Annotated in this window: 47 protein-coding genes (1 of these 47 cut by a window edge); 16 read left to right on the forward strand and 31 right to left on the reverse strand. The window is 71.6% G+C overall.

What is annotated here, in order from left to right; genetic code table 11:
• The 3 genes in view from rbsK to ACFVYS_RS29060 are tightly spaced (each overlapping or abutting the next) and all read left to right on the forward strand, a layout consistent with a single transcriptional unit that may run on beyond the window.
• Positions 1–653, forward strand: the 3' portion of a protein-coding gene (rbsK, locus tag ACFVYS_RS29050) for a ribokinase (protein WP_389506739.1). The gene continues 241 nt to the left of window position 1, outside the view; the window shows 653 of its 894 coding nt (coding positions 242–894); its start codon lies off the left edge, out of view; the stop codon is at positions 651–653.
• Positions 650–1,918 carry a CaiB/BaiF CoA transferase family protein gene (locus ACFVYS_RS29055; RefSeq protein ID WP_389506741.1) on the forward strand — a complete coding sequence of 423 codons (1,269 nt, stop codon included), beginning with the start codon at positions 650–652 and terminating at the stop codon, positions 1,916–1,918. The genes rbsK and ACFVYS_RS29055 overlap by 4 nt, the downstream gene beginning before the upstream one ends.
• A complete protein-coding gene (locus ACFVYS_RS29060; protein ID WP_389506743.1) occupies positions 1,915–2,748 on the forward strand; it encodes an HpcH/HpaI aldolase/citrate lyase family protein in 834 nt (277 codons plus the stop codon). The genes ACFVYS_RS29055 and ACFVYS_RS29060 overlap by 4 nt, the downstream gene beginning before the upstream one ends.
• A gap of 78 nt (positions 2,749–2,826) precedes the next feature.
• Here ACFVYS_RS29060 and lgt read toward each other — a convergent pair whose 3' ends face one another.
• The 11 genes from lgt to hisI all read right to left on the reverse strand — a co-directional run bounded on the left by lgt (position 2,827) and on the right by hisI (position 12,023).
• Positions 2,827–4,035, reverse strand: a complete 1,209-nt coding sequence (lgt, locus tag ACFVYS_RS29065) for a prolipoprotein diacylglyceryl transferase (protein ID WP_389506745.1) — start codon at positions 4,033–4,035, stop codon at positions 2,827–2,829.
• A gap of 94 nt (positions 4,036–4,129) precedes the next feature.
• Positions 4,130–4,906, reverse strand: coding sequence for a thioredoxin domain-containing protein (locus ACFVYS_RS29070; protein WP_389506747.1), 777 nt, complete (start codon positions 4,904–4,906; stop codon positions 4,130–4,132).
• A gap of 102 nt (positions 4,907–5,008) precedes the next feature.
• Complete coding sequence (trpA, locus tag ACFVYS_RS29075) at positions 5,009–5,845, reverse strand: tryptophan synthase subunit alpha (protein ID WP_389506749.1); 837 nt, start codon at positions 5,843–5,845, stop codon at positions 5,009–5,011.
• Positions 5,842–7,125 carry a tryptophan synthase subunit beta gene (gene trpB / locus ACFVYS_RS29080; RefSeq protein WP_389506751.1) on the reverse strand — a complete coding sequence of 428 codons (1,284 nt, stop codon included), beginning with the start codon at positions 7,123–7,125 and terminating at the stop codon, positions 5,842–5,844. Before trpB ends, trpA begins: the two co-directional genes overlap by 4 nt.
• 56 nt (positions 7,126–7,181) lie before the next feature.
• Positions 7,182–7,424, reverse strand: a complete 243-nt coding sequence (gene trpM / locus ACFVYS_RS29085; protein ID WP_389506753.1) for a tryptophan biosynthesis modulator TrpM — start codon at positions 7,422–7,424, stop codon at positions 7,182–7,184.
• Positions 7,425–7,446: 22 nt separating this feature from the next.
• Positions 7,447–8,256, reverse strand: a complete 810-nt coding sequence (gene trpC / locus ACFVYS_RS29090) for an indole-3-glycerol phosphate synthase TrpC (protein ID WP_028806852.1) — start codon at positions 8,254–8,256, stop codon at positions 7,447–7,449.
• 149 nt (positions 8,257–8,405) lie between these two features.
• Positions 8,406–8,864, reverse strand: coding sequence for a DUF2752 domain-containing protein (locus ACFVYS_RS29095; protein WP_389506755.1), 459 nt, complete (start codon positions 8,862–8,864; stop codon positions 8,406–8,408).
• A gap of 99 nt (positions 8,865–8,963) precedes the next feature.
• Entirely contained in the window at positions 8,964–9,215 is a 252-nt protein-coding gene (locus ACFVYS_RS29100; RefSeq protein ID WP_389506757.1) for an HGxxPAAW family protein, read from the reverse strand.
• Between the two features lie 166 nt (positions 9,216–9,381).
• Positions 9,382–10,032 (reverse strand): TIGR02234 family membrane protein, encoded by a 651-nt coding sequence (locus ACFVYS_RS29105; RefSeq protein ID WP_314222589.1) that lies wholly within the window; start codon positions 10,030–10,032, stop codon positions 9,382–9,384.
• Between the two features lie 93 nt (positions 10,033–10,125).
• A complete protein-coding gene (locus ACFVYS_RS29110) occupies positions 10,126–11,619 on the reverse strand; it encodes an anthranilate synthase component I (protein WP_389506760.1) in 1,494 nt (497 codons plus the stop codon).
• A gap of 11 nt (positions 11,620–11,630) precedes the next feature.
• Positions 11,631–12,023, reverse strand: a complete 393-nt coding sequence (gene hisI / locus ACFVYS_RS29115) for a phosphoribosyl-AMP cyclohydrolase (RefSeq protein ID WP_389506762.1) — start codon at positions 12,021–12,023, stop codon at positions 11,631–11,633.
• 139 nt (positions 12,024–12,162) lie between these two features.
• Between hisI and ACFVYS_RS29120 the strand changes: the two genes are divergently transcribed.
• Positions 12,163–12,798, forward strand: coding sequence for a TIGR03085 family metal-binding protein (locus ACFVYS_RS29120; protein WP_327182519.1), 636 nt, complete (start codon positions 12,163–12,165; stop codon positions 12,796–12,798).
• A gap of 10 nt (positions 12,799–12,808) precedes the next feature.
• The gene (locus ACFVYS_RS29125; protein WP_389506764.1) at positions 12,809–13,207 is read left to right on the forward strand and encodes a VOC family protein; all 399 of its coding nucleotides are present in this window, start codon (positions 12,809–12,811) and stop codon (positions 13,205–13,207) included.
• Positions 13,208–13,209: 2 nt separating this feature from the next.
• Here the strand turns inward: ACFVYS_RS29125 and hisF are convergent, their stop codons facing one another.
• The 8 genes from hisF to hisD are packed head-to-tail and all read right to left on the reverse strand — an operon-like array spanning position 13,210 to position 18,928.
• Complete coding sequence (gene hisF, locus ACFVYS_RS29130; protein ID WP_389506766.1) at positions 13,210–13,965, reverse strand: imidazole glycerol phosphate synthase subunit HisF; 756 nt, start codon at positions 13,963–13,965, stop codon at positions 13,210–13,212.
• Entirely contained in the window at positions 13,962–14,360 is a 399-nt protein-coding gene (locus ACFVYS_RS29135) for a RidA family protein (RefSeq protein ID WP_389506768.1), read from the reverse strand. The genes hisF and ACFVYS_RS29135 overlap by 4 nt, the downstream gene beginning before the upstream one ends.
• Positions 14,357–15,082 (reverse strand): bifunctional 1-(5-phosphoribosyl)-5-((5-phosphoribosylamino)methylideneamino)imidazole-4-carboxamide isomerase/phosphoribosylanthranilate isomerase PriA, encoded by a 726-nt coding sequence (gene priA, locus ACFVYS_RS29140; RefSeq protein ID WP_389506769.1) that lies wholly within the window; start codon positions 15,080–15,082, stop codon positions 14,357–14,359. The genes ACFVYS_RS29135 and priA overlap by 4 nt, the downstream gene beginning before the upstream one ends.
• Positions 15,079–15,747, reverse strand: a complete 669-nt coding sequence (hisH, locus tag ACFVYS_RS29145; protein ID WP_389506771.1) for an imidazole glycerol phosphate synthase subunit HisH — start codon at positions 15,745–15,747, stop codon at positions 15,079–15,081. The genes priA and hisH overlap by 4 nt, the downstream gene beginning before the upstream one ends.
• Positions 15,738–15,902, reverse strand: a complete 165-nt coding sequence (locus ACFVYS_RS29150; RefSeq protein ID WP_389506773.1) for a hypothetical protein — start codon at positions 15,900–15,902, stop codon at positions 15,738–15,740. Before ACFVYS_RS29150 ends, hisH begins: the two co-directional genes overlap by 10 nt.
• 4 nt (positions 15,903–15,906) lie before the next feature.
• Positions 15,907–16,500, reverse strand: coding sequence for an imidazoleglycerol-phosphate dehydratase HisB (gene hisB, locus ACFVYS_RS29155; RefSeq protein ID WP_057599520.1), 594 nt, complete (start codon positions 16,498–16,500; stop codon positions 15,907–15,909).
• The gene (locus ACFVYS_RS29160; RefSeq protein ID WP_389506775.1) at positions 16,497–17,606 is read right to left on the reverse strand and encodes a histidinol-phosphate transaminase; all 1,110 of its coding nucleotides are present in this window, start codon (positions 17,604–17,606) and stop codon (positions 16,497–16,499) included. Before ACFVYS_RS29160 ends, hisB begins: the two co-directional genes overlap by 4 nt.
• Entirely contained in the window at positions 17,603–18,928 is a 1,326-nt protein-coding gene (gene hisD, locus ACFVYS_RS29165; protein WP_389506777.1) for a histidinol dehydrogenase, read from the reverse strand. Before hisD ends, ACFVYS_RS29160 begins: the two co-directional genes overlap by 4 nt.
• A 167-nt stretch (positions 18,929–19,095) precedes the next feature.
• Between hisD and ACFVYS_RS29170 the strand changes: the two genes are divergently transcribed.
• The 4 genes from ACFVYS_RS29170 (at position 19,096) to ybaK (ending at position 23,121) form a co-directional block, all read left to right on the forward strand.
• Complete coding sequence (locus tag ACFVYS_RS29170) at positions 19,096–20,685, forward strand: oxidoreductase (RefSeq protein WP_389506778.1); 1,590 nt, start codon at positions 19,096–19,098, stop codon at positions 20,683–20,685.
• A 125-nt stretch (positions 20,686–20,810) separates the two neighbouring features.
• Positions 20,811–21,857: a hypothetical protein gene (locus tag ACFVYS_RS29175; protein ID WP_389506780.1), complete on the forward strand. Its 1,047-nt coding sequence runs from the start codon at positions 20,811–20,813 to the stop codon at positions 21,855–21,857.
• An 11-nt stretch (positions 21,858–21,868) separates the two neighbouring features.
• Positions 21,869–22,609 carry an LON peptidase substrate-binding domain-containing protein gene (locus ACFVYS_RS29180; RefSeq protein WP_389506781.1) on the forward strand — a complete coding sequence of 247 codons (741 nt, stop codon included), beginning with the start codon at positions 21,869–21,871 and terminating at the stop codon, positions 22,607–22,609.
• 8 nt (positions 22,610–22,617) lie between these two features.
• Positions 22,618–23,121 (forward strand): Cys-tRNA(Pro) deacylase, encoded by a 504-nt coding sequence (gene ybaK / locus ACFVYS_RS29185; RefSeq protein ID WP_389506783.1) that lies wholly within the window; start codon positions 22,618–22,620, stop codon positions 23,119–23,121.
• A gap of 226 nt (positions 23,122–23,347) precedes the next feature.
• On the opposite strand, the gene ACFVYS_RS29190 is transcribed toward ybaK, so the two are convergent.
• From ACFVYS_RS29190 to ACFVYS_RS29205, 4 genes are all read right to left on the reverse strand, one after another.
• Positions 23,348–24,037 carry a DUF2567 domain-containing protein gene (locus ACFVYS_RS29190; protein ID WP_389506785.1) on the reverse strand — a complete coding sequence of 230 codons (690 nt, stop codon included), beginning with the start codon at positions 24,035–24,037 and terminating at the stop codon, positions 23,348–23,350.
• Positions 24,038–24,071: 34 nt separating this feature from the next.
• Entirely contained in the window at positions 24,072–24,896 is an 825-nt protein-coding gene (locus tag ACFVYS_RS29195) for an ABC transporter permease (RefSeq protein ID WP_389506787.1), read from the reverse strand.
• 94 nt (positions 24,897–24,990) lie between these two features.
• On the reverse strand, positions 24,991–25,965 hold the full coding sequence (locus ACFVYS_RS29200; protein WP_389506789.1) for an ABC transporter ATP-binding protein: 975 nt from the start codon (positions 25,963–25,965) through the stop codon (positions 24,991–24,993).
• Between the two features lie 107 nt (positions 25,966–26,072).
• Positions 26,073–27,296, reverse strand: a complete 1,224-nt coding sequence (locus ACFVYS_RS29205; protein ID WP_389506791.1) for an NYN domain-containing protein — start codon at positions 27,294–27,296, stop codon at positions 26,073–26,075.
• A 223-nt stretch (positions 27,297–27,519) separates the two neighbouring features.
• Here ACFVYS_RS29205 and ACFVYS_RS29210 point away from each other — a divergent pair, with 223 nt between their 5' ends.
• Positions 27,520–27,684, forward strand: a complete 165-nt coding sequence (locus ACFVYS_RS29210) for a hypothetical protein (protein ID WP_266395965.1) — start codon at positions 27,520–27,522, stop codon at positions 27,682–27,684.
• A 166-nt stretch (positions 27,685–27,850) separates the two neighbouring features.
• Here ACFVYS_RS29210 and dnaE read toward each other — a convergent pair whose 3' ends face one another.
• A complete protein-coding gene (gene dnaE, locus ACFVYS_RS29215) occupies positions 27,851–31,390 on the reverse strand; it encodes a DNA polymerase III subunit alpha (RefSeq protein ID WP_389506793.1) in 3,540 nt (1,179 codons plus the stop codon).
• 215 nt (positions 31,391–31,605) lie between these two features.
• On the opposite strand from dnaE, the gene ACFVYS_RS29220 reads away from it, so the two are divergent.
• The 4 genes from ACFVYS_RS29220 to ACFVYS_RS29235 all read left to right on the forward strand — a co-directional run bounded on the left by ACFVYS_RS29220 (position 31,606) and on the right by ACFVYS_RS29235 (position 36,389).
• The gene (locus ACFVYS_RS29220) at positions 31,606–32,931 is read left to right on the forward strand and encodes a DUF2252 domain-containing protein (RefSeq protein ID WP_389506795.1); all 1,326 of its coding nucleotides are present in this window, start codon (positions 31,606–31,608) and stop codon (positions 32,929–32,931) included.
• Between the two features lie 68 nt (positions 32,932–32,999).
• Entirely contained in the window at positions 33,000–33,692 is a 693-nt protein-coding gene (locus tag ACFVYS_RS29225) for a hypothetical protein (RefSeq protein WP_389506797.1), read from the forward strand.
• Between the two features lie 109 nt (positions 33,693–33,801).
• Positions 33,802–34,617, forward strand: a complete 816-nt coding sequence (locus ACFVYS_RS29230) for a DsbA family protein (protein ID WP_389506799.1) — start codon at positions 33,802–33,804, stop codon at positions 34,615–34,617.
• Positions 34,618–34,709: 92 nt separating this feature from the next.
• The gene (locus tag ACFVYS_RS29235; RefSeq protein ID WP_389506801.1) at positions 34,710–36,389 is read left to right on the forward strand and encodes an alkaline phosphatase D family protein; all 1,680 of its coding nucleotides are present in this window, start codon (positions 34,710–34,712) and stop codon (positions 36,387–36,389) included.
• 18 nt (positions 36,390–36,407) lie between these two features.
• Here the strand turns inward: ACFVYS_RS29235 and ACFVYS_RS29240 are convergent, their stop codons facing one another.
• A complete protein-coding gene (locus ACFVYS_RS29240; protein WP_362570164.1) occupies positions 36,408–36,977 on the reverse strand; it encodes a dienelactone hydrolase family protein in 570 nt (189 codons plus the stop codon).
• 98 nt (positions 36,978–37,075) lie between these two features.
• Here ACFVYS_RS29240 and ACFVYS_RS29245 point away from each other — a divergent pair, with 98 nt between their 5' ends.
• Positions 37,076–38,185, forward strand: a complete 1,110-nt coding sequence (locus ACFVYS_RS29245; RefSeq protein WP_389506803.1) for a mechanosensitive ion channel family protein — start codon at positions 37,076–37,078, stop codon at positions 38,183–38,185.
• 3 nt (positions 38,186–38,188) lie between these two features.
• Here the strand turns inward: ACFVYS_RS29245 and ACFVYS_RS29250 are convergent, their stop codons facing one another.
• The 6 genes from ACFVYS_RS29250 to ACFVYS_RS29275 all read right to left on the reverse strand — a co-directional run bounded on the left by ACFVYS_RS29250 (position 38,189) and on the right by ACFVYS_RS29275 (position 43,923).
• Positions 38,189–38,929 (reverse strand): SDR family NAD(P)-dependent oxidoreductase, encoded by a 741-nt coding sequence (locus ACFVYS_RS29250; protein ID WP_389506805.1) that lies wholly within the window; start codon positions 38,927–38,929, stop codon positions 38,189–38,191.
• A 100-nt stretch (positions 38,930–39,029) separates the two neighbouring features.
• Entirely contained in the window at positions 39,030–40,616 is a 1,587-nt protein-coding gene (locus tag ACFVYS_RS29255; protein ID WP_389506807.1) for a Na+/H+ antiporter, read from the reverse strand.
• Positions 40,617–40,682: 66 nt separating this feature from the next.
• Positions 40,683–41,156, reverse strand: a complete 474-nt coding sequence (locus ACFVYS_RS29260) for a GNAT family N-acetyltransferase (RefSeq protein WP_389506809.1) — start codon at positions 41,154–41,156, stop codon at positions 40,683–40,685.
• Positions 41,153–42,097 carry an RluA family pseudouridine synthase gene (locus ACFVYS_RS29265; RefSeq protein ID WP_389506811.1) on the reverse strand — a complete coding sequence of 315 codons (945 nt, stop codon included), beginning with the start codon at positions 42,095–42,097 and terminating at the stop codon, positions 41,153–41,155. The genes ACFVYS_RS29260 and ACFVYS_RS29265 overlap by 4 nt, the downstream gene beginning before the upstream one ends.
• 88 nt (positions 42,098–42,185) lie before the next feature.
• Positions 42,186–42,782: a signal peptidase II gene (lspA, locus tag ACFVYS_RS29270; protein WP_389506813.1), complete on the reverse strand. Its 597-nt coding sequence runs from the start codon at positions 42,780–42,782 to the stop codon at positions 42,186–42,188.
• A 67-nt stretch (positions 42,783–42,849) separates the two neighbouring features.
• Positions 42,850–43,923, reverse strand: coding sequence for a TraR/DksA C4-type zinc finger protein (locus tag ACFVYS_RS29275; protein WP_389506814.1), 1,074 nt, complete (start codon positions 43,921–43,923; stop codon positions 42,850–42,852).
• A gap of 580 nt (positions 43,924–44,503) precedes the next feature.
• On the opposite strand from ACFVYS_RS29275, the gene ileS reads away from it, so the two are divergent.
• Positions 44,504–47,671 (forward strand): isoleucine--tRNA ligase, encoded by a 3,168-nt coding sequence (ileS, locus tag ACFVYS_RS29280; protein ID WP_389506816.1) that lies wholly within the window; start codon positions 44,504–44,506, stop codon positions 47,669–47,671.
• Positions 47,672–47,721 lie beyond the last annotated feature (50 nt).

Raw genomic sequence — 47,721 nt, forward strand, 5'->3', positions numbered from 1 at the left:
CCGACCACCTGCGCACCGTCGAGAGCCCCTCCGGCACCGCGCACATCGTCGTGGACGACGAGGGCGGCAACGCGATCGTGGTCGTCCCCGGCGCGAACGGCACCGTCGACCATCTCGTCCCCGGCGACGAGGTCCTCATCTCCTCCGCCGACGCGCTCCTGCTCCAGCTCGAGGTCCCGCTCGCCGCGGTCGTCGCGAGCGCGCGGGCGGCCCGTGCCCACGGCGTCCGGACGATCCTCACCCCGGCCCCCGCCCAGCCGCTCCCGCCCGAACTCCTCGCGGTCACCGACCTGTTGGTCCCCAACGAGCACGAGGCGGCCACGCTCACCGGCCGCACCGACCCGCGCGAGGCGGCCGCGGCTCTGCTGGACAGCGTGCCGGAGGTGGTCATCACGCTCGGCTCGTCCGGCAGCCTGTACGCCACCCGGGGAACGCAGCCGCTGACCGTGCCCGCCCCGCGCGTCACCGCCGTCGATTCGACCGGCGCGGGCGACACCTTCGTCGGCGCCCTCGCGGTCGCGCTCGGCGAGGGGCGGCCCGTGCGGGAGGCGCTGGCCTGGGCGTCCGCGGCGGCGGCCCTGTCGGTCCAGCGACCGGGCGCCTCCGCCTCGATGCCCTACCGCTCCGAGATCGAGACGCGGTACGCGTCATGAGCGAGAAAACCGCCGAAGAAACCGCCGAAGAAACCCCCGAGAAGACGGCCGAGAAGACGGCCGAGAAGGCCACCGAGAAGATCTCTCCCCTGCACGGTGTCCGCGTCCTGGACCTGGCCACCCTCTTCGCCGGCCCCCTCGCCGCCACCATGCTCGGCGACTTCGGCGCGGAGGTCATCAAGGTCGAGCACCCCACCCAGCCGGACCCCTCCCGAGGCCACGGCCCGTCCAAGGACGGCGTGGGCCTGTGGTGGAAACTCCTCGGCCGCAACAAACGCACCATCACCCTCGACCTCTCCAGGCCCGGCGGCCGCGCCACGCTGCTGCGCCTCGCCGCCACCGCCGACGTCATCATCGAGAACTTCCGTCCCGGCACCCTGGAGAAGTGGGACCTCGGCTGGGACGTGCTGTCGGCGGCCAACCCCCGACTGGTCCTCACCCGGGTCACCGCCTTCGGCCAGTTCGGCCCCTACGCCCACCGCCCCGGCTTCGGCACCCTCGCCGAGGCGATGAGCGGATTCGCGGCGATCACCGGAGAACCGGACGCGCCCCCGACCCTCCCGCCCTTCGGCCTGGCCGACTCGATCGCCGGTCTGGCCACCGCCTACGCCGTCATGACGGCCCTCGCCGCCCGGAGCCGCACCGGCGAGGGGCAGGTCGTCGACATGGCGATCATCGAGCCCATCCTCACCGTCCTCGGCCCCCAGCCGCTCTGGTACGACCAGCTGGGATACGTCCAGGCCCGCACCGGTAACCGGTCCGCCAACAACGCCCCGCGCAACACCTACCGCACGGCCGACGGGAACTGGGTCGCCGTCTCGACATCGGCCCAGTCGATCGCGGAGCGCGTGATGCGCCTGGTCGGCCGACCCGACCTGATCGACGAGCCCTGGTTCGCGACCGGCGCCGACCGGGCCGCCCACGCCGACCTGCTCGACGAGGCGGTCGGCGGCTGGATCGCCGCCCGCAGCCGCACCGACGTCCTCGCCGCCTTCGAGAAGGCGGAGGCCGCGATCGCCCCGATCCAGGACGTACGCGACGTGATGACGGACCCCCAGTACCAGGCCCTCGACACGATCACCGCGGTCGAGGACCCGGAGCTGGGCCGGATCCGCATGCAGAACGTCCTCTTCCGGCTCTCCTCGACCCCCGGCGCGATCCGCTGGACCGGCCGCCCGCACGGCGCCGACACGGAGGAGGTCCTGACCGAGCTGGGCCTGACCGAAGCCGAGCTGACGTCCCTCCGCGAGGCGGGCGCCCTATGACGAAGACCCCTCTGACCTGGCTCTATGTACCCGGTGACCGCCCGCAGACCGTCACCAAGGCCCTCGCCTGCGGCGCCGATGTCGTCATCGTCGACCTGGAGGACGCGGTCGCCCCGGACCGCAAGGAGTACGCCCGCACGGCCACCGCCGAACGCCTCCGCGAGCCCCAGCGGGTCCCGGTCCACGTCCGGGTGAACGCCCTGGACAGCCCCTTCGCCGCGGCGGACCTCCGCACGATGGCCGCCCTCCCCGGGGTCTCCGCCCTGCGCCTGCCGAAAGTCACGTCCCCGCACCAGATCACCCGCGTCGCCGAGGCCCTGCCGCCCACGGACCGTGGAGCCACCCCCCTCCACGCCCTCCTGGAAACAGCCCTCGGCATCGAACACGCCTTCGCCATCGCCTGCGCCCACCCCTCGCTGCGCGGTATCGCCCTCGGCGAGGCGGACCTACGGGCCGACCTGGGCGTCCGCGAGGACGCGGGCCTCGACTGGTCCCGCGCCCGGGTCGTGGTCGCCGCCCGTGCCGCGGGTCTGGCGCCCCCACCCCAGTCGGTGCACCCCGACATCCGTGACCTGGAGGGCCTGGCCACCAGCTGCGCCCACGGCCGCACCCTCGGCTTCCTGGGCCGCGCCGCCATCCACCCCCGCCAGCTCCCGATCATCGAACGGGCCTACCTGCCCACCCAGCACGAGCTGGAGGAGGCCGAGACGATCGTGAAGGCGGCGGCCACCGAGCAGGGCGCCCAGGCCCTCCCGGACGGCCGGTTCGTCGACGCGGCCGTGGTGGCGATGGCCCAGCGCACTCTGTCCCTGGCAGCCCGCGGGGACTGAACCCTCCCCGTCGCACACGGACGACGAGGGCGCCCGGCAGACCCCGGGCGCCCTCGTCGTCGTACGAACAACCAGCCGTCAGCTCTTCTTGCCGGCCGACTCGGCTCCGTCCTTGACCTCGTCCTGCACCCCGGCCACGCCCTCGGCCGGGTCCTCGGCCTTCACCGCAGCGGACTTCCCGGCCTCAGCCTTCGCGCCGGAGTCCGCCTTCGCGTCGGTGTCGTCCTTGACGCCGGCAGATGCCTTGCCATCGGGGGAAGCCTTGGTGCCGGCAGAGATCTTGGCATCGGCGGAAGCCTTGGTGGCCGCCCCGCCCTTCGCGTCGGTCTCGGCCTTCGCGCCGGTCTTCGCCTCGGCTCCGGACTCAGCCTCGTCCTCGGACTCAGCCTTGTCCTTGCCTTCAGCCTTGGCCTCGGCCGCGTCCTCAGACGTGCCCTCGCCGTCGGCGTCCGTCCCACCGCCGGAGGCACCCGCACCCGGCTCGACCACCGCTTCGCGCCCCGGCCGCTTCTTCGCCGAGATCACGATGTAGATCACCGCGAGCAGGAACACGACCATCGCGGTCCAGTCGTTCAGCCGCAGGCCCAGGATGTGGTGGGCGTCGTCGACCCGCATGTATTCGATCCACGCGCGGCCCACGCAGTACGCGGCGACGTACAGCGCGAAGGCCCGCCCGTGCCCGAGCTTGAAGCGGCGGTCGGCCCAGATGACCAGGAGCGCGACACCGATGCACCACAGCGACTCGTACAGGAACGTCGGGTGGTAGTAGCCGGGCACCCGGCCGTCCGCCGAGGACGTGATGTGCAGCGCCCAGGGAAGGTCGGTCTGCTTGCCGTACAGCTCCTGGTTGAACCAGTTGCCCCAGCGGCCGATCGCCTGGGCGAGGGCGATGCCCGGCGCGATGGCGTCGGCGTACGCGGGCAGGGCGATGCCCCGGCGGCGGCAGCCGATCCACGCGCCCACCGCGCCGAGCGCGATCGCGCCCCAGATACCGAGGCCGCCCTCCCAGACCTTGAAGGCGTCCACCCAGTCGCGGCCCTCGCTGAAGTACAGCTCGTAGTCCGTGATCACGTGGTAGAGCCGGCCGCCGACCAGGCCGAAGGGCACCGCCCAGACGGAGATGTCGGCCACCGTGCCGGTCTGCCCGCCGCGGGCGACCCAGCGCCTGTTGCCGAGCCAGACCGCGACGAAGACGCCGATGATGATGCAGAACGCGTAGCCGCGCAGCGGAACGGGGCCGAGATACAGCACCCCGTGCGACGGGCTGGGAATGTAGGCAAGTTCCATGGCAGGGTCGACGCTACCGTGCCGGACCGGGCCGACGACGGGCAGCCCGGCTACGGCTCCATAACGGGCGGGTGCGCAGGGGCCTCACCCCTGGTCACCCTTTGTCGGCTTCCTCCACCATCTGCTTCAGCTTGGCCGGCGTCATCGACTGGTCGGCGTAGATGTTCTTGCCGTTGAACAGCACGGTCGGGGTGCCGCCGAAGTGGCCTTTCTGGAAGGCCTGGTTGGACTTCTCGACCCAGCTGTTGTGCGTGCCGTCCTCGACGCAGGTACGGAACGCGGGCGTGTCGAGGCCGTCGACCTTGGCCGCGAGCCCGATGAGCTTGCTGTTCTCGGCGAAGGCGTCGTCCGTCTCCTCCGGCTGGTTCTCGAACAGCACGTCGTGGTACGCGGGGAACTTCCCGACGTCCTGCGCGCACGCCGCCGCGTTGGCCGCGTTGCGGGAGCCGCTGCCGCCCATGTTGCCGTCGATGAGCGTGGCCAGGTGGTACTCGACCCTGAGCTTCCCGGCGTCCGTCAGCTCGTGGATCGTGGGGCGGTACGCCGCCTCGAAGGCCTTGCAGGCCGGGCAGCGGAAGTCCTCCCACACGGTGAGCGTGGACTTGGCACCGTCCTTGCCGACGGGGATCGCGAGCGCGTCCTCGCCCTGCGCCCCCGAGGGGGCCACGACCGGCCCCGCCTTGTCGCTGCTGTCGTCCTTGCCGGAGTTCGCCGCGACGACTCCGATCACCGCGGCCAGACCCAGGACGCAGACGACGCTCGACGCGACGATCAGCGTCCGCCGTCGCCGCTCCGCGGCCTTCTGTTTCTCTCGCTCGTCCGCCAGCCGCTCCCTGGCGGTGCGCTTTCCCGCACGATTCTTCTCGCTCACACCCCCAGAACGAACCGGGGAGGCGCAATGCGCCTCCCCGACCCCAGGTCCACCCGTTCGAGTGACCCGGAGAAATATCCCGCTCTGTTACGCCCGCCCCGCCTACGCCTGTCGGCGCACGCCCTTCGCCAGCTCGCCCGCGAGCTCGCGGACCGCCTCGACACCGGCCGCGTCGTCCGGCGCGTCCAGCATCCGCTTGACGAAGGCCGAGCCGACGATCACGCCGTCGGCGAAGCCGGCGACCTCGGCGGCCTGCTTCGCGTCGGAGACACCGAGGCCGACGCAGACGGGCAGGCCGGTGCCGGTGGCACGGGTCCGCTCGACCAGGTCCTGGGCCTGCGCGCCCACCGACTCGCGGGTGCCGGTGACCCCCATCAGCGAGGCGGCGTAGACGAAGCCGCTGCCCGCCTCGGTGATCTGCGCGAGCCGCGCGGCCCTGCTGCTCGGCGCCACGACGAAGACGGTCGCGAGGCCGTGCTTGTGGGCGTGCTCCCTCCACAGCGCGGATTCCTGGACCGGAAGGTCGGGCAGGATGCAGCCCGCGCCGCCCGCCTCGGCCAGCTCGGCGGTGAAGCGCTCGACCCCGTAGCGGTCGATCGGGTTCCAGTACGTCATGACGAGGATCGGCTTCCCGGTGGCCTCGAAGGCCTCCCGGACCGTCCGCATCACGTCCGCGATCCGCACCCCGCCGCGCAGGGCGATGTCGTCGGCGGTCTGGATGACCGGGCCGTCGAGGACCGGGTCGCTGTGCGGCAGACCGACCTCGACGATGTCCGCGCCACCGTCGATGACGGCCTTGATCGCCTCGATGCCGCCGTCCACGGTCGGGAACCCGGCCGGGAGGTAGGCGATGAGCGCGGCACGGCCCTCCGCCTTGGCGGCGGCGAGGGTGTCCGACAGCAGCGCGCTCTTCCCACCGGTGAATTCGGCCCCGCTCACTTGGCGTCCCCCTCGATCTCGGCGGTGTCGGCCGTGTTTGCGGCGACCTCGGCGTCGGTGTCGTACAGGCCGAAGTAACGGGCGGCCGTGTCCATGTCCTTGTCGCCGCGGCCGGACAGGTTGACGACGATCAGCCCGTCCTTGCCGAGCTCCTTGCCGACCTCCAGGGCCCCGGCCAGTGCGTGCGCGCTCTCGATGGCCGGGATGATGCCCTCGGTGCGCGACAGCAGGCGCAGCGCCTGCATGGCCGCGTCGTCGGTGACCGCGCGGTACTCGCCGCGGCCGCTGTCCTTGAGGTAGGAGTGCTCGGGGCCGATGCCCGGGTAGTCCAGGCCCGCCGAGATGGAGTACGGCTCGGTGATCTGGCCCTCGTCGTCCTGGAGGACGTAGGAGCGCGAGCCGTGCAGGATGCCGGGCTCGCCCGCGGTCAGGGTCGCCGCGTGCTCGCCGGTGTCGATGCCGTGACCGGCCGGCTCACAGCCGATCAGCCGGACGTCGGCGTCCGGGATGAAGGCGTGGAAGAGGCCGATGGCATTGGAGCCGCCGCCGACGCAGGCGACCGCCGCGTCGGGGAGGCGTCCGGCGCGCTCCAGGATCTGGCGGCGGGCCTCGACGCCGATGACGCGGTGGAAGTCGCGCACCATCGCCGGGAAGGGGTGCGGTCCGGCGACCGTGCCGAACAGGTAGTGGGTGTGGTCGACGTTGGCGACCCAGTCGCGGAAGGCCTCGTTGATGGCGTCCTTCAGCGTGCGGCTGCCGGACTTCACGGCCACGACCTCGGCGCCCAGCATGCGCATGCGCGCCACGTTGAGGGCCTGGCGCCGGGTGTCGATCTCGCCCATGTAGATGGTGCACTCGAGGCCGAAGAGGGCGCAGGCGGTGGCCGTCGCCACGCCGTGCTGGCCGGCGCCGGTCTCGGCGATCACGCGCGTCTTGCCCATGCGCCGGGTGAGCAGCGCCTGCCCGAGGACGTTGTTGATCTTGTGGGAGCCGGTGTGGTTGAGGTCCTCGCGCTTGAGGAACACCCGGGCACCGCCGGCGTGTTCGGCGAACCTCGGCACCTCGGTGAGGGAGCTGGGCCGGCCGGTGTAGTGCGCGAGCAGGTCGTCGAGCTCGCGGGCGAACTCGGGGTCGTGCTTGGCCTTGTCGTACTCGACGGCGACCTCGTCCACGGCGGCGACGAGGGCCTCCGGGATGAACTTGCCGCCGAACGCGCCGAAGTAGCCCTCGGCGGTGGGGACCTGACCCTCGGGGTCGGGAATGAAGAACTCGCTGGGCATGCGGAAACCTCACGGTGAGTGTGTGTCGGGCACGGTCGCCGTGGGGGCGGGGACGGTCAGTCGGCTGCGGGACCGTGGTGGCCGGTCGCGCCAGCGCGGCGGTGGCCGCACATCCGAAAGAGCCCCGCGCCCCTGACGGGGCGCTGCCATCGCATGCCGTTCACCTGGCCGGGTTCGTCTCCGATGACGTACCGCACGCGTCGGCCGTGCACCCGGCGTGCGGGCGCGCGGCAGCCACGGGGGCGGCAGCCGCGCGCGAGGCGGGCGTACCTGTCCATGGCCGTCGTCGTGGGTGTCATCGGGGCCGATCCTATCGGGGGATCAGCCGCGGCCGTGCCGGAGCGCGGGGTGCTCGCCCGCCGCCACCAGGTCGGCCACCGCCGTCTTCGGGTCGCGGCCCGTCACCAGGGACTCGCCGACCAGGACCGCGTCGGCGCCGGCGTTGGCGTACGCGATGAGGTCGTGCGGGCCCCGTACGCCGGACTCGGCGACGCTGACGACGTGGGCCGGGATCTCGGGGGCGACGCGCTCGAAGGTGCCCCGGTCGACCTCGAGGGTCTTCAGGTTGCGCGCGTTGACACCGATCACCTTGGCGCCCGCGTCGACCGCGCGCTCGACCTCGTCCTCGTCGTGGACCTCGACGAGCGGGGTGAGGCCGATGGAGACGGCGCGCTCGATCAGCGACTCGAGGGCCGGCTGTTCGAGGGCGGCCACGATCAGCAGCGCGAGGTCGGCGCCGTACGCGCGGGCCTCCCACAGCTGGTACGAGGTGACGATGAAGTCCTTGCGCAGCACGGGAATGTCGACCCGGGCGCGGACCGCCTCGAGGTCGGCGAGGGAGCCGCCGAAGCGGCGCTGTTCGGTGAGGACGGAGATGACGGCCGCGCCGCCCGCCTCGTAGTCGGCGGCCAGTCCGGCCGGATCGGCGATCGCGGCCAGCGCGCCCTTGGACGGGCTGGAGCGCTTGACCTCGCAGATCACCTTGACGCCGTCGCCCCGGAGCGCGGCCACCCCGTCCTTGGCGGCGGGGGCCTTCGCCGCGCGCTCCTTGAGCTCGTCGAGGCTGACGCGCGCCTGCCGCTCCGCGAGGTCGGCACGGACTCCGTCGATGATCTCGTCGAGCACACTCACGCGAGCGGCCCCCTTCCAGCGGTTGAGAGACGGTTGACAGTTCCAGCGACCAGTAGAAAAGAGGTGGTCACTGCGATGGTATCCGGAGGAAGGCGAAGGCCTCACATCCGGTTGACGCCGGTCCCACTACCTGGACGTTCGCTGATTGATCAAGGATGCAGCCAGCCACCGAACGGCAGGTTCCGGACAACCGTGAAGACCAGCACGAACGCGCCCAGCGTCCACAGCAGCACGGAGCCGGGTTCCATGCGCGCGGGGCGTCCGCGCACCGCACGGACCACCCAGACGGTCCACACCACCGCGAAGCCCAGATAGCCGACGACGGCCAGTGCGTTGTCGTGCAGGGCGGCGGCGAGGTCGCCGTGCACGAAGGCGTGCGCGCTGCGCAGTCCGCCGCAGCCCGGGCAGTACAGGCCCGTGATGCGCAGGAGGGGGCAGACCGGATAGTGGCCGGGCTCGTTGGGGTCGACGGTCCCGACGTACGCGAAGGCCCCGACGACGGCCGCGAGGGTCCCGGCGGGCACCGCGAGTCGTCCGAGCATGGTTCCCGGGGGTGTCGGGGGCGGCCGGGGCGTCACCCGCCGGCTGTCGGCGTTCACGCCTCGCATTGTGCCCCGCCGGGGCGCCACGCGCGCGTGAGGGGCGGCCGGTGTGCACCGGCCGCCCCTCACGAGGTCCTGCGGAAGTCCTGCCGAGGTCTTCGGGGCTCAGGCCTCGGCGGCCGCCGGCTCGCGGGCGGCCGTGACCTGGTGCACCGGGTGGGCCTCCTTCGGCATGCCGAGGCCCATCGCGCGCATGATGCCGCCGACGACACCACCGAGGGCCACGATCGCCATGCCGGCCCAGAAGCCGAGCGGCTCGGCCATCACCATGAACGCGCCCGCGACGGTGAACCCGATGAAGACGATGGTGACACCGGTCCAGGCGGCCGGGGTGTGTCCGTGGCTGCTGCCCGCCATGACTTGCTCCTCATTGCTGTCTCTGTGTCCGTCCGAGCCGGACGCTCGTCGTCCATTGTCCCGTACCGGCGCGCGTCGCGGACGCGGGGGTGGCCTCCGGTCGCGTCTGATTCACCACATCGGGAACCGCGCGACCGGACGTCGGCCGGGCTCGGCCCGGTCGGGTTCAGGCGGGATCCGCGCCCGTCGGGTCCTCGCCCCGGTCCAGCGCCTTCCAGATGTCCTCGGGCCGGTCAGGGTCGACGGGCTTGGCCGCGCGCCGGGGGCGCGGGGTGCCGTCGCGTTCGTAGCGGCCGGACATCGCGGGCCACAGGCGGCCGTAGCGCAGGGCGAGCAGGCCGGCCAGCAGGATCAGGGCGCCTCCCGCGGCCGCGGCGTAGGGCCAGGCGGTGTGGCTGAAGGAGGCGACGGTCGCCGAGGTGTCGCCGGAGGCCCGGGCGGCCTGCTCGTCGAGCGAGGAGCCGTCGGAGGCGCCGAGCAGGGCGGCGGCCATGATGCCGGCGCCGGAGAGCGCGAGCAGCGCGGAGACCGCGAAGCGGCCGGTCCTGCGGACGGCGAAGACGGCGACGAGCGCGGCGAGGGCCGCTATGGCGAGCGCCGCGGGCACGCCCGTCACGTCGCTGCCCCTGGCGGTCAGCGGGAAGGCGCCGCCGGCCACCGTGGCCGTGCCCTCCGACCAGCGCTGCCGGGTGGACAGCAGGGTCACGGCCGAGCCCAGCGCGCCGAACAACAGGGCGAGCGCGAGGCTTCGGCGGCCGGACCCGGCGGGGGCGGCGGCTTCGGATCGGGGGTGCGGAACGGCAGTCACGTACTCCACTATCGCCTGAACCCCGGGCGAACCGTCACCCGGGGTTCACGTGAGACGCGTCCTATCTTCGAAAGGTGCCCCGGCCGTCTGTCCGAAAGCGCCCTATTTCGCCAGCCGGTTGGCGGTGTGGACGGCGCGCAGGACCGCCGCCGCCTTGTTGCGGCACTCCTGGTCCTCGGCGACCGGGTCGGAGTCGGCGACGATGCCCGCGCCGGCCTGGACGTAGGCGGTGCCGTCGCGCAGGAGGGCCGTCCGGATGGCGATGGCGGTGTCGGAGTCGCCGGCGAAGTCCAGATAGCCCACGCAGCCGCCGTACAGGCCGCGCCGGGACGGCTCCAGTTCGTCGATGATCTGCATGGCGCGCGGCTTGGGGGCGCCGGAGAGGGTCCCGGCGGGGAAGCAGGCGGTGAGGACGTCGAAGGCGGTGCGGCCCGCGGCGACCTTCCCGGTGACGGTCGAGACGATGTGCATCACGTGCGAGTACCGCTCGACGGACATGAAGTCGACGACCTCCACCGAGCCCGGTTCGCAGACCCGGCCCAGGTCGTTGCGGCCGAGGTCGACGAGCATGAGGTGCTCGGCGCGCTCCTTGGGGTCGGCGAGCAGTTCGTCGGCGAGGGCCTGGTCCTCCTGCGGGGTGGCCCCGCGGTGCCGGGTGCCGGCGATGGGGTGGACCATGGCGTGCCCGTCCTCGACCTTGACGAGGGCTTCCGGGGAGGAGCCCACGACGTCGAAGGCCTCTCCGTCCGCGTGGGGGAAGCGGAACAGGTACATGTACGGGGAGGGGTTCGTCGCCCGCAGCACCCGGTAGACGTCCAGCGCGCTCGCCGTGCAGGGCGTCTCGAAGCGCTGGGAGGGGACGACCTGGAAGGCCTCGCCCGCGCGGATGCGCTCCTTGATGTCCTCGACGGCCGCCTGGAAGTCGGGGCCGCCCCACAGGGCGCTGTACTCGGGGAGTTCGGAGGGCGGGAGGACGGCCGGGGGCTGGGCGACCGGGCGGGAGAGGTCGGCCTCCATGGCGTCCAGCCGGGCCACCGCGTCCGTGTAGGCCTCGTCGACGCCCGTGTCGAGGTCGTTGTGGTTGATCGCGTTGGCGATCAGCAGGACCGAGCCCTCCCAGTGGTCCATGACGGCGAGGTCGCTGGTCAGGAGCATGGTCAGCTCGGGCAGCCGCAGGTCGTCGCGGTCGCCGGGGCCGATCTTCTCCAGGCGGCGCACGATGTCGTAGCCGAGGTAGCCGACCATGCCGCCGGTGAAGGGCGGCAGGCCCTCCTCGTGGGGGGTGTGGAGGGTCTCGATGGTGGCGCGCAGGGCGGCGAGCGGGTCGCCGTCCACCGGGACGCCGACGGGCGGGGAGCCGAGCCAGTGGGCCTGGCCGTCGCGCGAGGTGAGCGTGGCGGCGCTGCGGACACCCACGAAGGAGTACCGGGACCAGGAGCGGCCGTTCTCCGCGGACTCCAGGAGGAAGGTTCCGGTGCGCTCGGCGGCGAGCTTGCGGTAGAGCGCGACCGGGGTGTCGCCGTCGGCGAGGAGCTTGCGGGTGACCGGAATGACGCGGCGGTCGGTGGCCAGCTTGCGGAACGTCTCGAGGTCCATGGCGGCTGACCTTACTGATCCGTGGCGGGTACGCCGGAATCGGCGTTCTCGACCAGCACGTCGGCGTCGAAGCAGGTGCGCGCCCCGGTGTGGCAGGCGGCGCCCACCTGGTCGACCTTGACGAGCACCGTGTCGGCGTCGCAGTCGAGGGCCACGGATCTGACCCACTGGAAGTGGCCGGAGGTGTCGCCCTTGACCCAGTACTCCCGGCGGCTGCGCGACCAGTAGGTGCAGCGGCCGGTGGTGAGCGTGCGGTGCAGCGCCTCGTCGTCCATCCAGCCGAGCATGAGCACCTCACCGGTGTCGTACTGCTGGGCAATGGCGGGGACGAGCCCGTCGGCGCTGCGCTTGAGGCGCTCGGCGATCCGGGGGTCGAGGTTGCTGGGCTGGGGCGTGCTGGTCATGCCTGCCATTGTGCCGCGCGCCACTGACAGTGACGGCCCGTGTCCACTGGATGGGAAGGAGCGGCGCGAAGCGACTCGGAGGGGGATGGCGGTCGGGCGACGGGTAGGCGGACCCTCCGCGCAGTCGTAGGCTGACGGCATGTCGACTTTCGCCAAGCGTGAACGACTTCTCCTCGCCGACCTCTTGGAAACGGCGGGCCCCGAGGCCCCGACCCTCTGCGAGGGCTGGCAGACGCGGGATCTCGCGGCGCACGTGGTGGTGCGCGAGCGCCGCCCGGACGCCGCCGGGGGCATCCTGATCAAGCAGCTCGCGTCCCGCCTGGACAAGGTGATGGAGGAGTTCGCCGCCAAGCCGTACGAGGAGCTGATCCAGCTGATCCGTACGGGTCCGCCGCGCTTCTCGCCCTTCCAGCTCAAGCAGCTCGACGAGGCGTCCAACACGATCGAGTTCTATGTCCACACCGAGGACGTCCGCCGCGCCCGGCCGGACTGGACGCCGCGCGCGCTCGACCCGGTCTTCCAGGACGCCCTGTGGACCCGCCTGGAGCGCACCGCCCGTCTGATGGGCCGCGGCACCCCGACCGGTCTGGTGCTGCGGCGCCCGGACGGCCGTACCGCGGTCGCCAACCGGGGCACGCCGGTCGTGACGGCCACCGGGGAGCCGTCGGAGCTGCTGCTGTTCCTGTACGGCCGGCAGAGCGCGGCGGAGGTGGAACTGGACGGCGAGAAGGAAGCCATCACCAGGCTGCACGGCGGAAAGCAGCTCGGGATCTGAGAGGCCGCACATGATCAAGGTCGCCATGACGAGCGTGTACGTCGACGACGTCACGAAGGCCCACGCGTTCTACACCGAGGTCCTGGGGTTCGAGACGCGTCTGCACATGGATCTGGGCGAAGGCACGCTGTTCGTCACCGTGGGCGCGGCGGAGGGGGCCCAGCGGGATCTCCAGCTGCTGCTGGAGCCCGGCCAGGGTCCCATCGCGGAGCCGTACCGGGCGGCCCTGCGGGAGGCGGGGCTGCCGTGCATCGTCTTCTCGGTCGACGACCTCGACGCGGAGTACGAGCGGCTGCGGGGGCTGGGTGTCCGCTTCACCCATCCCCCGCAGGACCAGGGCCCGGTCGTGGCGGCCGTCCTGGACGACACCGTGGGCAACCTGGTGCAGCTGACCCAGCCGAAGGGCTGAGCTCAGCGCACCGGGTGTCCGGTCTCCCGCAGCGCGTCCTTGACCTGGCCGATCCGCAGGTCGCCGAAGTGGAACACCGACGCGGCGAGCACCGCGTCCGCGCCCGCGTCGACGGCCGGCGGGAAGTCGGCGAGCCTGCCGGCGCCGCCGGAGGCGATCACCGGGACCGTCACGTGCTTACGGACGGCGGCGATCATCTCCAGGTCGTAGCCGTCCTTCGTGCCGTCCGCGTCCATCGAGTTGAGCAGGATCTCGCCCGCGCCCAGCTCGGCCGCGCGGTGCGCCCACTCGATGGCGTCGATGCCGGTGCCCTGGCGGCCGCCGTGCGTCGTCACCTCGAAGGTCCCCGCGGGGGTCCGCCGGGCGTCCACCGAGAGCACCAGCACCTGGCTGCCGAACCGCTCGGCGATCTCCTTGATCAGCTCCGGGCGGGCGATGGCGGCCGTGTTGACGCCCACCTTGTCCGCGCCGGCCCGCAGCAGCTTGTCGACGTCCTCGGCGGTGCGTACCCCGCCGCCCACCGTCAGCGGGATGAACACCTGCTCGGCGGTGCGGCGCACCACGTCGTAGGTCGTCTCGCGGTTGCCCGACGAGGCGGTGATGTCCAGGAACGTCAGCTCGTCGGCGCCCTCGGCGTCGTACACCTTGGCCATCTCGACGGGGTCGCCCGCGTCGCGCAGGTTCTGGAAGTTGACGCCCTTGACGACCCGGCCGTTGTCCACGTCCAGGCAGGGGATGACTCGTACGGCAAGGGTCATGCCGAGGACCCTCCTCGATAGGCCTCCACCTCGACCTCGACGACCAGGCTGGGGTCCACGAGGCCGGAGACGATGAGCATGGACGCGGCGGGCCGGACGGTCTCGAACAGCTCCTTGTGGGCGCGTCCGACGTCGTCCACGTCCCGCGCGTGGGTGAGGTACATGCGGGTGCGCACGACGTCGTCGCGCCCGAGGCCCAGCTGCTCCAGTGCCGCGAACGCGACAGCGAAGGCGTTGACCGTCTGCTCGTAGGGACCGCCGCCGGCGATCTCGCCGTCCACGATCGATGTGCACCCGGAGACCAGTACCAGGCCGTTCGGCAGCTCCACCGCGCGGGAGTACCCGAAGGTCTCCTCCCAGGGCGCGCCGGTCGTGATGCGTCGTACCTCGCTCACCGGGCGACCGCCTCCAGGGCCTCTTCCAGGGTGAACGCCTTGGCGTACAGGGCCTTGCCGACGATGGAGCCCTCTACGCCGACGGGCACCAGTTCGGCGATGGCCCGCAGGTCGTCGAGGGAGGACACGCCGCCCGAGGCCACGACCGGCCGGTCCGTCACGGCGCACACGTTCTTCAGGAGTTCCAGGTTGGGGCCCTGGAGGGTGCCGTCCTTGGCGATGTCGGTGACGACGTAGCGCGCGCAGCCCTCCTTGTCGAGACGCGCCAGCGTCTCGTAGAGGTCGCCGCCGTCGCGGGTCCAGCCGCGGCCGCGCAGGGTCGTGCCCCGGACGTCGAGGCCGACCGCGATCTTGTCGCCGTGCTCGGCGATGACCTTGGCGACCCACTCGGGGGTCTCCAGGGCGGCGGTGCCCAGGTTGACCCGGGTGCAGCCGGTGGCCAGGGCGGCGGCGAGGGTGTCGTCGTCGCGGATGCCGCCGGACAGCTCCACCTTGATGTCCATCGCGCCCGCGACCTCGGCGATCAGCGCGCGGTTGTCGCCGGTGCCGAACGCGGCGTCCAGGTCGACCAGGTGCAGCCACTCGGCGCCGGAGCGCTGCCAGGCGAGGGCGGCCTCGAGCGGGGAGCCGTAGGAGGTCTCGGTGCCCGACTCGCCGTGCACGAGACGGACGGCCTGGCCGTCGCGAACGTCGACGGCGGGGAGGAGTTCGAGCTTGCTCACAGTGTTCCGATCCAGTTGGTGAGGAGCTGGGCTCCGGCGTCGCCGGACTTCTCGGGGTGGAACTGCGTGGCCCACAGGGCGCCGTTCTCCACGGCGGCCACGAACGGCTTGCCGTGCGTCGACCAGGTCACCTTCGGCGCCCGCAGCAGCGGGTTGTGCACGTCGAGGGACCAGTCCTGCACGGCGTAGGAGTGCACGAAGTAGAAGCGCGCGTCCGCGTCCAGTCCGGCGAACAGCTCGGAGTCGGCCGGGGCGTCGACGGTGTTCCAGCCCATGTGGGGCACGATCTCGGCCTGGAGCGGCTCGACCGCGCCGGGCCACTCGTCGAGACCCTCGGTCTCCACGCCGTGCTCGATGCCCCGCGCGAACAGGATCTGCATGCCGACGCAGATGCCCATCACGGGGCGCCCGCCGGCCAGCCTGCGGCCGATGATCCAGTCGCCGCGGGCCTCCTTCAGGCCGCGCATGCAGGCGGCGAAGGCGCCGACGCCCGGCACCAGCAGCCCGTCGGCGTTCATGGCGGTGTCGAAGTCACGCGTGATCTCGACATCGGCCCCGGTGCGCGCGAGGGCCCGCTCGGCGGAGCGGACGTTGCCGAAGCCGTAGTCGAAGACGACGACCTTCTTCGGGCTCTTCGAGGTGTTCGGGGCGGTGCTCAATTCCACACCTCCAGCCGCACGACGCCTGCGAGGAGACACATCGCGGCGCCGATCGAGAGCAGCACGATCAGGCTCTTCGGCATCTGCTGTTTGACGAACGAGTAGATGCCGCCGGCCAGGAAGAGGCCGACGACGATCAGGATGGTCGACAGTCCGCTCATGGCTTTACAGGGCGCCCTTCGTGGAGGGGAGGATGCCGGCCGCGCGCGGGTCGCGCTCGGAGGCGTAGCGCAGGGCCCGGGCCAGCGCCTTGAACTGGCACTCCACGATGTGGTGCGCGTTGCGCCCGTAGGGCACGTGCACGTGCAGCGCGATCTGCGCCTGGGCGACGAAGGACTCCAGGATGTGCCGGGTCATCGTGGTGTCGTACTCACCGATCATCGGCGCCATCTTCTCGGGCTCGGTGTGCACGAGGTAGGGCCGGCCGGAGAGGTCGACGGTGACCTGGGCGAGGGACTCGTCCAGCGGGACCGTGCAGTTGCCGAACCGGTAGATGCCCACCTTGTCGCCGAGGGCCTGCCGGAAGGCGGCGCCGAGCGCGAGGGCGGTGTCCTCGATGGTGTGGTGGGAGTCGATGTGCAGGTCGCCGTCGGTCTTCACGGTCAGGTCGAACAGACCGTGCCGGCCGAGCTGGTCCAGCATGTGGTCGTAGAAGCCGACGCCGGTCGACACATCGACCTTGCCGGTGCCGTCGAGGTTGATCTCGACGAGGACCGACGTCTCCTTCGTCGTGCGCTCTGTACGTCCTACGCGGTTCATGGCCTCTGCTCCTTCTTCACATCACGGACCGCGTCGAGGAACGCGTCATTCTCTTCGGGGGTTCCGGCGGTGACCCGCAGCCAGCCGGGTACGCCGTTGTCGCGGACCAGGACGCCCCGGTCGAGGATCTGCTGCCAGACCGTGTGGGCGTCTGCGAACCGCCCGAACTGCACGAAGTTGGCGTCGGACGCCGTCACCTCGTAGCCGATCGCGAGCAGTTCGCGCACCAGCCGGTCGCGCTCCGACTTGAGCTGCTCGACGTACTTCAGCAGCGTGTCGGTGTGTTCCAGGGCGGCCAGCGCGGTCGCCTGGGTGACGGCCGACAGGTGGTACGGCAGCCGGACGAGCTGCACGGCGTCCACGACCGCCGGGTGCGCGGCGAGGTAGCCGAGGCGCAGGCCGGCCGCGCCGAAGGCCTTGGACATGGTGCGCGAGACGACGAGATTCGGCCGACCTTCGAGCAGCGGCAGCAGTGAGTCGCCGTGGCTGAACTCGACGTACGCCTCGTCCACGACCACCATCGACGGCCTGGCGCTCTGCGCGGCCTCGTACAGCGCGAGGACCGTCTCGGCCGGGACCGCGGTGCCGGTGGGGTTGTTGGGGGTGGTGATGAAGACGACGTCGGGCCGGTGTTCGGCGATGGCCCGCTCGGCGGCCGCCAGGTCGATGGTGAAGTCCTCGCGCCGCGGACCCGAGATCCAGCCGGTGCCGGTGCCGCGCGCGATGAGCCCGTGCATCGAGTACGACGGCTCGAAGCCGATCGCGGTGCGGCCCGGTCCGCCGAAGGTCTGGAGCAACTGCTGGATGACCTCGTTGGAGCCGTTGGCGGCCCACACGTTCGCCAAGCCGACCTCGTACCCTGCCGTGTCGGTCAGGTACTCCGCGAGCCGCGTGCGCAGCTCGACGGCGTCCCGGTCCGGGTAGCGGTTGAGGTTGCGGGCCGCCTCGCGCACCCGCTCCGCGATCCGCTCGACGAGCGCCTCGGGCAGCGGGTAGGGGTTCTCGTTGGTGTTCAGCCGTACGGGGACGTCCAACTGGGGCGCGCCGTAGGGGGACTTGCCGCGCAGCTCGTCCCGTACGGGGAGATCGTCGATTTCGAAGTTCACTTGCTCGCCGGTACCTTCCACCCGAACCTCGCCTTGATCGCCGCGCCGTGCGCGGGCAGGTCCTCCGCCTCCGCCAGCGTCACCACGTGCTGCGCGACGTCGGCCAGCGCGGCCCGCGTGTAGTCGACGATGTGGATGCCCCGCAGGAAGGACTGCACGGACAGCCCGGAGGAGTGGCAGGCGCAGCCGCCCGTCGGCAGCACGTGGTTGGACCCGGCCGCGTAGTCGCCCAGCGACACCGGCGCCCAGGGGCCGACGAAGATCGCGCCCGCGTTCTTCACCCGGTCGGCCACGGCGGCCGCGTCGGCCGTCTGGATCTCCAGGTGCTCGGCGCCGTACGCGTCGACCACCCGCAGGCCCTCGTCGACGCCGTCGACCAGCACGATCGCGGACTGCCTGCCGGCGAGCGCCGGGACGATCCGGTCCTCGATGTGCTTGGTGGCCGCGACCTGTGGCTCCAGTTCCTTGGCGACCGCGTCCGCCAGCTCGACGGAGTCGGTGACCAGGACGGCGGCCGCGAGCGGATCGTGCTCGGCCTGGCTGATCAGGTCGGCGGCGACGTGCACCGGGTCGGCGCTGTCGTCGGCGAGGACCGCGATCTCGGTCGGGCCGGCCTCCGCGTCGATGCCGATCTTGCCGGCGAAGTAGCGCTTGGCGGCGGCGACCCAGATGTTGCCGGGGCCGGTGACCATGTTGGCGGGCGGGCAGGACTCGGTGCCGTACGCGAACATCGCGACGGCCGTCGCGCCGCCGGCCGCGTACACCTCGTCGACGCCGAGGAGGGCGCAGGCCGCGAGGATCGTCGGGTGCGGCAGGCCGCCGAACTCGGACTGGGCCGGGGAGGCGAGCGCGATGGAGCCGACGCCGGCTTCCTGCGCCGGCACGACGTTCATGACCACGGAGGACGGGTAGACCGACCGGCCGCCGGGCGCGTACAGCCCGACCCGCTCGACCGGCACCCACTTCTCGGTCACCGACCCACCGGGCACGACCTGGGTCGTGTGCGTCGTACGGCGCTGCTCGCGGTGGACGAGACGGGCGCGGCGGATGGACTCCTCCAGGGCCGCGCGGACGGCCGGGTCGAGCCGCTCGAGCGCGTCGGCGATCGCCGCCGCGGGCACGCGGACGGATTCCAGCCGCACCCCGTCGAACTTCTCGGCGAAGTCGATCAGCGCCGCGTCGCCCCGATGATGCACGGCCTCGCAGATCGGACGCACCTTCTCCAGGGCGGCCGAGACGTCGAAGTCGGCTCGGGGCAGGAGGTCGCGCAGGGCGGGTCCCTCGGGGAGGGCGTCGCCGCGCAGATCGATTCGGGAGATCACGCCGTCAATTCTCTCAGACCGGGATCGGGCGTCGGTCGCGCGTATCAATGGCTGATACAGAACCTGGCCGGAATCCGGAAGATCAGCTTCGGCTCTAGCGTTCGGGGGGCCGCCCACCGGGCATGAACAGCTGTGCGAAACCGTGGGTGACGGAGGGGGTGAATCGTGTGACCGAGGGGGCGGGCATCCGCGCGGGAGGCGACCCGGGGGATCTGCCGGACGACCTGACCGCCGCCGAGGCCGGGATGTGGCAGGCCTTCCGCAACGGCAGCGTGTACGACCTGAGCAGCGGGGACACGGTCGTCGACGACCCGCACGGCGGGCATCCCTGGGGCGCGTCGCGGACCGTGCGGGCGCGGATCGTCGCCTGGCTGCTGCTGGCCGGGCCGCCCGCGCTGGCCGGCCGGGTCGCCTCGCTGAAGCTGGCGGGCGTGCAGGTCAGCGGCACCCTGGACCTCGCGGGCGGCACGGTGGTGCCGTACCTGGAGATGAAGCGCTGCCGGTTCGAGCGGGAGGTGCTGCTGCCGGAGGCGCGGTTCACGACCCTGCGGATGGTGGACTGCTCGGTGCCGCGTCTCGAGGCGGCCCGGGTGCACACCGAGGGCGATCTGCACCTCCCCCGCTGCCGCTTCCACAACGGCGTCCGGCTCACCGACGCGCACATCGGCACGGACCTGCTGCTCAACCAGGCGATCGTCTACCGCGACCGCAGCGGACGCTCGATCGCCGCCGACGGCATGACGGTCGGCCAGGACCTCCAGGCCGAGCTGCTCGAATCGCACGGCGAGCTGAGCCTGCGCAGCGCCAAGATCGGCGTGTCGCTGAGCCTGCGCGGCGCGCGGCTGGCCAACCCGTACACCCGGCTCGCGCTGAACGCGCCCCAGCTGACGGTGGAGCGCTCGCTGTACCTGACCCCGGCCGGCGTCGGCGGTCAGGCGCTGAGCGGCACGACACCCGCGCGCGGGACCCGCGTCCAGCGCTTCGAGTGCCGGGGCGGGGTGCGGCTGGACGACGGGCGGTTCGGGGACGCCGTGGACCTGGAGCGGGCCCGGTTCGTGTTCACGGAGGACCAGGAGCTGTCGCTGCGCCGGGTGCAGACGCCCGAGCTGCGCTTCCTCGGGGAGCGGCCGCCGCGCGGCAAGGTGGTGCTGTCGGGCGCCCGGGTGATCAACCTGGTGGACCGGGCGAGCGCGTGGCCGGGCCCCGGCAGTGTGCACATGGGCGGCTTCGCCTACGAGAACCTGGTGCCGCAGGGCCCGTTCCCGCTGGCCGAGCGGCTGCGCTGGGTGGCCGCGGCGACCGCCGAGTACGCCCCGGAGCCGTACGAACGGCTGGCCACCGTGCTGCGGGCCGGCGGGGAGGACGAGGACGCCCGCGAGGTACTGCTGGCCAAGCAGCGCCGGCGCCGCGAGACCCTGCCGCCGGCCGCGAAACTCTGGGGCTACGTCCAGGACTGGACGGTCGCCTACGGGTACCGGCCGGGCCGCGCGGCGGTGTGGATGGCGGTGCTGTGGGCGGCGAGCTCGCTGGCCTTCGCGCACGCCGCGCATCCGCCCGTCGACCGGAACGGGCACCCGCCCTGGAATCCCGCCCTGTTCGCGCTCGACCTGCTGCTGCCGGTCATCGACCTCGGTCAGGTCGGCGAGTGGCAGCTGCGCGGCGGCTGGCAGTGGCTGTCGGCGGCGCTGATCCTGCTCGGCTGGATCCTGGCGACGACGGTCGCGGCGGGGGCCACGCGACTGCTGCGGCGGGGATGACCGGTGGACAGCGGGCTCACGCGCAGTCGCCCACAGTCACCTTTTACCGCTCCTTGACCGTACGGTGTACAACTTTCGTGAAGGTGCCGGAACCCTCTGGCGCAATCTGAACCCGCGGCTTTTCAATGGGCGACACCATGGCTCTGCTGCCCCCGTTCATCCGCGCCTCCCGGGCCTCCCGGACGGCACGGAACGCCGCCGCCCCCCACAGCGCCGCCGGGCTCCCCGCCGACGACGAGGTGCTCCTCGACGTGCCCGACGACCGACTCGGCCCCGCCCTGGTCGCCGCCGGACTGGGCGCCTACGCGCCCGCCGCCCAGCTCATGGCCCGGACCCGGGAACGGGCCGAGTGGGAGTACCGGGACCGGTACGTCACCCGGCTGGCGTCCTTCGCGCACTCCCGCTCGGAGTGGTTCGAGGAGTGGCGCGCCGCCGCCCCGCGCGACCCGGACGTGCTGCTCGTCGCCGCCCAGCTCGCGGTGCACCGGGCCTGGCGCTCACCGGCCCGGGCCGAGCTGCTGCGCGAGGTGAGCCCGCTGATCACGGCCGCCGCGCAGAGCGACGTCCGCGACCCGGTGCCGTGGCGGATCGCCCTGGACCACGCGCGCGGCACCCGCGCCGGACACAAGTACTTCGGCGAACTGTGGTCGGCCGCAGTCCGCCGCGCCCCGCACCACTACGGCTGCCATGTCGCCGCCAAGCGCTATCTCGCCGAGTCGTGGCACGGCTCCCATGGGGAGTGCTTCGACTTCGCCGACCGTGCCGCGCAGGACGCGCCGGCCGGCTCCCTCGTCCAGGCACTGCCGACGCGGGCCGCTTTCGCGTACCTGACCGACGGCTGCGGGCCCGAGGTACCGCGCGAGCGACTGGACGCGGCGGCCGACCGCGCCATCGCGCTCTCCGCCCGATTCCCGTCCGTCGACCCGTGGCCGGCCGAGATCCGCAATGTGCTGACGTACGTCCTGGTCCGCCTGGACCGCCACGACGACGCCCTCGCGCAACTGCGCCTGATCGGCCCCTACGCCACCTCCTTCCCCTGGGGCCGACTGTCCGACGATCCGCTCGGCCACTTCCTGGCGGTACGCGAGGAAGTGCGCTCGGGGCCGTCCGAGCGGCCCCCCTGGAGTCCAGGGAGCGGGCACGGCGGACGAGCCCACTCCACGGACCACTAGGCTTCAGCGTCGTGACCACCGTCCGTCTGCCGCTCTTCCCCCTGAACTCGGCGTTGTTCCCGGGGCTCGTGCTCCCGCTCAACGTCTTCGAGGAGCGCTATCGCGCCATGATGCGCGACCTGTTGAAGACCCCCGAGGACGAATCACGCCGGTTCGCCGTCGTGGCGATCCGCGACGGCCATGAGGTGGCCCCCAGCTCCCACGGCCTGCCCGGCCAGACCGCGCTGCCCGAGCGCGGCCCCGCGGCCGGCTTCGGCGACGCTCCGCTCAAGGCGTTCCACGACGTCGGCTGTGTGGCCGACGCGGCGACGATCCGCGAGCGCGCCGACGGCACCTTCGAGGTGCTGGCGACGGGCACCACCCGCGTGAAGCTGCTGTCGGTTGACGCGTCCGGCCCGTTCCTGACCGCCGAGCTCCAGGAACTGCCCGAGGACCCGGGCGACGAGGCGGGCGCCCTCGCGGAAGGCGTGCTGCGCGCCTTCCGCCAGTACCAGAAGCGCCTGGCGGGCGCCCGCGAGCGCTCGCTGACCACCGGCGCGGATCTCCCGGACGACCCGTCGGTGGTGTCGTACCTGGTGGCGGCCGCGATGATGCTGGACACCCCGACCAAGCAGCGCCTGCTCCAGGCCCCCGACACGGCCTCCCGCCTGCGGGACGAGCTGAAACTGCTGCGCGCGGAGACGGCGATCATCCGCAGCCTGCCCTCGCTGCCCGCGTCGGACCTGACGCGCGGCCCGACCAGTCTCAACTGAAGGCCCGCATGGCGAAGAAGCCGAAGAAACAGCAGCAGTCCGCGGGCACGCCCGCGACGGTGGCCCTGACGGCGGCGGGCGTGGACTTCACGGTCCACGCCTACGACCACGACCCGAGCCACCCGTCCTACGGCGAGGAGGCCGCCGAGGCGATGGGCGTCTCCCCCGACCGGGTCTTCAAGACCCTGGTCGCGGACGTGGACGGCGCGCTGACGGTGGCCGTGGTCCCGGTGGCCGGCTCCCTGGACCTGAAGGCCCTGGCGTCGGCGGTGGGCGGAAAACGGGCGGCGATGGCCGACCCGACCCTCGCGGAACGCACCACGGGCTACGTCCGGGGCGGCATCTCCCCCCTGGGCCAGCGCAAGAGGCTCCCCACGGTTCTGGACGCCTCGGCGACGACCCACCCCACGATCTGCGTCTCGGCGGGCCGCAGAGGCCTGGAGGTGGAACTCACCCCCACGGCATTGGCCGACCTCACGGGGGCGGTACTGTCCCCCATCGCCCGCGCCTAACCAGCCCGTCCGGCGCTCGAGGACGAGGCCGCAGGCCGATATCGGGGGCCTCGGGGCAGCGCCTGGGAAAGGAGCGGCGGGGGACGGGGGCGGTACTGGCCCCCATCGCCCGCGCCCAACCAGCCCGTCCGGCGCTCGAGGACGAGGCCGCAGGCCGAATAAGGGGTCTGGGGGCAGCGCCCCCAGGGACGGGAAGGGAAAGGGCGGCGGGGGCGAGGAAATGCCCCTAGCCCATCGGCGCCCCGTACCCGTCCTTCGGCACACCCAGGTGCGCCTGATACGGATCGGGATCCCGAGGCCCGAACAACGCCGTGAGCCCCAGATGCATCAGCGCCGCGGCGAACGACCACGCCAGCAACGCCCCCTTCGCGCCCAGCTTCAGCGGAGCCGAGAACGCGACCCCCTTGCCCGCCGACTGCGCGTGCGCGATCACATCGGAGTCGGGCCCCAGCCACACCCCCAGCCGCCACGCCAGCAACGACCCGAGGAACCCCCCGACGGCGAGGCCGATCACCAGCGGCACTCCACCGCGCCGCCGCCACAGGAACACGGCCAGGGCGCTCACGGCCCCGAACGCCAGGGCCAGCAGCGTGAACGTTCCGTCCACGCCGATCGCCTGTTCCCCCTCGGTGTCCTTGAAGTAGACGACCCAGTTGTCGTCCACCAGGTCACCGACCAGCGGCACCTTGGGCGCCAGCCACACCCACAGCAGCCCGAGCAGCGCGCCGGCGAGCGCGACCGCCACCGTGATGACGGCGGCTTCGCGCAGTTCGGTCTTCATGCCGGGCCCGTCCTGTCCGTACGCGACGTCATGGGGCGCGGTGGCCACCCCCGCGTACCCGCCGGGCGGCGGAGGCCAGGCCGTGTGCGAGGAGGGTTCGTGCGGCGGCGGAGGCGGAGTCAGCGGTGCGGTCACTCTGACATCGTGCCAGGCGCGCCTGTGCCGCGCGTCACCGGACGGCGGCTCGGCGGTACGCCCAGGTGGCGACGGCCAGCGAAACGACGCCGACCCCGGCGCACACGGCGAGGTCGGCGAGGACGAACGCCCAGTCGGGACTCGCCCGGAAGGTCCGGGCGAACGCCTCGACCCCGTACGTCGACGGCAGCAGATCGCGGGCGAAGCGCACCGCCTCCGGCATCCGGTCCGGCGGCAGCACGCCCAGCAGCAGCGCCGCCGACATGCCGAGCTGCCCCAGCACGGTGGCCAGCTCCGGCCGCGGCGCGAGCAGCCCGAAGGCCGCGCCCAGTCCGGACAGGGCGGCGCCGGCCAGCGGGATCACGGCCGCGAGGATCCACAGATGGGTGAACGGCAGCCCGAACAGCACGCATCCGAAGACCGCCGTCACCAGGGTCCCCGGCACGGTGAAGGACGCGTACGCGCCCGCCGCGCCGAGCACCACGGCCGCGGGCGGCACCGGAAGGGTCGCGTAGTGGTCCAGCCCGCCGCTCGCCCGCAGCTGTCCGAAGTACTGCGCGAGCAGGTTCAGCGCGACGAACGCGACGACGAGGACCGCGGAGCCCGCCACCACGGCCTCCGCCTCGCGGCCCCCGTCCACCACCCCCCGCATCATGATCAGGATGCCGACCGACTGGAAGGTCGCCACGAACAGCAGCGGGATACGCGCCACCCGGGCCCGGGACAGCTGTGCCCGGTACACGGCCACCAGCGACGGCCACAGCCGCGCGCGGGGGGCCAGCTCGGCGGCGGCGCGGGGCACCGGCTGGGTGACGGCCCGGGCGCTTCCCGGCAGAACCTCGGCGGGTACGACACTCACGTGACGTTGCTCCTCTTCCCTACGGTTCCCCTACCGTCCCATACGGGCCTGGAGGCTCGCTCGCTCACCTCGGTGCCCCGCGCTCCAGTCGCCCTCAAGCCCGCACCAGCCCCTGCCGCGCCGCCCCGCCCAGCGCCAGATAGACATCCTCCAGGCTCGGTGTGGCCAGCGTGAAGTCGTCCAGGGCGGCGAAGGCGGCTCCGCCGGTGACGGTGGCTACGACCGCGCGGGCCTCGTCGGGCGCCAGCCGCAGGGTCCAGCGGCGGCCGGACTCCACGGCCCGCTCGCGCAGCGCGGCGACCTCGGGCACGTCCAGCGGCGCCCGCTCGCGCCACACCAGTTCGACCCGCACCTCGTCGGCGACCTGCTCCTTGAGCCCCGTGGGGGTGTCGCAGGCGATGACCCGGCCCTGGTCGACGACGGCGACCCGGTCGAGGACGGTCTCCGCCTCGATGACGTTGTGGGTGACGAGCAGCACGGTCGTCCCGCGCTCGGCCCGCCGCCGGTCCACGGAGGCCCACACGGCCCGCCGCGCCACCGGATCCATCCCGGTGGTCGGTTCGTCCAGCACGAGCAGGGGGCGCTCCCCCACCAGCACGGCGGCGAAGCAGGCCAGCCGGCGCTGTCCGCCGGACAGCTTGCGCAGCGGCCGTCCGGCGATCGGCGTGAGACCCAGCTCGTCCAGGACGGCGTCCCGCTCCCGGCGTGCCGCGCGCACGTCGAGGCCGCGCAGCCGTCCGGTGGTCTCGGCGGCCAGCGAGACGGTGAGGTCGTCGAGGGCGGTGGACTCCTGCCCGAGGTAGGCGAGGATCCGCGCGGCCCGCTCGGGGTGGCGCACGATGTCGTGCCCGAGGATCTCCACGCTGCCCGAGTCGGGCCGCATCAGCCCGGTCATCTGCCGTACCAGGGTGGTCTTCCCGGCGCCGTTCGGCCCGAGCAGCCCGAAGATCTCACCGCGCCGGATGTCGAGGCGTACGTCGTCGGTGGCCCGGACCTCGGGTGTCGCGGGAGTGCCGCGCCGGCCGCGGACCGCCGGATAGGTCTTGGTCAGCCCGCGCACGGCACACACGACCTCGTCCCTGTGCCGAATGGGCGGTGCCGCGCGCGTACTCACAAGGGACGAGACTACGGGGTCACGGACCGTCGCTCGCCGTCGGGGCGTCCCGGGCGGCCGGTTCAGTCCCCGGCCGGAGCGTGCTCGGCGGTCGTCCGTACGTCGATCTCGCGCCAGAATCCCGCCCGGATGGCGTACCGGTCGTGTTCGTCGATCTGGTCGTCCTTGTGCGCGAGCAGTCCGAAGCGGGCCGCGTATCTCAGCAGCTCGCCGTCGATGCGGTGCGGGATCCGCGGGTACATGCCCGACAGCTTCTGGAGCTGGCCCTGCTCGCCGAGGCGCGCAATCCACCGGCGGGCGAAGACCTGCCCCACCTCGTACGGGTCTCCGCCGACGGTGGTGATGTCCTCCTCGCGGTCGGCCCACCGCTGCTCCGCCGTGGTGAGCTGCGCGAGTGTCGGCATCGCGGCGACCTCGGAGGGCTCGGCGGGGATGCCGGGACGGTCGACCCAGCCCTTGTCGGAGGACCAGCGCAGGGTCGCCGTGGTGGGGTGCTGGACGGCCTGGGCACCGGGTGCGCGCAGGGCGGCCAGGTCCTTGGGGGTCGGCACGCCCCCCTTGGGCGCGGGAACGCGCTCCTCGGCGCCGTTCTCGGAGGCGCCGGCCGCGGAGGCGTGCTCGGTCTCCTCGGCGCCGCGCTCGGCGGCGCGGGCGAGGCCGGAGTCGGGCAGCGGCGCGGAGAGGATCGCGGCGATCTCGGGCCGGGGCGCGGGCGGCGACGCGCAGGTGCCGCCGACCTCCTTCGCGCGTACCGCCTTGGTGATCCAGATGCGGTCCAGGACGCGCCGTTCGTCGGCCTCGGCGACCAGGTCCTCCGACTGGTTGTAGTCGCCGTCGGCGGCCTGGACGGCCCACAGGTGGACGGCGACGCCGTGCTCCTTGGCGGCCATCATGCCGGGCAGCAGATCGCCGTCGCCGGTGACGAGGACGACGTCGGAGCAGGCGCGGTTGCGGGCCAGCTCGGTCAGCTCGGCGTGCATGGCGGCGTCGACGCCCTTCTGGGCCCAGCGGCCGTCGCTGCGGGTCAGCGCGCCCAGCCGGACGGTGACCCGGGGCATCACGCGCAGTCTGCGGTGTTCGGGCTGGGGGACGCGGTCCGGGGCGCCGTCGAACCAGTAGATGCGCAGCAGCGGCCGCTCGGTCTCGGACTCGGCCTGTTCCCGCAGGCCCTGGACGAGGGCGGAGTGGTCGACGGTGATCCTCGATCGCGAGGGCTCTCCGGCGAGGAGGCTGGCGGCGGCCCCCAGCAGATACCCGGCGTCCACCAGGACGATGCAGCGGTCCACACGACTCACCCTCTTTCCGGGAGGTTTGCATCGGGCTTTCTTCGAGTCTGCCCGACCACGCGGAGGTTAACGGCCGGAACTCGATCTTCGGCGTGGCGTTTCGGGGGCTTGCGCTCCGACAACCCCTGTTACAGACGGTAATTATCCGAAATGCGTTGTAAGTCAGCCTATGTGAGTCTGGTCCCGTCGATGGCCCTCAGCTCCCCCCAGGAGGCAGATCACCATGGCCAAGAACAAGAAGCAGGAGCGTAAACAGCCGCAGTCCGAGCGTGGTCAGCAGGCGGCCCAGCAGTCCTCGATGGAGTCGCAGGCCGAGCAGCGCATCTCACAGGTGACGCCGGCCGATGTCGCCCGCAAGGGCCGGCAGAAGCGCTTCGGCCACAACTGACACCCGGGCGACGGGCCGTTGCGGCTCGCACGCACCGAGGGGCGCATCCGGTACCGGATGCGCCCCTCGTAGTTTCTTCCCCCGTGGTCTCCCGCGGTGTTCCGTGGTTGCCCGCGGTGTTCCGTGGATTCCGTCGTCTCCCGCGGTTTCCCGTCCTCTGTCGCGCTCAGCCGGCCAGGCAGGACGGGCCGAGCAGTACCTTCAGATCGCCGAACAGCGCGGGGTCGGGCTTGACCCGGTGCCGGTCCAGGCGCAGGACGGTCGTCTTGGTCGGGCCCTGGAGCCTGATCCGGACCTCGCTGTCACCCCGGTGGTGAGTGAGGATCTCCCCCAGGCGGTTGATCATCGGCGGGGTGACCCGGGTGGCCGGGATGGTGAGGATCACGGGGGCGTTGGTGCCCGCGTTCGACAGGTCGGGGACCTGGAGCTCCATGGCGACGAGCCGCGGCACGTCCTCCCGCTTGTCGAGGCGGCCCTTGACGAAGACGACGGCGTCCTCGACGAGTTGGGTCGAGACGAGCTGGTAGGTCGCCGGGAAGAACATGCACTCGATGGAGCCCGCGAGGTCCTCGACGGTGGCGATCGCCCAGGCGTTGCCCTGCTTGGTCATCTTGCGCTGGAGACCGGAGATGATGCCGCCGATGGTGACGACCGCGCCGTCCGCGTGCTCACCGCCGGTGAGCTGGGCGATGCCCGCGTCGGCCTTGTCGGACAGCACGTGCTCCAGGCCGAAGAGCGGGTGGTCGGAGACGTACAGACCGAGCATCTCCCGCTCCTGGGCGAGCAGATACGTCTTCTCCCACTCGTCGGTCGTGAACTCGACGTCGAGTCCGAAGCCGGGCTCGCTCGTCTCCTCCTCGCCCATGCCGCCGAAGAGGTCGAACTGGCCCTCGGCCTCCTTGCGCTTGACCGCGACCACGTTGTCGATCATCGGCTCGAAGTGCGCGGTGAGGCCCTTGCGGGTGTGCCCCAGGGTGTCGAACGCGCCCGCCTTGATCAGCGACTCCGTGGTGCGCTTGTTGCACGCGACCGCCTCGACCTTGTCGAGGTAGTCGGGGAAGGAGCCGTACTTGCCCTTGGCCTTGCGGCTCCTGATGATCGACTCCACCACGTTGGTGCCGACGTTGCGCACGGCCTCGAGGCCGAAGAGGATCACGTCGTCGCCCTGCGCGGCGAAGTTGTGCACCGACTCGTTGACGTTCGGCGGGAGCACCTTGATGCCCATGCGCCGGCACTCGTTGAGGTAGACGGCCGACTTGTCCTTGTCGTCCTTGACCGAGGTGAGCAGTCCGGCCATGTACTCGGCGGGGTGGTTCGCCTTCAGGTAGGCGGTCCAGTACGAGACCAGGCCGTACGCGGCGGAGTGCGCCTTGTTGAACGCGTAGCCGGCGAAGGGGACCAGCACGTCCCACAGGGCCTTGATCGCCTCGTCGCTGTAGCCGTTCTTCTTGGCGCCGGCCTGGAAGATGGTGAAGTTCTTCGCCAGCTCGTCGGGCTTCTTCTTGCCCATCACGCGGCGCAGGATGTCGGCCTCGCCGAGCGAGTACCCGGCGATGATCTGGGCGGCCTTCTGCACCTGCTCCTGGTAGACGATCAGGCCGTAGGTGACCGCCAGGACCTCTTCGAGCGGCTCCTCGAGCTCCTTGTGGATCGGGGTGATCTCCTGGAGCTTGTTCTTGCGGAGCGCGTAGTTCGTGTGCGAGTCCATGCCCATCGGGCCGGGACGGTAGAGCGCCGAGACGGCGGAGATGTCTTCGAAGTTGTCGGGCTTCATCAGGCGCAGCAGCGAGCGCATGGGGCCGCCGTCGAACTGGAAGACGCCGAGGGTCTCACCGCGCTGGAGGAGTTCGAAGGTCTTCGGATCGTCGAGCGGCAGGGCCAGCAGGTCGAGGTCGACGCCCTTGTTGGACTTCACCATCTTGACGGCGTCGTCCATGATCGTCAGGTTGCGCAGGCCGAGGAAGTCCATCTTCAGCAGGCCGAGCGACTCGCACTGCGGGTAGTCCCACTGGGTGATGGTCACGCCGTCCGTGTGGCGCACCCAGATCGGGGCGTGGTCGACGATGGGCTCGCTGGACATGATCACGCCGGCCGCGTGCACACCCATCTGCCGGACCAGGCCCTCGACGCCCTTGGCGGTGTCGATGACCTTCTTGACGTCCGGCTCGTTCTCGTACATCGCGCGGATCTCGCCCGCCTCGCTGTAGCGCGGGTGCGAGGGGTCGGTGATGCCGTTGAGGTCGATGCCCTTGCCCAGGACGTCGGCGGGCATGGCCTTGGTGAGGCGGTCGCCCATGGCGTACGGGTAGCCCAGCACGCGCGCGGAGTCCTTGATGGCGTTCTTCGCCTTGATCTTGCCGTAGGTGCCGATCATGGCGACCTTGTCGGCGCCGTACTTCTCGGTCACGTACCGGATCACCTCGACGCGCCTGCGCTCGTCGAAGTCGATGTCGACATCGGGCATGGAGACGCGCTCGGGGTTGAGGAACCGCTCGAAGATCAGGCCGTGCGGGATCGGGTCGAGGTCGGTGATGCCCATCGCGTAGGCGACGATCGAGCCGGCCGCGGAGCCACGCCCCGGGCCGACCGCGATGCCCTGGTTCTTCGCCCACATGATGAAGTCGGCGACGACGAGGAAGTAGCCCGGGAACCCCATCTGGATGATGACGTCCATCTCGTACTCGACCTGCTTCTGCCGGTCGTCGGGGACGCCGCCCGGGAAGCGGCGGTCCATGCCCCGGCGGACCTCCTCCTTGAACCAGGTGATCTCGGTGAAGCCGTCGGGGATGTCGAACTTCGGCATGAGGTTCTTCGCCTCGAACATGCCGGTGGTGTCGATCTGCTCGGCCACCAGGAGGGTGTTGGCGCAGCCCTCCTGCCAGGCGTCCGAGGAGTCGATGGCGTACATCTCGTCCGTGGACTTCAGGTAGTAGCCGGTGCCGTCGAAGCGGAAGCGGTCCGGGTCCGAGAGGTTCTTGCCGGTCTGGATGCACAGCAGCGCGTCGTGCGCGGTCGCCTCGTGCGCGTACGTGTAGTGCGAGTCGTTGGTGACCAGCGGCGGGATGCCGAGCTTCTTGCCGATCTCCAGGAGGCCGTCACGGACCCGGCTCTCGATCTCGATGCCGTGGTCCATCAGCTCCAGGAAGTACCGGTCCTTGCCGAAGATGTCCTGGTAGTCGGCCGCCGCCTTGAGCGCCTCCTCCTTCTGGCCGAGGCGCAGCCGGGTCTGGAGCTCGCCCGAGGGGCAGCCGGTGGAGGCGATGAGCCCCTCGGACCACTGGGAGATGGTCTCCTTGTCCATCCGGGGCCACTTCTGGAGCCAGCCCTCGGCGTACGCGTCCGAGGAGAGCTTGAAGAGGTTGTGCAGGCCCGTCGCGTTGGCCGCCCAGATCGTCTTGTGGGTGTAGCCGCCGGAACCGGAGACGTCGTCGCGCTTCTGGTGCGGCTGGCCCCACTGGATCTTGCGCTTGTTGCGCCGCGACTCGGGGGCGACATACGCCTCGATCCCGATGATCGGGGTGACTCCGGCCTTCTTCGCGGTGTGGAAGAAGTCGTACGCCCCGTGCAGGTTGCCGTGGTCGGACATGGCGATGTGGGTCATGCCCATCTCGTTGCACGCGTCGAACATGTCCTTCAGCCGCGCGGCACCGTCCAGCAGCGAGTACTGGGTGTGGACGTGCAGGTGCGTGAACGGCGGCTTTGACACGGCTGCGGCCTCCAAGGGAAACAAACGGCAACGGGTGTCCCACCGGTTACGGACGGATCGGGGGACAGCGTCGAAGTCTATGCCTCGCGACTGACACCCGGGCTCGTTCCCCACGTACCTTCACGGGTGGGGCCGCGGGCACTTTCGTCCGGTCCCGCCCGTTGGATGCGACAGAAGCGCTGTCGTCCATGTCATGCACCAGGAGGCACCCAGCGATGTCGGTTCCGCAGCTCAACGACGAGCACCGCGGCGAGGAGATCCTCGCCGTCTTCGACACCGCGTTCGGCGAGCTCCTGGCCGCCGACCCGGCCGCGTTCCGGGTGAAGTTCCGGAAGATGGCGGCCTCGGCGTTCGCGTTCTACCGGGGTACCGCCGGTCTCTTCTACCACGACCTCGACGCCGAGAAGCGGGGCGGCCCGTTCCTGGACGAGCGCACCTCGCGCGTGTGGATCCACGGAGACCTGCACGCGGAGAACTTCGGCACGTACATGGACGCGACGGGCCGGCTGATCTTCAACGTCAACGACTTCGACGAGGCGTACGTCGGCCCCTTCACCTGGGACCTGAAGCGCTTCTCCGCCTCCATCGCCCTCATCGGCTACGCCAAGGCGCTCGGTGACGAGCAGATCAGCGAGCTGGTGGAGGTGTACGCGGGCGCGTACCGGGAGCGGATCCACGCGCTGGCCACCGGCGCCAAGAGCGACGAGGTGCCGCCCTTCACCCTGGACACCGCGCAGGGCCCGCTGCTCGACGCGCTGCGCGACGCCCGCTCGCTGACCCGTTTCGGGCTGCTGGACTCCATGACGGAGATCCGTGACTTCGAGCGCCGCTTCGCACCGGGCGGCGGCTCCATCGAGCTGGACGCCGCCACCCGCTACAAGGTCCTCGCGGCCTTCGACGGCTACCTGGAGACCCTGCCGGAGACCTCCCTGGCCCGCCCGGACTCCTACCGCGTGAAGGACGTCGTCGGCCGCCGGGGCATCGGCATCGGCTCGGCCGGTCTGCCGTCGTACAACATCCTCCTCGAGGGCCACAGCGACGCCCTGGAGAACGACGTCGTGATCTACATCAAGCAGGCCCAGACGCCGGCCGTCTCCCGGCACATCACGGACCCGGCGATCCGTGACTACTTCCTGCACGAGGGCCACCGCACGGTGATCTCCCAGCGCGCCCTCCAGCAGCACGCCGACCCGTGGCTGGGCTGGACCGAGCTGGGCGGCGCCGGCCAGCTGGTCGCCGAGGTCTCGCCGTACGCGGTCGACCTGGACTGGGGCGACATCGACGACCCGGAGGAGATCGCCGGCGTCGTCGCCGACCTGGGCCGGGCCACGGCCACGATGCACGCGGCGGCGGACGACACCTCCGGCGAGTCCCTGGTGCCGTTCTCCACCGAGCGGGCCATCGACGCGGCGATCGCGGCCGACGAGGACGGCTTCGCGCCGCTCCTGGTCGACTTCGCGCACGCCTACGGCGCACGCGCGCGTACCGACCACCAGATCTTCGTCGACCTGTTCCGCAACGGCCGGATTCCAGGTCTGTGACGGTCCGCCTTCTCACAGGGACCCTTTAGGGGTCTCCTACAGGAGCACGTGACACACTCTCCTCCGCTATGGACATATCCGGGACCCGCCTCAGAGCCGTACGCGCGGCGCTGTTCACGGCATGCGTCGTGACGCTCAGCACCGCGTCGCACGTGCTGCTGTCCCGGGCCCCGCTGCCGCTCAACACGGTGGCCGCCGTCGCGGCCGCCGTGTTCGCCCTCGCGTACGCCCTCGCCGGCCGCGAGTGCGGCTTCGGGCGGATCGCCGCCCTGCTGATCCCGCTGGAGCTGGCGGCCGACACCGTCTTCACCACCGGCCAGCACGTCTGCTACGGCCGTGCGGGCGGCCCGGTCGCCGGCCCGCTGGCCTCGGTCGGCTGGGACGTGCTGTGCGGCGACGGCACTCCCGTCGGCACCCCGCTGGCCCAGGTCACCGGCACCGGCACCGACCGGCTGGGCGGGCTCCTCGCCCACCCCGACCCGGCCGCCGCGTGGCTGCTGCTCGGCGCGCACGTCTGCGTCGGCCTGATCGCGGCCGCCTGGCTGCGCCGGGGCGAGCGGGCGCTGGCCCAGCTGCTGCGGGCCGCGACCGCGACCACCTTCCGGCCGCTGCTGCTGGCCGTCGCCGCCGTGGCCGTACGACGCGCCCCGGCGACCCGCCGTCTGCCGCGGCCCGTCCGCCGGTCGACCACCGTCCGCGAGCGGATTCTCGTGCACTCCTTGGGACGGCGTGGACCGCCGTGCTCGCTCGCCACGGTCTGAACAGGCCCGTACGTCTGCGCAGGCCCGGGCACCCCGAGCACCACCTCAGTCCCTCAGTCCCCACACGAACTTCCGCGTACGACCTGTGCGCGTCCCTTTGGAGAACACCATGAGCAAGCGGAACAGCGCGGCGGCGAAGACGCAGGCCCGGGAGCGGCTGCGCATCGAGCGTGAGCGCGAGGCCAAGCGGGCCAAGGTCAGGCGGCAGATCATCGTCGCCTGCTCGGTCGTCGGCGTGCTCGCCCTGGCGGGCGGCATAGGTTACGCCGTCGTCCAGGCGAACAAGCCCGGCTACTGGGAGGACGCGGCGAAGGCCAAGCTGGTCGCGCCGGCCAACACCAGCGGCAAGAACGGCACGACGGTCGTCATGGGCAAGGCGAGCGCCAAGAAGACGCTCGTGATGTACGAGGACCCGCGCTGCCCGGTCTGCGCCCAGTTCGAGCAGACCGTCGGCGCGACGGTGAAGAGCGACTTCGACGCCGGCAAGTTCAAGATCCAGTACGTCGGCGCGACCTTCCTCGACCGCAGCCTGACCGGTGAAGGATCCAAGAACGCGCTCAGCGCGATGGGCGCCGCGCTCAACGTCGGCCCCGAGGCGTTCCTGGAGTACAAGACCGCGCTGTACTCGGCGAAGTACCACCCCGAGGAGACCGAGGACAAGTTCAAGGACGACTCCTACCTGATCAAGGTGGCGGACACGGTCTCGGCGCTGAAGGGCAACGCGAAGTTCCAGAGCGCCGTGAAGAACGGCACCTACGACCGGTGGGCGCTGGAGATGTCCAAGACGTTCGACAAGAGCGGCGTCTCGGGTACCCCGACCCTGAAGATGGACGGCAAGACGCTGACCGGCTCCGACGGACAGGGCAACGCCCCGATGACGGTCGCCGACTTCACCACGGCGATCGACGCGGCGCTCAAGGGCTGACCGGCTCCTGATCCGACGCTTCGAGGAAGAGCGGGCGAACTTTTCGGAGTTCGCCCGCTCTTCTGTCGTACTGGTCAGTAATCTGATCGCCCGTGACCAGTCGATACAGATCCTCCCAGAGCGCCGACACCCCGTCAGAGCGCCCCAACTCGCTGTCGCCGCGCCGCCGTACGGCGCTCAAGGCCGTGGCAGCCACCGCGGTACTGGCCGGCCCGCTCGCCGCCGCGCTGCCGGCCCGTGCCGCCGAGGCCCCCGTCTTCCTGCACGGCCTCGCCTCCGGCGACCCGCTGCCCGACGGCGTCCTGCTGTGGACCCGGGTGACGCCCACCGCCGAGGCGATACCCGGCTCCGGACTCGGTCCGGCCACGGAGGTGAGCTGGGTCGTCGCCACAGACAAGGCACTGACGAACGTGGTCGCCAAGGGCTCCACCACCGCGTCCGCCGCGACCGACCACACCGTCAAGGCCGACATCCGCGGCCTCGCGCCCGCCACCGACTACTGGTTCCGCTTCTCGGCCGGCGGCACGGACTCCCCGGTGGCGCGTACCCGCACCGCGCCTGCGGCGGACGCCGCGGTGCCGGGCCTGCGCTTCGGCGTGGTCTCCTGCGCCAACTGGGAGGCCGGCTACTTCTCCTCGTACCGTCACCTCGCGGCCCGCGGCGACCTGGACGCCTGGCTGCACCTGGGCGACTACATCTACGAGTACGGCACCGGTGAGTACGGCACGCGCGGAACCGTCGTACGGCAGACGGCGCCCACCCACGAGATCCTCACCCTCGCCGACTACCGCACCCGGCACGGCAAGTACAAGACCGACCCGGACCTCCAGGCCCTGCACGCGAAGGCGCCGGTCGTCGCGATCTGGGACGACCACGAGTTCGCCAACGACACCTGGTCGGGTGGCGCCGAGAACCACACCGAGGGCGCCGAGGGTGCCTGGTCGGCCCGGCAGGCGGCCGCCAAGCAGGCCTACTTCGAGTGGATGCCGGTCCGGCCGGCCATCGCCGGCACCACCTACCGCCGGCTGCGCTTCGGCAAGCTCGCCGATCTGTCCCTGCTGGACCTGCGCTCCTTCCGCTCGCAGCAGGTCGCCGTCGGCAACGGCACCGTCGACGACCCGGACCGCACGCTCACCGGCCGCGCCCAGCTCGACTGGCTGAAGGCCGGGCTGAAGGCGTCCGACACCACCTGGCGGCTGGTCGGCAACTCGGTGATGATCTCGCCGTTCGTCATCGGCTCGCTCTCCGCGGACCTGTTCAAACCGCTCGCCAAGCTGCTCGGCCTGCCGCAGGAGGGCCTCGGCGTCAACACCGACCAGTGGGACGGCTACACCGACGACCGCCGCGAACTCCTCGCCCACCTGCGCTCGAACGCCATCCGCAACACCGTGTTCCTGACCGGTGACATCCACATGGCGTGGGCCAACGACGTGCCGGTGGACGCCGGGACCTACCCGCTGTCGGCCTCGGCCGCCACGGAGTTCGTGGTCACCTCGGTGACCTCCGACAACCTCGACGACATCGTGAAGGTCCCGGAGGGCACGCTCACCGCGATCGCCTCCCCGGTCATCCGGGCCGCCAACCGGCATGTCCACTTCGTCGACACCGACCGGCACGGCTACGGCGTCCTGGACATCACCGCCGAACGCGCGCAGATGGACTACTACGTGCTGTCGGACCGCACCAGCACCACCGCGACCTCCGCCTGGTCCCGCTCGTACCGCACACGCAGCGGCACACAGAAGGTGGAGCGGACCTACGACCCGGTCTAGGTCCGGGTCGGCGCCCTCCTAGAGCGTCTCGAGGAAGCCGAGTGCCACCCGCCAGGTGGCCTCGGCGGCCTCCTCGTCGTAGTCGGGCAGCTCGGGGTCGGTGTACAGGTGCCCGGCTCCCGCGTACCGGTAGATCTCCACGTCGGCGCCCGCTCTGCCCATCTGGAGATACCAGGCGCTCAGCCAGTCGTCGGTCTCGAACTGGTCCGGCTCCGCGACATGCAGCTGCACCGCAAGGCCGTCCACCGAGACGTTCGGCGCCAGGTCCGAGGTGCCGTGCAGCAGGAGCAGGCCGCGCGCCCTGGCGTCGCCGAGGGCGAGGGTCTGGGCGATCGACGCGCCGAGCGAGAACCCGGCGTACACCAGCCCGCGCTCCGAGTAGGGCGCGGCGGCCAGGACGGCTCTCTTCAGCAGCTCGTCCTTGCCGATCTCCTCGTTGTACGCCATGCCCTCCTCGACCGTGTCGAACGTGCGTCCCTCGAAGAGGTCCGGCGTCCACACTTCGTGCCCGGCGGCGCGCAGCCGGTCCGCCGCGGCGCGCACCGCGGGCCGCGGACCATAGGTCGAGTGAAAGAGCATGATGTTCATGTGCCCATGGTGCCAGCCTGCACTGACAACGCCGTGCGTGCGCCTCCTCACAGAAACCGCATGTTCAGGACCCCTCCGACCCGGTTACGTTCGAAGGCATGGAGAACCTGCTCCGCCCCGTGATCGTGGTCGGCGGCTCGGTCGTGCTGACAGTCCTCATCGGCTGGGCCACCGACCGCCTGCTGTCCAAGGCCGACCTACGGCACCCCGAGACCCCGCTGTGGGGTCTGCTGCGCCGTGGCCGCATCCCCTATCAGCTCGTGCTGTGCGCGGCGCTGCTGAGAGGGTCGTACGACGCCGCACAGATGCTGGAGGACCATCGGACCGGTATCGGCCAGTTCCTCACCCTGGTGCTGATCGGCTCGGCGGCCTGGCTGGTGATCAGGATCGCGGCGGCGATCGTCGAGACGTCCTACACCCGCTACGCGCGCGTGCACCGCGATGCGGCCCGGGTCCGGCGGGTGCGGACCCAGGTGTCGCTGATCATGCGGGTGGTGGCGGCCGTCGTCGGGGTGGTCGCGGCGGCCTCGATGCTGCTGACGTTCCCCGCCATGCGCGCGGCGGGCGCCTCCCTGCTGGCCTCGGCCGGGATCCTCGGCATCGTCGCCGGTGTGGCCGCCCAGTCGACGCTGAGCAACATGTTCGCCGGCTTCCAGATCGCCTTCGGCGACATGGTGCGCATCGGCGACACGGTCGTGGTGGACGGCGAGTGGGGCACGGTCGAGGAGATCACCCTGACCTTCCTGACCGTGCGGACCTGGGACGAGCGCCGGATCACGATGCCGGTCTCGTACTTCACCTCGAAGCCCTTCGAGAACTGGTCGCGCGGCACCCCGGAGATGACCGGCATCGTCTACTGGCACGTCGACCACAACGCGCCGGTGGAGCTCATGCGTGAGAAGCTGCGCGACATCCTGCGCGAGTGCCCGGCCTGGGACGGCCGCGCCTGCGGGCTCGACGTCACCGACACCACGCCCAACACCATGCAGGTGCGGGCCCTGGTCACGGCGAAGGACGCCGACGACATCTGGACGGTACGGGTCAGGGTCCGCGAGGAGATGATCCGCTGGCTGTCCAAGGAGCACCCCTACGCGCTCCCGAGGGTCAACACGGCGGACGCGGCACTGGCCCCCGGCCGCCTGCCCGCACAGTCCGCCTCCCCCGACGGCGCGGCCCGTCGCGTCCACGAGCCGCCGCGGGGCCGCTGACCGTCAGTTCCCGCGCTCCGCACCCCCGTTGACCTGGACGACCTGCGAAGTGACGTGACCGGCGCCCGGGGAGGCCAGCCAGTGCAGTGTGGCGGCGATGTCCCCGGGCGTCCCGGCGCGCCCGGTGAAGGTCTCGCCGACGAGCCGCTCGCGCCGCGCCGGCTCGATGGCGTCCCCGAAGAACCCGGTGTCCTCGACATATCCCGGGGCGACGAGGTTCGCGGTGATGCCCCGGGGCCCCAACTCCCGGGCGAGATCACGGGCGTACGGGTGCAACGCGGCCTTGGCGCCGCCGTACGCCCCGCTGCCCGACCCCCGGTAGGCGGCGATCGAGCTGACGAACAGCACCCGCCCGCCCGGCGAGGCGAGCCGGTCCTTCAGGGCCTCGGTGAGCAGGGCGGCGCTGAGGGTGTTGTTACGGAAGTTGACGGTCCAGTCGTGCGCGACGCGGTCCAGCGGATCCGCGCTGTCGCTCGGCGGCTCCAGGTGCCCGGCGCCCCCGGCGCTGTGCACCAGCACGTCCACGGTGGCGAACTCCGCCGCCACGAACCGGGCGACCCCCCGCACCTGCTCCGGCTCGCTCAGATCCGCGGCGTAGGTGAGCGCACCGGCCACCCCGGCCTTCTCCAGCACCTCCGCCCGCCGCCCGAGCAGCAGCACCCGATCCCCGTCCGCGGCGAAGACCTGCGCCGCGGCGAGCCCGATCCCTGTTCCGCCTCCACTGATCACCACGTTGCGTGCCATGGTCCGAGCGTAACGAGCGGTACCCACAGGGGTCGTGGCGGTTTACGCGACTGCCATGAACCGGGCGGCCGCGAAAGGCGGGCCGGCCGGCCCGGAGGCCTCACTTGAGGCTGCGCACGTCCAGATGCCGCAGCACCCGGTCCACGATCTCCGGATCGGCGCCCGGCTCGCTGCGCGCCGCGACCACCTCGTGCCGGGCCGCGCTGAGCATCTCCCCCTGGATCCGTCGCACCCGCTTCAGCCTGCGCACCCGCTGGTCGTGACCCTCCCGCCGTTCGTCCTCCCCGACGTCGGGACTGATCCGCAGCCCGATGTCGAAGGCCCGCCGCAGCATCTGCTCGGACAGCTCCTCCGGCAGGTCCTCCTCGGCCTCGATCTCCCGCAGCCGCCTTTTCGCCGCCTTCGCGGCCCGCACCGCGAGCTCCTTCTCGAACTCCTTCTCGCGGTCGGCGTCCGACCGCACGTCGAGGCGCTTCACCAGCCACGGCAGGGTCAGTCCCTGAAGGACCAGCGTCGCCATGATCACGCCGAACGCGATGAAGATGATCTCGTCCCGGTCGGGGAAGGGCCCGCCCTCGTCGGTCTTCAGCGGCACGGCCAGCGCCAGCGCCACCGAGGCCACCCCGCGCATCCCGGCCCACCACATGACGAGGGTCTCCCGCCAGTTCGTCGGAATGTCCTCGAGGTGGTCCTGTCTGGCGTGCAGCCGTTGCGTCAGCCAGGTCGCCGGCAACAGCCACAGCAGCCGTACGACGACCACGACGACCACGATCACCCCGGCCCAGCCCAGCATCTCCCCCCAGCGCCCGGACGCCGTCCGGATCGCGTTGTGCAGCTCCAGGCCGATCAGCCCGAACGCGACGCCCGTGACGAGGGTGTCGATGATGTCCCAGAAGGTGTGGCCCGCCAGCCGGGTCAGCACGTCGTCGGGGTCGGTGGCGTACTCGGCGAGGAACATGGCCGTGGTCAGGACGGCCAGCACGCCGGAGCCGTGGAACTCCTCCGCCAGCACGTACGAGGCGTACGGCACCAGGAGCGTCAGCCCGATCTGCAGCGTCGTGTCCCCGAGGACGTCCAGCAGCCTGTTCGCGCCCCAGCCGAGCGCGACACCCACCGCCACCGCCACCACCGCGGACAGCACCAGGTCGAGACCGGCCTGCCACGGCGAGAACGACCCGCTCACGGCCGCGGCGATCGCGACGTGGTAGAGCACGATGGCCGTCACGTCGTTGAAGAGCCCCTCGCCCTCCAGGATGGACACCAGCCGGCGGGGCAGCCCGAGCTGTCCGGCCACCGCGGTGGCGGCCACCGGGTCGGGCGGCGCGACCAGCGCGCCCAGCGCCACGGCCGCGGCGATCGGCAGCCCCGGCACGATCGTGTGCGCCACGACCGCCACGCACACCGTCGTGACGAACACCAGCGCCACGGCCAGCAGGAAGATCGGCCGCACGTTCGCCGCGAACTGCCGCCACGAGGTCCTCCGTACCGCCGCGTACAGGAGGGGCGGCAGCAGGAGGGGCAGGATCAGGTCCGGCGGGATCTCCACGTTGGGCACGAATTCGAGCACCGCGAGGACGATCCCGAGCAGGGTCATGAGCACCGGCGCCGGCAACCCGAACCGGTCCCCGACCGGGACGCTCACCACGGCCCCGAGCAACAGGACGAACAACAGGGCCAGCTGGTCCACGGTCAGCGCTCCGGGTCTAGACGATCAAGAACATCCAGACCTCCAGCGTCGCACGACCACCGTCCGCTACAGAGAACGCCGCATGGACCGGTGCGGAATCCCCGCCTCCATGTCCTGCGGCCCGTACGCCGCGTACCCCAGCCGCTCGTAGAACCCCAGCGCCTGGGTCTGTGCGTGCAGATCCACGGCCGCGAGCCCCCGCGCGCGTGCCGCCTCCTCGATGGCCCGCACCAGCGCCACCCCGACGCCCAGCCCGCGCGCCTCGCGTGTCACGGCGAGCCGCCCCAGCGAGCCCACCGACAGGTCGCCGCCGGTCCGGTCGGCGACCGCCTCGCCGTACAGCAGCCGCCCGGTGCCGAGCGGCAGCCCGTCCTCCCGGACCGCCAGCACATGGACGGCGTCGGCGTCGTGCGCGTCGTACTCCAGGTCCTCGGGCACGCCCTGCTCGCCGACGAAGACCTCCTTGCGCACCGCGAAGCACGCCTCCCGGTCGGCGGGGTCCTCGGCGACCCGCACCGAGTACCCGTGCGGACCGCTCATCCGTAGGTCTCCTCGCGGACCTGCTCCAGCGCCTTGGCCAGGTCCTCGGGGTAGTCACTGGCGAACTCCGCCCACTGCCCGTCCCCGGGGTGCTCGAAGCCCAGCCGCACCGCGTGCAGCCACTGCCGGGCCAGGCCCAGCCGCTTGGACAGCGTGGGGTCGGCGCCGTACGTCAGATCGCCGACGCAGGGGTGGCGGTGGGCGGCCATGTGAACGCGGATCTGGTGCGTACGGCCCGTCTCCAGCTTCACGTCCAGCAGGGAGGCCGCGCGGAAGGCCTCGATCAGGTCGTAGTGCGTGACGGACGGCTTGCCCTCGGCCGTGACCGCCCACTTGTAGTCGTGGTGCGGGTGCCGGCCGATGGGCGCGTCGATCGTGCCGCTGGTCGGGTCGGGGTGGCCCTGGACGAGCGTGTGGTAACGCTTGTCGACCGTGCGCTCCTTGAACTGGCGCTTCAGCGACGTGTACGCCCGCTCCGACTTGGCGACCACCATCAGCCCCGAGGTGCCGACGTCCAGCCGGTGCACGATGCCCTGGCGCTCGGCGGCACCGGAGGTGGAGATGCGGTACCCGGCGGCGGCGAGCCCGCCGATGACGGTCGTCCCGCTCCAGCCGGGCGACGGGTGCGCGGCCACGCCGACCGGCTTGACGATCACGACCACGTCGTCGTCGTCGTGCACGATCTCCATGCCCTCCACCGGCTCGGCGACGATCTGCACCGGCGCCGGAGCCGGCGGCATCTCGACCTCCAGCCAGGCCCCGCCGATCACCCGCTCGGATTTGCCGACCACCGAGCCGTCGACCGTGACCTTCCCCGCCGCAGCCAGCTCGGCGGCCTTCGTACGGGAGAAGCCGAACATGCGGGAGATGGCGGCGTCTACGCGCTCGCCCTCCAGGCCGTCCGGCACGGGCAGGGTGCGGGTCTCGGGAATCGTGCTCACCCGTCGAGTATGCAGGACGGCTCCGGTACCGCCGTACGGCCCTGTGGACAACCGCTGTGGACGACCTCCGTGAACGACCGCCGGGCGGTCAGTCCTTGTGGACGGTCCCGTCCGGGTCCAGGCCCTTGAAGGACAGCAGCACGATCAGGATGCCGCCGCAGACGATCGCCGAGTCCGCGAGGTTGAAGACCGCGAAGTGCTTCGGGGCGATGAAGTCCACGACCGCGCCCTCGAAAACGCCCGGCGCGCGGAAGATCCGGTCGGTGAGGTTGCCCAGCGCGCCGCCCAGCAGCAGCCCCAGGGCGATCGCCCAGGGCAGGCTGTAGAGCTTGCGGGCGAGCCGGGCGATCACCACGATCACGGCCGTCGCGATCACCGTGAAGATGATGGTGAACGCCTCACCGAAGCCGAAGGCCGCGCCCGCGTTGCGGATGGCCTCGAACTTCAGCCAGTCCCCGATGATCTCGATCGGCGCGTGGTGCTCCAGCTTGGCGACCACGATCATCTTGCTCACCAGGTCGATCACGTACGCGACCGTGGCGACGGTGAAGAGCACGGCGATCCGGCGCTTGCCCCTGGGCCGCGCCTCGGTGCTCTCCTGCCCGTCCGGGCCGGACGACTGCTCCGGCTCGGATCCCGCCTCTGGGATGTCCGGCGTACCGATGACGCGCTCCGCCTCTGCCACGTGAGTCCCTCAACCTAGGTACCTGACTGAGGACGAGGGTACGGCACACCCCCCGACCGCCAGGTGATCAGTACCGGCGCTCCTGCTTCTGCTTGCACTCGACGCACAGAGTGGCCCTCGGGAAGGCCTGCATCCGGGCCTTGCCGATGGCCTGGCCGCAGTTCTCGCACAGGCCGTAGGTGCCGGCGTCCAGCCGCTCCAGGGCGTGCTCGGTCTGGATCAGCATCTCGCGCGCGTTGGCGGCCAGCGCCAGTTCGTGTTCACGCGTGATGTTCTTCGTCCCGGTGTCCGCCTGGTCGTCGCCCGCGCCGTCCCCCGAGTCCCGCATCAGCCCCGTCAGGGCCGCCTCGGACGAGGCGAGCTCCGCCCGCAGCCGCCCCTGTTCGGACTGGAGCTCCGCACGGGCCTCCTCGACCTCCTCCGGTGTCCACGGCTCCTCGCCGGCGCGCACCGCGAGCTCGCCGGGCTCCACCGCCGCGAGGCGCGCCTTGGGAACAGCGGTCTTCGCCGCCGTGGCCGTACCCGGAGTCTTCTTCGCAACCACAGTCGTGGCTCCCGTCTGCTCCGCGGCCGAGGCCGCGCCCACCTTCTTGGCCGTGCTCTTCCTGCCCGCGCTCGTCCCGGTCACGCCTTCGGCGCCGGCGATCTTCCCGACCGGCGCCTTCTCGGCGGTGACCTTCTCAGCGGTGACCTTCTTGGTGGCCGCCTTCTTGGCAGCCGACTTCTTCGCGGTCGTCGGCTCCGCCGCGGCCGCCTTCCTGGCCGCGGTCTTCTTGGCGACCGTCTTCTTGGCAGCCGGCTTCCCGGTGACTGCCTTCGTGGCGACCACCGCCTCCGTGGCCGCCTTCTTCACCGCTCTCTTCGCGGCACTCTTCTTCGCGGCGGGCGCCTTGCCGGCCGGTCCGTCGCTCTCGACCGGCTCCGCCGCCTGGGCCTCCGCCGCTTCCTCCTCCTCAGGTCTTCGAGCCACCGCCTTCTCGGCGGCCGGCTTCCTGGCCGCGGCCTTCTTCGGTGCTCCAGCCGTCGCGGACCGCACCGACTTCACGGCCCTGGAGTCCTTGGCCGCGCCACCGGAGGCACCGGAGGCACTCGTGGAGCTGCCGGACGCCGACTGCTGTACGGCGGTCTTCTTCGCCACCATGGCCGCGGCCCCTTCACATATTGTGATCTTGCACGCGAATCGTGCTGGGACGATAAATCGACTTGGAGCCCGCGGCAACGGGGCGCACCGCTCGATTCGCCCGCCTCGCGGCAAGCCTGCATCCGTTGTGCCCAGCTCCCCGCCCGGTAATCCGCCGAGCCGGGCATCCCGGAATCCGAACGCACACACCATCACACATAGCCACCATTCGGGTCATTCCGGAATAGGTCGTCGGCCGGTTCCGCCGCCCCCGAAAACCCGTCGGCCGCTGTCGTCGGGGAGCCGTACACTGGGCGGAGCGAAAAGTGTGGATGGGGACGAGTAGCGGCGTACGCAGCCCAGAGCGACCCGGGGACGGTGGAAGCCCGGGGGCGAGCGCGACGTGAAGATCACCCCGGAGCCGCCGGAAGAAAGCCGCAGCCGACAGGCGAAGGCCAGTAGAACCGGCATCGCGACCCCAATGAGGGGGCTCACCGGCGCGTGGAGCGCACCGGAGGGCCAAGGAGGGTGGTACCGCGGGAGCGCGCCGCACACGGCGTAGACAGGCAAGTCGGCTCTCGTCCCTCCGACGGAAGGCAGTATGTCCGCCGGAGGAAGCTCGTTGAATACGCAGCCGCAGTACCGCCAGGTGCCCGCCCAGGTCGACCTGCCCGCCCTCGAGCACGCGGTGCTCGACTTCTGGCGCGAGCAGAAGATCTTCGCCAAGAGCCTGGAGCAGTCCGAGGGCCGCCCCGAGTGGGTGTTCTACGAGGGCCCGCCCACCGCCAACGGCATGCCGGGCGCCCACCACATCGAGGCCCGCGTCTTCAAGGACGTCTTCCCTCGCTTCCGCACCATGCGCGGCTACCACGTGGCCCGCAAGGCGGGCTGGGACTGCCACGGCCTCCCGGTGGAGCTGGCGGTCGAGAAGGAGCTCGGCTTCTCCGGCAAGCAGGACATCGAGGCGTACGGCATCGCCGCCTTCAACGACAAGTGCCGCGAGTCCGTGCTCCGCCACACCGACGCGTTCTCCGAGCTGACGACCCGCATGGGCTACTGGGTCGACCTCGACGACGCCTACGTCACGATGGACCCCGAGTACATCGAGTCGGTCTGGTGGTCGCTGAAGGAGATCTTCAACAAGGGCCTGCTGGTCCAGGACCACCGCGTCGCCCCCTGGTGCCCCCGCTGCGGCACGGGCCTGTCCGACCACGAGCTGGCCCAGGGCTACGAGACGGTCGTCGACCCCTCCGTGTACGTCCGTTTCCCGCTCACCTCCGGTCCGCTCGCCGGCGAAGCCGCCCTCCTGGTGTGGACGACGACCCCCTGGACACTGGTCTCCAACACAGCCGTGGCCGCGCACCCCGAGGTCCCCTACGTCGTGGCGACCAACGGCGAGGAGAAGCTCGTCGTCGCCGAGCCGCTGGTCGCCAAGGCGCTCGGCGAGGGCTGGGAGACCACCGGCCAGACCTTCACCGGCGCCGAAATGGAGCGCTGGACCTATCAACGTCCGTTCGAGCTCGTGGAGTTCCCGGAACCCGCCCACTACGTGGTGAACGCCGAGTACGTCACCACCGAGGACGGCACCGGTCTGGTCCACCAGTCCCCCGCCTTCGGTGAGGACGACCTCAAGGTCTGCCGCTCCTACGGCCTGCCCGTCGTCAACCCGGTACGCCCGGACGGCACCTTCGAGGAGTCCGTCCCGATGGTCGGCGGCGTCTTCTTCAAGAAGGCGGACGAAAAGCTCACCGAGGACCTCCAGCAGCGCGGCCTCCTCTTCAAGCACATCCCGTACGAGCACAGCTACCCGCACTGCTGGCGCTGCCACACCGCGCTCCTCTACTACGCGCAGCCGTCCTGGTACATCCGCACCACGGCCGTCAAGGACCGCCTCCTCCAGGAGAACGAGAAGACCAACTGGTTCCCGGACACGGTCAAGCACGGCCGGTACGGCGACTGGCTGAACAACAACATCGACTGGGCGCTCTCCCGCAACCGCTACTGGGGCACCCCGCTGCCGATCTGGCGCTGCGAGGAGGACCACCTCACCGTCGCCGGCTCCCGCGCGGAGCTCACCGAGCTGACCGGCACCGACCAGTCCGAGCTGGACCCGCACCGCCCGTACATCGACGCGGTCACCTTCGCCTGCCCCCACGACGACTGCGGGCGGACGGCCACGCGCGTGCCGGAGGTCATCGACGCCTGGTACGACTCGGGTTCGATGCCGTTCGCGCAGTGGGGCTACCCGTACAAGAACAAGGATCTCTTCGAGTCCCGCTACCCGGCGCAGTTCATCAGCGAGGCCATCGACCAGACCCGCGGCTGGTTCTACACGCTGATGGCCATCGGCACGCTGGTCTTCGACAAGTCGTCGTACGAGAACGTCGTCTGCCTGGGCCACATCCTGGCCGAGGACGGCCGCAAGATGTCCAAGCACCTGGGCAACATCCTTCAGCCGATCCCGCTGATGGACCAGCACGGCGCCGACGCGGTCCGCTGGTTCATGGCGGCCGGCGGCTCCCCGTGGGCGGCCCGCCGCGTGGGCCACAACACCATCCAGGAGGTCGTCCGCAAGACGCTCCTGACGTACTGGAACACGGTCGCCTTCCAGGCCCTGTACGCCCGTACGTCCGGCTGGGCGCCGAGCGAGGCCGACCCGGCCCCGGCCGACCGCCCGGTCCTGGACCGCTGGCTGCTCTCCGAACTCCACGCGCTCACCGACCAGGTGACGCAGGCTCTGGAGGCGTACGACACCCAGCGCGCCGGCAAGCTGCTCTCCGCGTTCGTCGACGACCTGTCCAACTGGTACGTCCGCCGCAGCCGTCGCCGCTTCTGGCAGGGCGACAAGGCCGCGCTGCGCACCCTGCACGAGGTCGTCGAGACGGTCACCCGGCTGATGGCCCCGCTGACCCCGTTCATCACCGAGCGGGTCTGGCAGGACCTCGTCGTACCGGTCACCCCGGACGCCCCGGGCTCCGTCCACCTGGCCACCTGGCCGGAGGCCGACCTCTCCGCGATCGACCCGGAGCTGTCGAAGCAGATGGTCCTGGTCCGCCGCCTGGTGGAGCTGGGCCGCGCCACACGCGCGGAGTCGGGCGTGAAGACCCGCCAGCCCCTCAAGCGCGCCCTGATCGCCGCGAGCGGCTTCGACGTCCTCGACCGCGAGCTGCACGGGCAGATCACGGAGGAACTCAACGTCGAGTCCCTGGCGTCCCTCTCCGAGGTCGGGGGCAGCCTGGTCGACACGACCGCCAAGGCCAACTTCCGCGCCCTGGGCAAGCGGTTCGGCAAGCGCGTCCAGGACGTGGCCAAGGCCGTCGCGAACGCCGACGCCGCCGCGCTCTCCCTCGCCCTGCGCGAGGGCACGGCAGCGGTGGAGGTCGACGGCGAGACGATCACCCTGGCCCCCGACGAGGTCATCATCACGGAGACCCCGCGCGAGGGCTGGTCGGTCGCCTCCGACTCCGGCGCGACGGTCGCCCTCGACCTGGAGATCACCGAGGAGCTGCGCCGCGCGGGCCTGGCCCGGGACGCGATCCGGCTGATCCAGGAGGCCCGCAAGAACAGCGGCCTCGACGTCGCCGACCGCATCGCGCTGCGCTGGACCGCGACGGACCCGGCGACCGCCGACGCCCTGTCCGGTCACGCCGGCCTCATCGCCGACGAGGTCCTCGCCACGGACTTCGCCCAGGGTGAGGCGGACGACACCTACGGCGCCCCGTTCACGGACGACGGCCTGACGCTGACGTTCCGCCTGCGCAAGGCGTAAGGCACCTCCGCGAGGGCCCGGTTCCCCCGAGGGGGGCCGGGCCCTCGCGG

Origin of the sequence: Streptomyces sp. NPDC058295 (assembly GCF_042880655.1) — a bacterium.
GTDB lineage: Bacteria > Actinomycetota > Actinomycetes > Streptomycetales > Streptomycetaceae > Streptomyces > Streptomyces coriariae.

What these genes read in the sequence shown, in the direction of transcription:
- ACFVYS_RS29060 (WP_389506743.1), top strand. Translation starts at nt 1,915, where the DNA reads ATGACGAAGACCCCTCTGACCTGGCTCTATGTACCCGGTGACCGCCCG.
- ACFVYS_RS29125 (WP_389506764.1), top strand. Translation starts at nt 12,809, where the DNA reads ATGATCAAGGTCGCCATGACGAGCGTGTACGTCGACGACGTCACGAAG.
- hisI (WP_389506762.1), bottom strand. Translation starts at nt 12,023, where the DNA reads ATGACCAGCACGCCCCAGCCCAGCAACCTCGACCCCCGGATCGCCGAG.
- ACFVYS_RS29275 (WP_389506814.1), bottom strand. Translation starts at nt 43,923, where the DNA reads ATGGTGGCGAAGAAGACCGCCGTACAGCAGTCGGCGTCCGGCAGCTCC.
- ACFVYS_RS29150 (WP_389506773.1), bottom strand. Translation starts at nt 15,902, where the DNA reads ATGAGCGGACTGTCGACCATCCTGATCGTCGTCGGCCTCTTCCTGGCC.
- ACFVYS_RS29055 (WP_389506741.1), top strand. Translation starts at nt 650, where the DNA reads ATGAGCGAGAAAACCGCCGAAGAAACCGCCGAAGAAACCCCCGAGAAG.
- hisF (WP_389506766.1), bottom strand. Translation starts at nt 13,965, where the DNA reads ATGACCCTTGCCGTACGAGTCATCCCCTGCCTGGACGTGGACAACGGC.
- ACFVYS_RS29210 (WP_266395965.1), top strand. Translation starts at nt 27,520, where the DNA reads ATGGCCAAGAACAAGAAGCAGGAGCGTAAACAGCCGCAGTCCGAGCGT.
- ybaK (WP_389506783.1), top strand. Translation starts at nt 22,618, where the DNA reads ATGGCGAAGAAGCCGAAGAAACAGCAGCAGTCCGCGGGCACGCCCGCG.
- hisB (WP_057599520.1), bottom strand. Translation starts at nt 16,500, where the DNA reads ATGAACCGCGTAGGACGTACAGAGCGCACGACGAAGGAGACGTCGGTC.
- ACFVYS_RS29245 (WP_389506803.1), top strand. Translation starts at nt 37,076, where the DNA reads ATGGAGAACCTGCTCCGCCCCGTGATCGTGGTCGGCGGCTCGGTCGTG.
- ACFVYS_RS29120 (WP_327182519.1), top strand. Translation starts at nt 12,163, where the DNA reads ATGTCGACTTTCGCCAAGCGTGAACGACTTCTCCTCGCCGACCTCTTG.
- ACFVYS_RS29260 (WP_389506809.1), bottom strand. Translation starts at nt 41,156, where the DNA reads ATGAGCGGTCCGCACGGGTACTCGGTGCGGGTCGCCGAGGACCCCGCC.
- ACFVYS_RS29095 (WP_389506755.1), bottom strand. Translation starts at nt 8,864, where the DNA reads ATGCGAGGCGTGAACGCCGACAGCCGGCGGGTGACGCCCCGGCCGCCC.
- ACFVYS_RS29175 (WP_389506780.1), top strand. Translation starts at nt 20,811, where the DNA reads ATGGGCGACACCATGGCTCTGCTGCCCCCGTTCATCCGCGCCTCCCGG.
- ACFVYS_RS29110 (WP_389506760.1), bottom strand. Translation starts at nt 11,619, where the DNA reads ATGGACCTCGAGACGTTCCGCAAGCTGGCCACCGACCGCCGCGTCATT.
- ACFVYS_RS29100 (WP_389506757.1), bottom strand. Translation starts at nt 9,215, where the DNA reads ATGGCGGGCAGCAGCCACGGACACACCCCGGCCGCCTGGACCGGTGTC.
- ACFVYS_RS29250 (WP_389506805.1), bottom strand. Translation starts at nt 38,929, where the DNA reads ATGGCACGCAACGTGGTGATCAGTGGAGGCGGAACAGGGATCGGGCTC.
- lgt (WP_389506745.1), bottom strand. Translation starts at nt 4,035, where the DNA reads ATGGAACTTGCCTACATTCCCAGCCCGTCGCACGGGGTGCTGTATCTC.
- ileS (WP_389506816.1), top strand. Translation starts at nt 44,504, where the DNA reads ATGTCCGCCGGAGGAAGCTCGTTGAATACGCAGCCGCAGTACCGCCAG.
- trpM (WP_389506753.1), bottom strand. Translation starts at nt 7,424, where the DNA reads ATGACACCCACGACGACGGCCATGGACAGGTACGCCCGCCTCGCGCGC.
- ACFVYS_RS29225 (WP_389506797.1), top strand. Translation starts at nt 33,000, where the DNA reads ATGGACATATCCGGGACCCGCCTCAGAGCCGTACGCGCGGCGCTGTTC.
- ACFVYS_RS29220 (WP_389506795.1), top strand. Translation starts at nt 31,606, where the DNA reads ATGTCGGTTCCGCAGCTCAACGACGAGCACCGCGGCGAGGAGATCCTC.
- trpB (WP_389506751.1), bottom strand. Translation starts at nt 7,125, where the DNA reads ATGCCCAGCGAGTTCTTCATTCCCGACCCCGAGGGTCAGGTCCCCACC.
- ACFVYS_RS29230 (WP_389506799.1), top strand. Translation starts at nt 33,802, where the DNA reads ATGAGCAAGCGGAACAGCGCGGCGGCGAAGACGCAGGCCCGGGAGCGG.
- ACFVYS_RS29240 (WP_362570164.1), bottom strand. Translation starts at nt 36,977, where the DNA reads ATGAACATCATGCTCTTTCACTCGACCTATGGTCCGCGGCCCGCGGTG.